At 70.9% G+C, this 57,671-nt stretch carries 52 protein-coding genes and 1 pseudogene (1 of these 53 running past the window's edge); 19 read left to right on the top strand and 34 right to left on the bottom strand.

Annotated features, from left to right (window positions below; genetic code table 11):
* The 6 genes from tkt to pgl all read left to right on the top strand — a co-directional run.
* On the top strand, positions 1-680 hold the 3' end of the coding sequence (tkt, locus tag ACGFIV_RS31020) for a transketolase (protein ID WP_358557918.1). Its footprint begins 1,354 nt before the window's first position; only the last 680 of its 2,034 coding nucleotides appear in the window; the start codon falls outside the window, past its left edge; the stop codon is at positions 678-680.
* 12 nt (positions 681-692) lie between these two features.
* Complete coding sequence (gene tal, locus ACGFIV_RS31015) at positions 693-1,802, top strand: transaldolase (RefSeq protein ID WP_358557905.1); 1,110 nt, start codon at positions 693-695, stop codon at positions 1,800-1,802.
* Positions 1,803-1,953: 151 nt separating this feature from the next.
* Complete coding sequence (locus ACGFIV_RS31010) at positions 1,954-3,579, top strand: glucose-6-phosphate isomerase (protein WP_358557907.1); 1,626 nt, start codon at positions 1,954-1,956, stop codon at positions 3,577-3,579.
* 206 nt (positions 3,580-3,785) lie between these two features.
* Entirely contained in the window at positions 3,786-5,318 is a 1,533-nt protein-coding gene (gene zwf / locus ACGFIV_RS31005) for a glucose-6-phosphate dehydrogenase (protein WP_358557921.1), read from the top strand.
* Between the two features lie 11 nt (positions 5,319-5,329).
* Positions 5,330-6,226: a glucose-6-phosphate dehydrogenase assembly protein OpcA gene (locus ACGFIV_RS31000; RefSeq protein ID WP_392838410.1), complete on the top strand. Its 897-nt coding sequence runs from the start codon at positions 5,330-5,332 to the stop codon at positions 6,224-6,226.
* 166 nt (positions 6,227-6,392) lie between these two features.
* Positions 6,393-7,166 carry a 6-phosphogluconolactonase gene (gene pgl / locus ACGFIV_RS30995; protein ID WP_392838399.1) on the top strand — a complete coding sequence of 258 codons (774 nt, stop codon included), beginning with the start codon at positions 6,393-6,395 and terminating at the stop codon, positions 7,164-7,166.
* A 37-nt stretch (positions 7,167-7,203) separates the two neighbouring features.
* Here the strand turns inward: pgl and add are convergent, their stop codons facing one another.
* Positions 7,204-8,235: an adenosine deaminase gene (add, locus tag ACGFIV_RS30990; RefSeq protein ID WP_392838398.1), complete on the bottom strand. Its 1,032-nt coding sequence runs from the start codon at positions 8,233-8,235 to the stop codon at positions 7,204-7,206.
* Positions 8,236-8,318: 83 nt separating this feature from the next.
* Positions 8,319-9,095, bottom strand: coding sequence for a class I SAM-dependent methyltransferase (locus ACGFIV_RS30985; RefSeq protein WP_392838397.1), 777 nt, complete (start codon positions 9,093-9,095; stop codon positions 8,319-8,321).
* A gap of 218 nt (positions 9,096-9,313) precedes the next feature.
* On the opposite strand from ACGFIV_RS30985, the gene ACGFIV_RS30980 reads away from it, so the two are divergent.
* The 3 genes from ACGFIV_RS30980 to ACGFIV_RS30970 all read left to right on the top strand — a co-directional run bounded on the left by ACGFIV_RS30980 (position 9,314) and on the right by ACGFIV_RS30970 (position 11,590).
* Complete coding sequence (locus ACGFIV_RS30980) at positions 9,314-9,892, top strand: CGNR zinc finger domain-containing protein (protein WP_392838396.1); 579 nt, start codon at positions 9,314-9,316, stop codon at positions 9,890-9,892.
* Between the two features lie 208 nt (positions 9,893-10,100).
* The gene (locus ACGFIV_RS30975; protein WP_358561177.1) at positions 10,101-10,712 is read left to right on the top strand and encodes a hypothetical protein; all 612 of its coding nucleotides are present in this window, start codon (positions 10,101-10,103) and stop codon (positions 10,710-10,712) included.
* Between the two features lie 152 nt (positions 10,713-10,864).
* A complete protein-coding gene (locus tag ACGFIV_RS30970) occupies positions 10,865-11,590 on the top strand; it encodes a ThuA domain-containing protein (RefSeq protein WP_392838395.1) in 726 nt (241 codons plus the stop codon).
* Positions 11,591-11,614: 24 nt separating this feature from the next.
* On the opposite strand, the gene ACGFIV_RS30965 is transcribed toward ACGFIV_RS30970, so the two are convergent.
* Positions 11,615-12,964, bottom strand: coding sequence for a helix-turn-helix domain-containing protein (locus ACGFIV_RS30965; RefSeq protein ID WP_392838394.1), 1,350 nt, complete (start codon positions 12,962-12,964; stop codon positions 11,615-11,617).
* Between the two features lie 253 nt (positions 12,965-13,217).
* On the opposite strand from ACGFIV_RS30965, the gene ACGFIV_RS30960 reads away from it, so the two are divergent.
* From ACGFIV_RS30960 to ACGFIV_RS30950, 3 genes and pseudogenes are all read left to right on the top strand, one after another.
* On the top strand, positions 13,218-13,610 hold the full coding sequence (locus tag ACGFIV_RS30960) for an ATP-binding protein (protein ID WP_392838393.1): 393 nt from the start codon (positions 13,218-13,220) through the stop codon (positions 13,608-13,610).
* Positions 13,611-13,797: 187 nt separating this feature from the next.
* The gene (locus tag ACGFIV_RS30955) at positions 13,798-14,364 is read left to right on the top strand and encodes a GNAT family N-acetyltransferase (RefSeq protein ID WP_392838392.1); all 567 of its coding nucleotides are present in this window, start codon (positions 13,798-13,800) and stop codon (positions 14,362-14,364) included.
* A 278-nt stretch (positions 14,365-14,642) separates the two neighbouring features.
* Positions 14,643-15,062: pseudogene (locus ACGFIV_RS30950) on the top strand (Clp protease N-terminal domain-containing protein); the annotation flags it as partial.
* Positions 15,063-15,296: 234 nt separating this feature from the next.
* Here the strand turns inward: ACGFIV_RS30950 and ACGFIV_RS30945 are convergent.
* Complete coding sequence (locus ACGFIV_RS30945; RefSeq protein WP_358559889.1) at positions 15,297-16,358, bottom strand: GNAT family N-acetyltransferase; 1,062 nt, start codon at positions 16,356-16,358, stop codon at positions 15,297-15,299.
* A 363-nt stretch (positions 16,359-16,721) separates the two neighbouring features.
* Here ACGFIV_RS30945 and ACGFIV_RS30940 point away from each other — a divergent pair, with 363 nt between their 5' ends.
* Positions 16,722-18,395: an amidohydrolase gene (locus tag ACGFIV_RS30940; RefSeq protein WP_358559887.1), complete on the top strand. Its 1,674-nt coding sequence runs from the start codon at positions 16,722-16,724 to the stop codon at positions 18,393-18,395.
* A gap of 82 nt (positions 18,396-18,477) precedes the next feature.
* Here the strand turns inward: ACGFIV_RS30940 and ACGFIV_RS30935 are convergent, their stop codons facing one another.
* From ACGFIV_RS30935 to uvrA, 12 genes are all read right to left on the bottom strand, one after another.
* A complete protein-coding gene (locus tag ACGFIV_RS30935; protein WP_189163482.1) occupies positions 18,478-18,822 on the bottom strand; it encodes an RNA polymerase-binding protein RbpA in 345 nt (114 codons plus the stop codon).
* A 108-nt stretch (positions 18,823-18,930) separates the two neighbouring features.
* Positions 18,931-19,161 carry a preprotein translocase subunit SecG gene (gene secG, locus ACGFIV_RS30930; protein ID WP_358559885.1) on the bottom strand — a complete coding sequence of 77 codons (231 nt, stop codon included), beginning with the start codon at positions 19,159-19,161 and terminating at the stop codon, positions 18,931-18,933.
* Positions 19,162-19,290: 129 nt separating this feature from the next.
* Positions 19,291-20,076, bottom strand: a complete 786-nt coding sequence (tpiA, locus tag ACGFIV_RS30925) for a triose-phosphate isomerase (RefSeq protein WP_358559883.1) — start codon at positions 20,074-20,076, stop codon at positions 19,291-19,293.
* A 7-nt stretch (positions 20,077-20,083) separates the two neighbouring features.
* Positions 20,084-21,271: a phosphoglycerate kinase gene (locus ACGFIV_RS30920; protein WP_358559881.1), complete on the bottom strand. Its 1,188-nt coding sequence runs from the start codon at positions 21,269-21,271 to the stop codon at positions 20,084-20,086.
* Complete coding sequence (gene gap / locus ACGFIV_RS30915) at positions 21,271-22,275, bottom strand: type I glyceraldehyde-3-phosphate dehydrogenase (protein WP_358559879.1); 1,005 nt, start codon at positions 22,273-22,275, stop codon at positions 21,271-21,273. The genes ACGFIV_RS30920 and gap overlap by 1 nt, the downstream gene beginning before the upstream one ends.
* 701 nt (positions 22,276-22,976) lie before the next feature.
* The gene (gene whiA / locus ACGFIV_RS30910; RefSeq protein WP_248965560.1) at positions 22,977-23,957 is read right to left on the bottom strand and encodes a DNA-binding protein WhiA; all 981 of its coding nucleotides are present in this window, start codon (positions 23,955-23,957) and stop codon (positions 22,977-22,979) included.
* Between the two features lie 138 nt (positions 23,958-24,095).
* Positions 24,096-25,013 carry a uridine diphosphate-N-acetylglucosamine-binding protein YvcK gene (gene yvcK / locus ACGFIV_RS30905; protein ID WP_358559891.1) on the bottom strand — a complete coding sequence of 306 codons (918 nt, stop codon included), beginning with the start codon at positions 25,011-25,013 and terminating at the stop codon, positions 24,096-24,098.
* Between the two features lie 488 nt (positions 25,014-25,501).
* Entirely contained in the window at positions 25,502-26,365 is an 864-nt protein-coding gene (gene rapZ / locus ACGFIV_RS30900; RefSeq protein ID WP_392838391.1) for an RNase adapter RapZ, read from the bottom strand.
* Between the two features lie 80 nt (positions 26,366-26,445).
* Positions 26,446-28,338 (bottom strand): excinuclease ABC subunit UvrC, encoded by a 1,893-nt coding sequence (gene uvrC / locus ACGFIV_RS30895; protein ID WP_392838409.1) that lies wholly within the window; start codon positions 28,336-28,338, stop codon positions 26,446-26,448.
* Between the two features lie 168 nt (positions 28,339-28,506).
* On the bottom strand, positions 28,507-29,970 hold the full coding sequence (locus tag ACGFIV_RS30890) for a 6-pyruvoyl-tetrahydropterin synthase-related protein (protein ID WP_392838390.1): 1,464 nt from the start codon (positions 29,968-29,970) through the stop codon (positions 28,507-28,509).
* Between the two features lie 212 nt (positions 29,971-30,182).
* Entirely contained in the window at positions 30,183-30,653 is a 471-nt protein-coding gene (locus ACGFIV_RS30885; protein WP_358558968.1) for a Rieske (2Fe-2S) protein, read from the bottom strand.
* A 185-nt stretch (positions 30,654-30,838) separates the two neighbouring features.
* Entirely contained in the window at positions 30,839-33,679 is a 2,841-nt protein-coding gene (gene uvrA, locus ACGFIV_RS30880) for an excinuclease ABC subunit UvrA (protein WP_358558969.1), read from the bottom strand.
* A 155-nt stretch (positions 33,680-33,834) separates the two neighbouring features.
* Here uvrA and ACGFIV_RS30875 point away from each other — a divergent pair, with 155 nt between their 5' ends.
* Both ACGFIV_RS30875 and ACGFIV_RS30870 read left to right on the top strand, forming a co-directional pair.
* On the top strand, positions 33,835-34,167 hold the full coding sequence (locus ACGFIV_RS30875) for a maleylpyruvate isomerase N-terminal domain-containing protein (protein ID WP_392838389.1): 333 nt from the start codon (positions 33,835-33,837) through the stop codon (positions 34,165-34,167).
* Between the two features lie 87 nt (positions 34,168-34,254).
* Positions 34,255-34,899 carry an MBL fold metallo-hydrolase gene (locus tag ACGFIV_RS30870; RefSeq protein WP_392838388.1) on the top strand — a complete coding sequence of 215 codons (645 nt, stop codon included), beginning with the start codon at positions 34,255-34,257 and terminating at the stop codon, positions 34,897-34,899.
* Between the two features lie 84 nt (positions 34,900-34,983).
* Here the strand turns inward: ACGFIV_RS30870 and pssA are convergent, their stop codons facing one another.
* The 13 genes from pssA to ACGFIV_RS30805 form a co-directional block, all read right to left on the bottom strand.
* Complete coding sequence (gene pssA, locus ACGFIV_RS30865; protein ID WP_358558972.1) at positions 34,984-35,823, bottom strand: CDP-diacylglycerol--serine O-phosphatidyltransferase; 840 nt, start codon at positions 35,821-35,823, stop codon at positions 34,984-34,986.
* Positions 35,810-36,457, bottom strand: a complete 648-nt coding sequence (locus ACGFIV_RS30860) for a phosphatidylserine decarboxylase (protein ID WP_358558974.1) — start codon at positions 36,455-36,457, stop codon at positions 35,810-35,812. Before ACGFIV_RS30860 ends, pssA begins: the two co-directional genes overlap by 14 nt.
* Before the next feature lie 121 nt (positions 36,458-36,578).
* Entirely contained in the window at positions 36,579-37,562 is a 984-nt protein-coding gene (locus tag ACGFIV_RS30855) for a TerC family protein (RefSeq protein ID WP_358558976.1), read from the bottom strand.
* A 324-nt stretch (positions 37,563-37,886) separates the two neighbouring features.
* Positions 37,887-38,984: a glycosyltransferase family 4 protein gene (locus ACGFIV_RS30850; protein WP_358558978.1), complete on the bottom strand. Its 1,098-nt coding sequence runs from the start codon at positions 38,982-38,984 to the stop codon at positions 37,887-37,889.
* Positions 38,971-40,728, bottom strand: coding sequence for a murein biosynthesis integral membrane protein MurJ (gene murJ / locus ACGFIV_RS30845; protein WP_392838387.1), 1,758 nt, complete (start codon positions 40,726-40,728; stop codon positions 38,971-38,973). Before murJ ends, ACGFIV_RS30850 begins: the two co-directional genes overlap by 14 nt.
* Before the next feature lie 10 nt (positions 40,729-40,738).
* The gene (locus ACGFIV_RS30840) at positions 40,739-41,617 is read right to left on the bottom strand and encodes a hypothetical protein (protein ID WP_392838386.1); all 879 of its coding nucleotides are present in this window, start codon (positions 41,615-41,617) and stop codon (positions 40,739-40,741) included.
* 64 nt (positions 41,618-41,681) lie between these two features.
* Positions 41,682-42,653, bottom strand: coding sequence for a copper transporter (locus tag ACGFIV_RS30835; RefSeq protein ID WP_392838385.1), 972 nt, complete (start codon positions 42,651-42,653; stop codon positions 41,682-41,684).
* The gene (gene steA, locus ACGFIV_RS30830; RefSeq protein WP_358561331.1) at positions 42,650-43,846 is read right to left on the bottom strand and encodes a putative cytokinetic ring protein SteA; all 1,197 of its coding nucleotides are present in this window, start codon (positions 43,844-43,846) and stop codon (positions 42,650-42,652) included. Before steA ends, ACGFIV_RS30835 begins: the two co-directional genes overlap by 4 nt.
* 160 nt (positions 43,847-44,006) lie before the next feature.
* Complete coding sequence (gene recN / locus ACGFIV_RS30825) at positions 44,007-45,725, bottom strand: DNA repair protein RecN (protein WP_358561334.1); 1,719 nt, start codon at positions 45,723-45,725, stop codon at positions 44,007-44,009.
* Positions 45,726-45,920: 195 nt separating this feature from the next.
* Positions 45,921-46,829 carry an NAD kinase gene (locus tag ACGFIV_RS30820; RefSeq protein WP_358561337.1) on the bottom strand — a complete coding sequence of 303 codons (909 nt, stop codon included), beginning with the start codon at positions 46,827-46,829 and terminating at the stop codon, positions 45,921-45,923.
* A 34-nt stretch (positions 46,830-46,863) separates the two neighbouring features.
* Positions 46,864-47,682 (bottom strand): TlyA family RNA methyltransferase, encoded by an 819-nt coding sequence (locus tag ACGFIV_RS30815; RefSeq protein WP_358561344.1) that lies wholly within the window; start codon positions 47,680-47,682, stop codon positions 46,864-46,866.
* 46 nt (positions 47,683-47,728) lie between these two features.
* Complete coding sequence (locus ACGFIV_RS30810) at positions 47,729-48,007, bottom strand: hypothetical protein (protein ID WP_392838384.1); 279 nt, start codon at positions 48,005-48,007, stop codon at positions 47,729-47,731.
* A 28-nt stretch (positions 48,008-48,035) separates the two neighbouring features.
* Complete coding sequence (locus tag ACGFIV_RS30805; protein WP_392838383.1) at positions 48,036-48,185, bottom strand: hypothetical protein; 150 nt, start codon at positions 48,183-48,185, stop codon at positions 48,036-48,038.
* 119 nt (positions 48,186-48,304) lie between these two features.
* Here ACGFIV_RS30805 and ACGFIV_RS30800 point away from each other — a divergent pair, with 119 nt between their 5' ends.
* The gene (locus tag ACGFIV_RS30800) at positions 48,305-48,652 is read left to right on the top strand and encodes an SCP2 sterol-binding domain-containing protein (protein ID WP_358561732.1); all 348 of its coding nucleotides are present in this window, start codon (positions 48,305-48,307) and stop codon (positions 48,650-48,652) included.
* Positions 48,653-48,799: 147 nt separating this feature from the next.
* Here the strand turns inward: ACGFIV_RS30800 and ACGFIV_RS30795 are convergent, their stop codons facing one another.
* Together ACGFIV_RS30795 and ACGFIV_RS30790 are read right to left on the bottom strand one after the other, a co-directional pair.
* On the bottom strand, positions 48,800-49,795 hold the full coding sequence (locus ACGFIV_RS30795; RefSeq protein ID WP_358561729.1) for an HAD-IIA family hydrolase: 996 nt from the start codon (positions 49,793-49,795) through the stop codon (positions 48,800-48,802).
* A gap of 55 nt (positions 49,796-49,850) precedes the next feature.
* Positions 49,851-50,282 carry a tetratricopeptide repeat protein gene (locus ACGFIV_RS30790; protein ID WP_358561726.1) on the bottom strand — a complete coding sequence of 144 codons (432 nt, stop codon included), beginning with the start codon at positions 50,280-50,282 and terminating at the stop codon, positions 49,851-49,853.
* 115 nt (positions 50,283-50,397) lie between these two features.
* On the opposite strand from ACGFIV_RS30790, the gene ACGFIV_RS30785 reads away from it, so the two are divergent.
* Entirely contained in the window at positions 50,398-51,663 is a 1,266-nt protein-coding gene (locus ACGFIV_RS30785; protein ID WP_358561724.1) for a DUF1015 domain-containing protein, read from the top strand.
* 116 nt (positions 51,664-51,779) lie between these two features.
* Here ACGFIV_RS30785 and ACGFIV_RS30780 read toward each other — a convergent pair whose 3' ends face one another.
* Both ACGFIV_RS30780 and ACGFIV_RS30775 read right to left on the bottom strand, forming a co-directional pair.
* Entirely contained in the window at positions 51,780-52,229 is a 450-nt protein-coding gene (locus ACGFIV_RS30780; protein ID WP_392838382.1) for a single-stranded DNA-binding protein, read from the bottom strand.
* Between the two features lie 131 nt (positions 52,230-52,360).
* Complete coding sequence (locus ACGFIV_RS30775) at positions 52,361-52,840, bottom strand: hypothetical protein (protein ID WP_392838381.1); 480 nt, start codon at positions 52,838-52,840, stop codon at positions 52,361-52,363.
* Between the two features lie 208 nt (positions 52,841-53,048).
* Here ACGFIV_RS30775 and ACGFIV_RS30770 point away from each other — a divergent pair, with 208 nt between their 5' ends.
* On the top strand, positions 53,049-53,987 hold the full coding sequence (locus tag ACGFIV_RS30770; RefSeq protein ID WP_358561578.1) for an MBL fold metallo-hydrolase: 939 nt from the start codon (positions 53,049-53,051) through the stop codon (positions 53,985-53,987).
* Between the two features lie 126 nt (positions 53,988-54,113).
* On the opposite strand, the gene ACGFIV_RS30765 is transcribed toward ACGFIV_RS30770, so the two are convergent.
* Complete coding sequence (locus ACGFIV_RS30765) at positions 54,114-55,433, bottom strand: hypothetical protein (RefSeq protein WP_358561580.1); 1,320 nt, start codon at positions 55,431-55,433, stop codon at positions 54,114-54,116.
* Between the two features lie 141 nt (positions 55,434-55,574).
* Between ACGFIV_RS30765 and ACGFIV_RS30760 the strand changes: the two genes are divergently transcribed.
* Positions 55,575-56,918 carry a hypothetical protein gene (locus ACGFIV_RS30760; RefSeq protein ID WP_358561583.1) on the top strand — a complete coding sequence of 448 codons (1,344 nt, stop codon included), beginning with the start codon at positions 55,575-55,577 and terminating at the stop codon, positions 56,916-56,918.
* Positions 56,919-57,671: the final 753 nt, after the last annotated feature.

Genomic DNA, 57,671 nt, shown 5'->3' with positions numbered 1-57,671 from the left:
TGGGCCTGCCGGTCACCTACGTGTGGACGCACGACTCCATCGGCCTCGGCGAGGACGGCCCGACGCACCAGCCGGTCGAGCACCTCTGGGCGCTGCGCGCGATCCCCGGCCTCGACGTCGTGCGCCCCGCCGACGCCAACGAGACCTCGGCCGCGTGGAAGACCATCCTGGAGCACACCGACCGCCCGGCGGCGCTGGCGCTGACCCGGCAGAACGTCCCGGTGTTCGAGGGCACGGCCGACTTCGAAAAGGTCGCCAAGGGCGCCTACATCCTTGAGGAGGCCTCCAACGGACAGCCGGAGGTGATCCTCATCGGCACCGGCAGCGAGGTCGAGCTCGCCGTCGGGGCGCGCAAGCTGCTGGAGGACGAGGGCATCCCGGCCCGCGTGGTCTCCATGCCGTGCGTCGAGTGGTTCAACGCCCAGGACGACGCCTACAAGCAGATGATCCTTCCTCCGGCGGTCCGCGCCCGCGTGGCCGTGGAAGCGGGAATCGCCCTGGGCTGGCTGCAGTTCGTAGGTGAGGAGGGCGAGGTCGTGAGCCTTGAGCACTTCGGCGCCTCCGCGCCTTACAAGACGCTGTACGAGCAGTTCGGCCTGACCGCCGAGCGTGTGGCCGCCGCGGCCAAGGGCAGCCTCGCCAAGACCGGGGCCGACAAGGGCCAGACGACCGGAAACTAGGGGACCTTACTCATGAGCGAAAACCTGAAGCGCCTGAGCGACCAGGGCGTGTCGATCTGGCTCGACGACATCAGCCGCGAGCGCCTGCGCACCGGGAACCTCGAATCCCTGATCCGCGGCAAGTACGTCGTGGGCGTCACCTCCAACCCGACGATCTTCGCCTCCGCCCTGTCCAAGGGCGACGCCTACGACGCGCAGCTGCGCGACCTCTCGGCCCGCGGCGTGGACGTGGGCGAGGCGGTCAGGGCGATCACGACCTTCGACATCCGCTGGGCCGCCGACGTGCTGCGCCCGGTGTTCGACGCCACCGGCGGCGTCGACGGCCGCGTGTCCATCGAGGTGGACCCGCGCCTGGCCAACGACAGCGCCGAGAAGACCGTCGCCGAGGCCAGGGCGCTGTGGTGGCTGGTCGACCGGCCCAACGTGTTCATCAAGATCCCGGCGACCCTCGACGGGCTGCCCGCGATCACGCAGGCGCTCTCCGAGGGCATCAGCGTCAACGTCACGCTGATCTTCTCGCTGGAGCGCTACCGCGCGGTCATGGACGCCTGGCTTTCCGGCCTGGAGCGCGCGCAGGCCAACGGCCTCGACCTGTCCAAGATCGAGTCCGTGGCGTCGTTCTTCGTCAGCCGGTTCGACACCGAGATCGACAAGCGGCTCGACAAGATCGGCACCCCCGAGGCGCTGGAGCTCAAGGGCAAGGCCGCGGTCGCCAACGCCCGCCTCGCGTTCGCCGCGTACGAAGAGGTCGTCAACACCCCGCGCTGGCAGGCGCTCAAGGGCGCCGGGGCCCGCGCCCAGCGCCCGCTGTGGGCCTCCACCGGGGTCAAGAACCCCGACTACCCCGACACCATGTACGTCGACCAGCTCGTCACGGCGGGCACGGTCAACACGATGCCCGAGAAGACCCTCGACGCGGTCGCCGACCATGGCAACATCAACGGCGACGCCGTCCGGCCCTACTACGAGCAGGCGTGGAACACCATGGCCGCTCTCAAGCAGGCCGGCATCGACTACGACGACGTGGTCAAGGCGCTGGAGGAGGAAGGCGTGGAGAAGTTCGTCGCCTCATGGGACGAGCTGCTCGCGACCCTTGAGACCGAGCTGAAGAAGGCCGGCTGAACGTCGGCGGACGTTGTTGGTTCCCAGGTAAGCCGGCCGGGCCCCAGGCGGCCCGGCCGGACGGTCACCCAGGCCGGCCGACCCGGGCGTGCGCGATGCCCGGCGCGCGGGCGCCCGCCCGCCACGCCCTCGCGAGGAGAAAACTCTAAGGATGGATATGTCCGTAACGTTCGGTGACGAGGCGGTAGCCGCGGAGGCCTCCGAGGCCGTACGGAAACTCGTCGAGGAGGGCGTGCCGCAGGCGCTGTCCAACGGCGACCCCACCCTGTGGGGACCCGAGGCCGAGGCCGAGGCGAGGTCGCGGCTCGGCTGGCTGGACCTCCCCACCAACTCGCGCGAGCTGCTGCCCGAGATCGCCAAGCTGGTCGAGCGCGCCCGCGCCGAGAACCTTGAGCACGTCGTGCTCGCGGGGATGGGCGGGTCCTCGCTGGCCCCCGAGGTCATCTGCGCCACCTCCGACGTGCCGCTGACCGTCCTCGACACCACCGACCCCGGCCAGGTGCGGCGGGCGCTCGCCGACCGGCTCGACCAGACCATCGTGGTGGTGTCCAGCAAGAGCGGCTCCACCATCGAGACCGACAGCCACCGGCGCATCTACGAGCAGGCGTTCCGCGACGCCGGCATCGACCCGGCCGACCGCATCGTCGTGGTCACCGACCCGGGCTCACCGCTGGAGCAGACCGCGATCGAGTCCGGATACACCGTCATCCTGGCCGACCCGACCGTCGGGGGCCGCTACAGCGCGCTCACCGCGTTCGGGCTGGTGCCGAGCGCGCTGGCCGGGGCCGATGTCGCCCGCCTGCTCGACCAGGCCGCCGAGGTGCGCCCGCTGCTCGGCGAGAACGACGGCAACCCCGGCCTAGAGCTGGGCGCGGCGCTCGGCGCCGTCGCCGGGCGCGACAAGCTCGTGCTCGACGACAGCCTCTCGCAGATCAACGGCCTGCCCGACTGGATCGAGCAGCTGGTCGCCGAGTCCACCGGCAAACAGGGCAAGGGCGTCCTTCCCGTCGTCGGCGCCGACCCGACGGACGCCGAGGACGAGATCGTCGCGGGCGTCGACACCGAGGCCGCCATCCAGGTCGACGGGCCGCTCGGCGCGCAGTTCCTGGTGTGGGAGTACGCCACGGCGATCGCCGGGCGGCTGCTCGGCATCAACCCCTTCGACCAGCCGAACGTGGCCGAGTCCAAGGAGAACACCGCCCGCATCCTGCGGGAGGCCGGCGACGGCCCGCTGCCGACCGGCACCCCGGCGCTGGTCGACGGCCCGGTGGAGGTCTACGGCGAGCTGCCCGAGCACGTCAAGGACCTCTCCGGCGTGCTGACCGCGCTGCTGGAGGACATTCCCGACCGCGGGTACCTCGCGATCATGGCGTTCCTCGACCGCGAGGCCGCGTTCGACGTCCCGGTCCCGCAGGACGCCTCGTTCGAGGCGATCACCGACATCTGGGCCGCGCACGACCCCGCCAGCCTCCAGGTGCTGCTGTCGATCAGGACGGACCGGCCGGTCACCTTCGGCTGGGGACCCCGCTTCCTGCACTCGACCGGGCAGTACCACAAGGGCGGGCCGCAGAACGGCGTGTTCCTGCAGATCACGGGCGCGGTCGAGAACGACCTCGAAGTGCCCGGCAAGCCGTACACCCTCGGAAGGCTGGAGCTCGCCCAGGCGCTCGGCGACCTGGACGCGCTGAGCAAGCGCGGGCGGCCGACCGTACGCCTGCACCTGACCGATCGCGAGGCCGGTGTCAGGCACCTGCTCTCCGCCGCACGGGAGGTTTGATGAACGACAGCGAGCAGCCGGGCTCGGCCGGCGAGAACCCGGCGGCGCCCGGCGGCACGGCGGGTTCGCCCGTTCCGGCGGGCGGCCCGGCCGTGCCGTCCCCCCGCGAGGTCGAGCTCGCGGTCCACGCCGGAGGTCAGCCCGAGAAGGTCTCCCCCGACGACTCGCTCGCCGCCGCCCAGGCGGTCGCGAGCACCGCGACCACGATGGAAGTGATGGAGGAGAACCCGCTGCGCGACCCCCGCGACAAGCGGCTTCCGAGAGTGGCCGGCCCGTGCGTGCTGGTCATCTTCGGCGTGACCGGCGACCTCGCCAGGCGCAAGCTCCTTCCCGCGATCTACGACCTGGGCAACCGGGGGCTCCTGCCCCCCGGCTTCTCGCTGGTCGGGTTCGCCCGTCGCGACTGGGCGCACCAGGACTTCGCGAAGATCACTCATGACGCCGTCAAGGAGCACGCCCGCACTCCCTTCCGGGAGGAGGTCTGGAAGCAGATCTGCGAGGGCCTCCACTTCGTCCCCGGCTCCTTCGACGACGACGGCGCCTTCGACGCGCTGATCATGGCGCTCAAGGAGATCGACGAGACCCGGGGGACGGGCGGCAACTACGCCTTCTACCTCTCGACCCCGCCGAAGGCCTTCCCGGTCATCGTCGAGCAGCTCAAGCGCACCGGGCTCACCAAGCCGCCGGAGGGCTCCTGGCGCCGCGTGGTGATCGAGAAGCCGTTCGGGCACGACCTCAAGAGCGCGCGCGAGCTCAACCGCGTCGTCGACTCGGCCTTCAAGCCCGACTCGGTGTTCCGCATCGACCACTACCTGGGCAAGGAGACCGTCCAGAACATCCTGGCCCTGCGGTTCGCCAACACCCTGTTCGAGCCGATCTGGAACCGCGGGTACGTCGACCACGTGCAGATCACGATGGCCGAGGACATCGGCGTCGGCGGCCGGGCAGGTTACTACGACGGCATCGGCGCGGCCAGGGACGTGATCCAGAACCACCTGCTCCAGCTCCTGGCGCTCGTCGCGATGGAGGACCCCACGGCCTTCGGCGCGGCGGCGCTGCGCAGGGAGAAGGAGAAGGTCCTTGAGGCCCTCACCCTGCCGGAGGACCTCCGCCTCGCCACCGCCCGCGGCCAGTACACCGCGGGCTGGCAGGGCGGCGTGCCGGTCGAGGGCTTCCTGGAGGAGGACGGCGTCCCGCCGGACTCCAAGACAGAGACCTACGCCGCCATCAAGCTGGAGATCGCCAACCGGCGCTGGGCGGGCGTGCCGTTCTACCTGCGCACGGGCAAGCGGCTCGGGCGGCGGATGACCGAGGTCGCCGTGGTGTTCCAGCGGGCGCCGCACCTGCCGTTCAGCAAGACCGACACCGAGATCCTCGGCCAGAACGCCCTGGTCATCCGCATCCAGCCTGACGAGGGCATCACGGTGCGCTTCGGCTCCAAGGTGCCCGGCACGGCCATGGAGGTCCGGGACGTCAACATGGACTTCGCCTACGGCGAGGCGTTCCTGGAGTCATCCCCGGAGGCCTACGAGCGGCTGCTGCTGGACGTGCTCATCGGCGATCCCCCCCTGTTCCCGCACCAGCGCGAAGTCGAGCTCTCCTGGATGGTCATCGACCCGATCGAGGAGTTCTGGGCCAAGAGCGACGAGCGACCCGAGGGCTACCCCGCCGGCACCGGCGGCCCGAAGGCCGCCGACGAGCTGATGGCCCGCGACGGGCGCACCTGGAGGATGTTGTGACCAGTTTCCTCATGGGGTCGACCACGGCCTCCGACATCTCCTCCCAGCTCACGCGGCTGAGACACCAGGTGGGCGCGCCGGCGGTCGGCATGGTGCTGACCCTTGTGGTGGTCTGCGACGAAAGCCAGCAGTACGACGCGGTGCGCGCGGCCTCCGAGGCCTCCCGCGAGCACCCCTCGCGCATCCTCGCGGTCATCCCGAGGGAGCGCGACGAGGCGACGCGGCTCGACGCCGAGATCCGCGTCGGCGAGCTGACGACCGGCGAGGTCGTCCTGCTGCGCCTGTACGGGGAGCTGAGGGAGCACGCCGACTCTGTGCTCTCGCCGCTGCTGCTGCCCGACATCCCCGTGGTGGTGTGGTGGCCGGGTGACGCCCCCGAGGCCCCGGCGAAGGACCCGGTGGGCGCCTACGGCCAGCGCCGCGTCACCGACGCGCGTTTCGCCCGCGACTCGGTGGCGGCGATCAGGAGCCGCGTCAGCGGGTACACGCCGGGCGACACCGACCTCGCCTGGACCAGGATCACCCCCTGGCGCAGCCTGCTCGCGGCGGCGTTCGACCAGCCGGTCGGGAAGATCCTCGACGGGTACGTCGAGGCCGAGCCCGACCACCCCAGCGCCGCCCTGCTGGCCGTGTGGCTCTCGCAGAAGCTGGAAGCGCCGATCAAGGTGACCGAGTCCAAGGGTCCCGGCCTGACCAAGGTGCGCCTGCGCCTGGACGACGGCGAGGTGGTGGTGGAGCGGCACGACTCCCGCACCGCCACGCTCGTACGGCCCGGCCAGCCCGACCGGCAGGTGGCCCTGGCCCGCCGGCCCACCTCCGACCTGCTGGCCGAGGAGCTGCGGCGCCTCGACCCCGACGAGGTGTACGCGGAGACGATCAGAGGCGTCGCCGATTACGACCTCTCCTGAACCGGCTCCCCCGCGGCCGGCAGCACTGACAGCACTGACACAGCACTGACACAGCACTGACACAGCACACAGCCTGACCCTGGTGGCCCGGCACTCCCCCATTCCCCGAAATCTCGGGACATGGGCGGGTGCCGGGCACCTCCGCTATAGAAGGACGGTTCTTCTCGTGAGTGTTCCCTCGGTTCTCGTCCACCGGGACGCCGACGTGCTGGCCAAGGCCGTCGCCGCACGCCTGATCACCGGACTGGCCGACGCCCAGGCGGCCAAGGGGTCGGCGCACCTGGTGCTGACCGGCGGCGGCATGGGCACCGCCACGCTGGCCGAGGTGGCGGCCACCCCGGCGCGCGACGCGGTCGAGTGGCCGCGCCTGGACATCTGGTGGGGTGACGAGCGCTTCCTGCCCACCGGCGACCCCGAGCGCAACGAGACCGGCGCCCGCGGCGCGCTGCTCGACCACGTCGACGTGGACCCCGACCGGGTGCATCCCATGCTCGGGCCCGACGCGGGGGTCACCGCCGAGGAGTCGGCCGACCGCTACGCCGCCGAGCTCCGCAGGGCCTCGCGGCCCGAGGACCACGGGCCCGTGCCGTCCTTCGACATCCTGATGCTCGGCCTCGGCCCGGACGGGCATGTCGCGTCGCTGTTCCCCGGCATGCCCGCCCTGTACGACGAGCGGCCGGTCGTGGCCGTCCACGGGGCTCCGAAGCCGCCGCCCACCCGGATCTCGATGACGCTGCCCACGATCAGGGCGGCGCGTGAGGTGTGGGTGATCGCGGCGGGCGAGGAGAAGGCGAAGGCCGTGCACCTGGCCCTGCAGGAGTCCGGGCCGATGCAGGTGCCCGCGGCCGGGGCCCGGGGACGGCAGCGCACGCTGTTCCTGCTCGACCGCGCCGCCGCCTCCAAGATCCCTCCCGGCCTCGGTCGCCCCGCGTCCCCGTGATCGGCCCGGTCTCGGCCGCCGTCGGCCCCCCGTGACCTCAGCGGGGCACGGCCAGCGCGTCGATCTCGGCCGTGATCGCGCGCTTGCCGTCGTCGTCCAGGAAGGACGCCTGCACGGCGTTGCGGGCGAGGGTGGCCAGCTCCGCCGGTCCGAGGCCGAACTCCCCGGCCGCGATGCGGTACTCGCGGTCGAGGGTGGTCCCGAACATGGGCGGGTCGTCGCTGTTGAGGGTGACGAACAGGCCCTCCTCCAGCATGCGGGGCATCGGGTGGGAGGCGATGTCCGGCACCTGGCAGGTGCGGACGTTGGAGGTCGGGCACACCTCCAGCGGGATCTGGGTCTCCCGGAGGTGGGCCATGAGCCGGGGGTCGGCCACGCAACTGGTGCCGTGGCCGATGCGCTCGGCGCCGAGCCCCTCGATGACCTCCCAGATGGTCTCGGGCCCGGTCATCTCGCCGCCGTGCGGCACGCTGTGCAGGCCCGCCGCCACGGCCGCCCGGAAAGCGTCCCTGAAGGCGTCGCGATACGCGGGACGCTCCTGCTCGATGCCGGCGAGCCCGAATCCGACCAGGGCCTCGGGCGGCTCGTTCAGCGCGTGGTCGAGCGTCGCCCGGGTGCCTTCCAGCCCGTACTCGCCGGGGATGTCGAAGATGTAGCCGACCCGCACGCCGTGCTCCAGCGCCTGCCGTGCCGCCACGTCCAGGGCCTCGGTTATGGCGCGCCTGGACATGCCCACCCGCTGGTGGGAGTACGGCGTGACCGTCAGCTCGAAGTACCTGACGTTCTGGGCGGCGAGGTCGCGCGCGGCGCCGGTGACGAGGGTGGCGACGTCCTCAGGTTCCCGGACGAGGCCGTTGACGCCCTCGTAGATCTGGGCGAAGTGGGGGAAGTCCCGGAACTCGTAGAAGGCGCGCAGCTCCTCCTCACCGGTGGGCACCGGGCTGCCCGGATACCTCCGGGAGAGTTCCAGGACGGTGGGCACCGACGCGGATCCGATCAGGTGGATGTGGAGTTCGACCTTGGGCAGGGCCGCGATGAACGCTTCGGTGGATGGGGGGATCTCTGTCATACCACTCGACCCTAAGCAGCCCCGCGACCCGCACGAAAGGGATTTATCCGGAATCTAACACGATCCTGTTAGATTCACGTCAGTCAGGGGCGGACGGCGGCCAGGAGCCGGTTGTTCCCGTTCTGCCAGAGCGTTCCGATCTCGGCGAAGCCCGCTCCGCGCAGCGCGGTGACGTGCGTCGAGAGGTTCCCCGACTCGGAGCCGTGGTGCGCGGCGGCGACCCTGCGCTCCCGCTCGGCGTGGAGGCCGGACAGGATCGGGTCCGCGTCGACCGCCGCCCACCACTGGCGCCAGTCCTCGGGCATGCCCTCGGTGAAGCGCCGCCGGGTCGCCCGGTCGTAGATCGCGTGCTCGATCTTCGCCAGCGCCGGTGAGACGTCTTCCACGTCGAGGTGGTCACCGTTGAGGAACAGCCCCCCGGGACGCAGCACGAGGGACAGCTCGGCGAACATCGTGCGGAGCCCGGCTTCGGACAGCCAGTGAAGCGCGGTGGTGCTGACCGCCACGTCCACCGGGCGGTCGAGACGCAGGCCGGAGGCCCATCCGGCCGCACGCAGGTCGAGGTCCTCGAACCGCAGGCCGGACCTTCCGTCGTGGCACGCGCGCCCGAGGGCCAGGAGCAGCGGATCGGCGTCGATCGCGACGACCGTGGCGTCGGGGAGGCGGTCGAGCAGGCGGGCGGCGAGCGAGCCGGGCCCGCAGCCGAGGTCGAGGACCAGCGGGTCGGGCCGTCCGGCGCCGGCCTCCACGGCGTCGATCAGGGCGGTGAACCGCTCCTCCCGGTCGGGCAGGTAGCCCTCCTGCTGGCGGTCCCATCGCGCGATCCAGCCCTGCGCCACCTCACGAGAAAGAGCCGGCATGGAAGCCTCCTTGTAACTGTTGTTTATACTTTGAATAGTGACAAGCCTAGAGGGCGACGCGTAACGGGTCAAGGCACGTTCGACAGTTACTCCCTGCCGCGACCGGCCGTACGTCCCGGCGCCCTACCGCCGTGACCGGCGCTTGTCACGGTCTCTCGTGACCGTCTTGGGCTAGGTTGATGGTCGCGAGTTCCGACGCGAGGATGTAACTGGTCAAAGTGAACTTCAACAGCCACTCCGACGCCGTGGTGGCGGTCGCGGCGTCCCTCATCAACACCCTGACGGCGGGCGAGGCGCGCGGCAGGCCGTACGCCCTCCCCCCCGAGGGTCCCGAGCGGCGCGCGGCGGTCACCGCCGCCCTGCGCGCGGGCAGCCGGCGCGCCCGCGAGGCGACCGACGCCGAGGCGCGCGACCTGGCCGCCGTCGCCACCGAGCTGCGCGTGGTCTTCGCCGCGGTCGAGGCGGGCGACGTCGACACCGCCGCCGAGCAGGTGAACCGCCTGCTCGAACGGTTCCAGGCGCGCCCCCACCTCGATCGGCACGACGGGGAGCCCTGGCACCTGCACTTCCACGGGAAAGGCGAGAGCCGGTCCGACGAGTGGGCCGCGTCGTGCGCCACCGGCCTCGCCATCGTGCTCGGCAGCGAGCTGCATGACCGGCTGGGCGTGTGCACCGCGCCGCACTGCGACCGCGTCTACGTCGACGTCTCGCGCAACGGCACCCGCCGTTTCTGCTCCACCGCCTGCCAGAACCGCGTCAAGACCGCCGCCTTCCGCGCCCGCGCCGGCCGCGAATAGCCTCCCCGAGGGTCTCGCGGACCGCGCCTCGTTTCAAAGCGAGGTAAAGCAATGGTCACGCTAAGTGTTGATCCGAATACAACGGGAACAGAAGGAAAGATCACATCGAACGGCGGCGAGCCGTTCGCCTGGCAGGCGGTCAGGTCTCCGAGAACATGCCCCCCGGAGGCGCGGGCCGTCACGCCGCGAAGCTCCATGGGGGGAAGAAGTGGCTGTACGGAGTCCTCGATCCGTCGCCGTACCGGCGGCGGCGGCATTTCTCGCGGTGGCGCTGCTCGGCGGCTGCGGCGGTCACAAGACCGCCGTCGTGACGCCCGAGAACGCGGTCGCCACCAGCCCGGCCGCCCAAGCGCCGCCGGCCGGCGCCCAGCCGTCGGCGGGCACCGACACCGAGTACAACGCCGAGTGCCCGACGGGAGGCAACGCCAAGCCGTTCGCCAAGACCCGCTTCGCTCTGCACGCGGGCCTCGCTCTCGGGGCCTTCCACCGGTACATCTACAAGCCGCTGCGCAGCGGCGGCTTCAACGCCGGGGCCGAGAAGCGCAAGCGCACCTTCGTGAAGGCGGCCGTGGCGGGCGTCTTCGCCCTGCACGAGCTGAAGGTCGCCAAGGGCTTCGCGGTGGCCAACCCCACGCTGTGCAAGGCCGTGGAGGGCGTCAGCAGCAAGTTCACCAGCCTCACCGACAAGCTCAAGGGCGGCACCGCCACGGAGGCCGACCTGGACACCAGCAAGTCGTCCATGGACGGCCTGCAGAAGGACGCCTCGAAGACCGGCTACGACTTCAAGGAGCAGAACGTCACCGTTCCCGGCGCCGGCTGACGACCCTCCCGTCTCCGTCCACCTGGCATTGGGGTTGTCGCGATGCCGCTCAGTCCGTGATCGTCGCAGGGATGCTACCCGCGAGGTAGGACATAACTGAGCATCGCCGGCCGATCCATGGTGGGGCCGTACGGCAGGAGGAGACACCGCGGATGATCGTCAACGTCACCGTCTGGGGCGAGAACTACCACGAGCCGCGAGAGGAGGACGTGCGCCGGCGCTACCCCGACGGGATCCACGGCGCCATCGCGGCGGGGCTGGCCGAGCACCTGGGAGACCGCGTCAAGGTGCGCACGTCCGTCCTCGGGGACCCCGAGTGCGGCCTGCCGGAGAAGGACCTGTCCGAGACCGACGTGCTGGCCTGGTGGGGGCACATGGCCCATGAGGAGGTGCCGGACGAGGTCGTCGAGCGCGTACGGCAGCGCGTGCTCGGCGGCATGGGCCTGCTGGTGCTGCACTCCGGGCACTACTCGAAGATCTTTCGTGCGCTCATGGGAACCACGTGCACGGTGAACTGGCGCGACGCGGGCGAACGCGAGCTTGTCTGGACGGTGAACCCCGCCCACCCGATCGCCCGCGACGTTCCCCATCCCCTGGTCATCGACCAGGACGAGACCTACGGCGAGCCGTTCGGCATCCCCGAGCCCGACGAGCTGGTGTTCATCAGCTCCTTCAGCGGTGGCGAGGTGTTCCGTAGCGGCTGCTGCTACCGCCGGGGCAACGGCCGCGTCTTCTACTTCAGCCCCGGCGACCAGGGATACCCGGTCTACCACCACCCGGATGTCCGGCGCGTCCTGGCCAACGCGGTGCTGTGGGCCGCACCCGAGAACGGAACCGGCGAACCACTGCGGAACGCGCACATCCCCGCCCCCCGATAGAGGGCTACGACCCGGGGGCCGAGGCTAGGCCGCGAGGAGGCGGTCGTACCGGCCGGCGAACTCCGATGACTCCCCCGCCACCGCCCGCAACGGCGCCAACTCTCGCAGCGTCCGCCGGGACCCGCTCATTTGCGAAAGCAGATTCAACCCCTCGTTCAACGACTCCTGCTTCGCTCCCGAAGCCAGTAGCGCATTGGCCAGACAGGAACGGTAATAGAGCCGGTTCCGGTCGCCTATCGCCGAATCGGCCAGCAAACGCTGGAAGCGGTCGACAGCGCGAACGGGCTTGTCGAGGGTCATCGAGGTCAGCCCCTCGAAATAGGTCAGCGTGGTCTCGCTCACGAAACCGGTCCAGGCCGGATCGTCCTCATGAGTCCCGTGTTCCACCTCTCGCCACGCCGTCGCGATGGCCCTGCGACACGCGATCTGGTCGCCCAGAGTGGCGTGAGCGACGGCCTCGCGTACGGCGAGAAGCGCGTGCACCCGAGGGGTCGCCCACCTGCGAGCGGCCTCCCTTCCCACCGCGACGGAGTGCAGTGCCTCACGCGCCCGACCCGGGTACGTCCGCGCCAGTCGTATGGCCTGCATCGCCAGATATGACGTGACGTTCACGCGAAGCCGCTCGTCACCGGCGTGGCCCGCGTACATGTAGGCCTCGGCGTACAGCTGCCGGGCAAGGTTCTGGTCATCCACGTCGTAGGCGAGCCAACCGGCGCACACGCACAACTCACCGGCCGTTGACAGCAGCCGGCGACCGATCGATTCGGTGAAATCGGCTTCGTCGAGCATTCGCCGTACTCTGGCGAGTAGGTGGAGGGCGGGGGCGAGCAGCATGCCTCCGCCTATTCGCTGGTCATCGGAGTAAAGACGTTGAATCGTGGCGTTGAGATGCTTGATGTGGGGGGCTTCGACCCGGGTCGGAATGGTCACGGGGGCCCATCCGATGCCCGCTGCGAAACCACCTGCGAGAACTCCGTTGAAGTGGCGGCGGTCCATCTCCATATCCTGATTTATGCCCGCAACAGCCGCGTCTGCCACCGGATCACCGGCAATCAGGGGCATGAGAGCGTGGCGCGGCATGCCGACGGCGTCCGCGAAGCGGAGGAGTTCTCGGATGTCGTAGATCGTGTCGCGCTCACCGCTCTCGACGCGGGTGACCGTGCTCTGCGACCAGCCCGTCAGACCGGCGAGATCGAGCTGGCTCAGCCCCATCGCCGCGCGGACGATCGCGACGAAGGCGGCCAGGTCGGCCGAGGCCAGCGCCTCGCGCATCGGCAGGCAGTCCCACAGCCACGCCGGTGTGACGGGCCGCGCGCCACGGGTCGCCCGCAGGCAGGGAGCGCACACCGGGTCGCGGCTGTAGCGGCTCAGCACCGTCCTGCGGCATCCTGGACACAGCCGCTCCCCCATGCGCCCGAGTCCTTTCTCGCGAAGCCCGTCAGGCGCGTCACCGTAGGAGAATCCGACGGCGCTCGCGATGCCAATCTGTCATAACCCGGTGTCATCGATCAATGACGGGGTGGCGTTTCCCGCAAGGCACTCTCACCAGACGCTGACACCCGCCCGCGAAAGGGCGCGGTGCCGGTGGGAGAAGGGATCGGGATGCTTTCCGTTGAGCGCGTGAGCCATGTCTTCGGTGCTCTCCACGATCGAACAGGTGCCCCTGGCCAGGCGTGAGACGGTGAGCACGCTCGCCTCCTGGGGCGTCGACCAGGAGACCGCCTTCACCGCGAGCCTCATCGTGACGGAGCTGGTGACGAACGTCGCCGAGCACGCGGCCTCGGAGTCTCCCACCGCCACGGTCATGCTGGCCGCCGACGCGCGCTGGCTCACGGTGGCCGTCCACGACACCCACCCGCGCCTGCCCCGCGCGCTGGCCACGTCCCACGACGACGGCGGCCGGGGACTAAGAATGGTGATGCTCCTCACCGAGGAGGCGGGAGGACAACACACCGTCGAGCCCACGACCTCAGGCGGCAAACACATCGTCGTCCACCTCCCACGCCCTTCGAGAGCTTGACGGTCGGCAATGTGCGCAGATCTTGGGACGGGCGACGGGTCGGGTGACGGTGGTCCGCCCACCCGTCAAGCGATTGACGGGTGGGCCGGGTGTCGCCCACCCGACGTCGCGCCGCCTCGTGCGGTGACAGGTCGCCCTTGGCAGAAACCCGTTTGACCGACGGAAGGCCGGTCGGGACGATCAAAGGGTGCGTATCCATACAGAGTTCCTGAGATTTTCGCCCGACGACGCGACATCGCTCGCCGATTTCCTGACCGAAGAGGAATGGCCCTATCACTCGGGAACCCAGGACCGGGAGGCGGTCGAGCGCAGGGTCGCCGAGGGCCTATATGACAACGAGGAGACAAGAACGTTCTGGGTGCTCGCCGATGGAGAGCGCGCGGGGCTGGTCAGGTTGCAGGACCTCGACGACGGGGGTCCGATGTTCGACGTGCGGGTACGACAGGCCTGGCGAGGACGGAGCGTCGGCACGCAGGCGGTGGCATGGCTGACCGGTTACCTGTTCACCGAACTGCCCGACATCACCAGGATCGAGGGCACGACCCGTCAGGACAACCACGCGATGCGAGCGGTCTTCCGCAAGAACGGCTACGTGAAGGAGGCGCACTACCGGGACGCGTGGCCGGGCCGAGATGGCAGACCGCACGACTCCATCGGCTATGCGATCCTCCGGCGCGACTGGCTTTCGGGGACTGTCACGCCCCCGGACTGGCACGATGATCAGCGAGACAGTGCGGTGGCAAAGCAGCTTTGAGGACCATCTGGCCGGCGACCGGCACTTCTGCGTGATCACGGACGACGGTTCCGCCACCACCGACCCCCGCGCCGACCCGAAATCCGCACGCCTGCCGGCCGGCCCCTCACCGCGCGACTCAACCACGCCGGGCCGTCCCGGCCTCACCCGGTGAGGGTGCCCTTCGGATGCCTGGGCGTGGCGGGGTTGTTTGCCGCATAGTGGAGGAAGCCGTACCGAGCCGGTCCCCCATGCCAGCGGCCCGGCCGACTTTCACCGGACGCACGCGGAGGCTTCCCGTGTTCGAGCGCTTCACCGATTCCGCCCGTCGTGCCGTGGTCGCCGCCCAGGAAGAGGCCAGGCGGCTCAACCACGACTACATCGGCACCGAGCACGTGCTCCTCGGCCTCCTGGGCGAGGGCAAGGGGCTCGCGGCGACGGTGCTGAAGGGCCACGGCCTCAGCCTGGACGACGTCAGGACGAACGTCGAGGAGATCGTCGGGCCCGGGGAAGGCGCACCCGGGGCGCACATCCCCTTCACCCCGCGCGCCAAGAAGGTCCTCGAACTGTCCCTCCGCGAAGCCCTCCAACTGCACCACAACTACATCAGCACCGAGCACATCCTGCTCGGCCTGGTCCGGGAGGGCGAGGGGGTCGCCGTCCAGGTGCTGTCGCTCCAGGAGGTCGACCTCCAGCAGGTGCGCGAGCAGCTCATCGAGGGAGCGGAGACCCGCAGGGTCCGCCGCCTCGCCAACCCCGCCGATGACACCGTCCTGTTCACCCCCGCGCAGGGCCTGGGCTCGCGCCTGGAGCGCATCCAGGAAAGCCTCGACCGCATAGAGCGCAGGCTCGACGCCATGGGGGTCCCGCCCGCGCCCCCGGCACCGCCGGCCTCTCCCGCCCCGGGCGAGACGGGCGCCGGCGCGAGTACGGGCGAAGCGGACCCCACGTGATCAGGTGAACCGCCGCGATCCCGCGGCCGGGTCGCGGGTCGCCGGCACCAGCGTGCCCGCGGCCATCCGCGCCTCCAGCACACCGGGGTCCTCGGTGTAGGCCAGCGTCGCGCCGAGGGAGAGCAGCAGGCGGCGCATGCGCACGTTGTCCGAGAGCAGGGTCGCCCTGACCTCCGCGAAGCCGAGGTCACAGGCCTCCTGGAGCAGCATGCGGGCCAGCGCGCCCCCGAGGCCCCGCGCCTGCCACCGGTCCTCGACCAGGAACGCCATCTCGGCGATGCCGGGATCCTGGGTGAAGATCAGGTTGGCGAGGGCCACCACCTGGCCGTCGTACCCGGCGACGAGCGAGTGCCCCCGGTCGCGGTCGCAGAGCCGGTCGAACATGCGCGGCGGCAGGGCCGGCATGGAGGTGAAGTAGCGGAACCTCCGGGAGTCGGGAGAGCACCGGTCGTGAAGGTCGCGCACGGCCTCGCGGTAGAGGAGGGTGAGGGGGCGCACCTGCACCTCCACCCCGTCGCTGAGCAGCACCGGGCGCTCCGCCGCCGTGGCCTCGGCCGGAGGCTGCGCCAGCCGTACCAGCGCCGCCGCCCGGGCGGCCTCGGTCAGCGTGAACGAGAGCCCGCTCCTGCGGAGCCGGACGGCGCGGCGCGAGGCGACGGGCACGGTGAGCAGCGTCGGGTCCGGCAGGTCGGACGACATGTCGGCCCCGTACACCCAGCGGGCGTCGTCGGCCCGCAGCAGGTCGGCCAGCACCTCGGGCAGGCGCCAGGGCGCGGCCCGCAGGCGGGAGGCGAGCAGCAGGACGCGGGTGGGCTCGTCGGTCAGCTCGTGGGCGGTGGCGGGCACGACCTGCACGCGCCGGCCGCCCGCCGCCTCCAGGGCCTCGCGCACGGTCTCGGCGGACGCCGGGATGTCCGCGACGAACTCGTCCACGGTGCCGTCGGTGTCAGGTTGGACGCTGAGTCCAAGGATGTTGCCGCCCCTGGCCGCGAGCGCGGCGGTGAGGGAGGCCAACCGGCCCGGCCGCTCGTCAACCGTGGTACGAATCCGCAAGAACCCCATCAAAACCCCCTGTTGTCTGGTCACCAGAATGCCGTCGGACTGTTACAAAGCTGCTACACAGGGATGAGCCGGCGGTTTCGTTTACATGCTTTGCTCCTGAACGCGCGCTTTCATACGACGTGTCGTGAATCGCCGTGCTTTCCGGTGGCAGGCTGCGGAGCGGCCGACGGATATAGCAGGATGTGGCGATACGAGCGGTCGCGTTCCCCGCTGCGGAGATCTGGTCGGCTCCGCCCCCGGCCGACGCGCGCCCACGGTGAGCGAACCCTTCGACGGCGAGCGACACCGGCACCACCACCATCACGATCAACAGGTAGGAGGAGGGGTCCCGCACCCCTGCGGGCGCGGGACCCCGGATTCTCGATGACCGATCTGCTCTTCCGCGGCGGACGCGTGTTCACCGGCTCGACACGCCTGCCCGTCGCTCCCCCATATCCCGCTCACCCCGGATCCACCGGCCCGGACGCGTTCGCCGAGGCGGTGCTGGTCAGGGACGGGCGGATCGCCGCCGTGGGCGCCGAGGCCGACGTCGCGGGTCAGGCGCGCCCCGGCCACGAGACGGTGGACCTCGCCGGCAGGCTGCTGACGCCCGGTTTCACCGACGCCCACATCCACCCGGTGCAGGCCGGGCTCGAACGGTCGAAGTGCGAGCTGTCGGAGGTGTTCGGCCTCGCCGCCTACGTCCAGAAGGTCGCGGTGTACGCCAAGGAACACCCGGACAAGAAGTGGATCGACGGCGGCGGCTGGGACATGGCCGCCTTCCCCGGCGGGCTCCCCCACCGCACGCAGCTCGACTTCGTGGACCGGCCCGTCTACCTGATCCAGCGCGACCACCACGCCGCCTGGGTGAACACCCGCGCCCTTTCGATCGCCGGGATCACCGCCGAGACGCCCGACCCCGCCGACGGCCGGATCGAGCGCGACCCCGACGGCACGCCGAGCGGCGTCCTGCACGAGGGCGCCATGGACCTGGTCGGCCTGCTCACCCCCCGGCCGACCGCCGGCGACGTCGACGCGGCCCTGATGGACGCGCAGTCGTACCTGTTCTCCCTGGGCATCACCGGCTGGCAGGACGCGATCGTCGGCTCGTACGCGGGTTCCGACGACTTCTTCCCTGCCTACCTGTCCGCCGCCGGCTCGGGGCGGCTGAGGGCGCGCGTCGTCGGCGCCCTGTGGTGGGACCGGACCAGGGGCGCAGAGCAGATCGAGGAGATGACCGAGCGCCGCTCCCGGACCGGAGGGCGGTTCTCCGCCGGATCGGTGAAGATCATGCAGGACGGCATCGCGGAGAACTTCACCGCCGCCGTCATCGAGCCCTACTGCAACTGCGGCCCCGACCAGCGCGGCCTGTCGTACGTGGACCCGGCCCTGCTCAAGGGCTACGTCGCCGAGCTGGACCGCCTCGGCTTCCAGGTGCACTTCCACGCCATCGGCGAGCGCGCCGTACGGGAGTCCCTGGACGCGCTGGAGGGGACGGCGCCCGGCAACCGGCACCACATCGCCCACCTGCAGATCGTCGAACCCTCCGATGTGCCCCGCTTCGCGCGGCTCGGCGTAACCGCCAACCTCCAGCCGCTGTGGGCGACCCACCACCTGCAGATGGACGAGCTGTGCATCCCCTACCTCGGGGAGGAGCGCTCGTCCTGGCAGTACCCGTTCGCCGACCTCGTGCGTACGGGCGCGCGGCTGTGCGCGGGCAGCGACTGGCCGGTCTCCTCGGCCGACCCGTTGCAGGGCATGCACGTGGCGGTCAACCGCACCGAGCCGGGCGGGTCGGTGCACGCGGGCTACCCGACGGCCCAGACCCCGTTCCTGCCGGGGCAGAGCCTCGACCTCGCCACCGTGATGACCGCGTACACCGCGGGATCGGCCTGGATCAACCACGACGACGAGGCCGGCGTCATCGCGGAGGGCAACCGCGCCGACCTGGTGGTGCTCGACCGCGACCCGTTCGACCTGCCGGCCAAGGAGATCTGGACCACCAAGGTGGCCATGACCTTCGTCGGCGGCGAGGCCGTCTACGAGCGCCCGGCCTGAGCCCGCGGGCCTGCCGGATGACGATGCCCCCGCGGGTCACCCGCGAGGGCATCGCTCGTTTCAACGCACTACCGGCAGAGACCTACCAGGGCGAACGGTTGTTGCGAAGCCGCTCCAGAGCCTCGGCGAGGATCGCGGCGCCGTCGGTGTCGCTGCGCCGCTCCTTCACGTAGGCCAGGTGGGTCTTGTACGGCTCGTTGCGCGGGGGCGCGGGCGGAGCCGACTCGTCCTGACCGGCGGGAAGACCGCATCGAGGGCAGTCCCAGTACTCAGGGACGGCCGCGTCACTGGCGAAACTCGGACGCGTCTCGTGCATGTTGGCGCACCAGAACGAGACCCGCACGCGAGGGGCCGCCTCGCCACGCTCGGCCTCCCCCATCGGACCGGCGCCGACACGGCTACCACGGATCGCGTTGCCACTACCCACGGATGAACTCCTCGCTTGATCGCCCCGCCACGGACGGGGAAAGAATCTCTGTCAGGCTTTCCGGGAATGACCGTTACCCCCGGTAAGGTCACTACGCCGGTAGGTCCGCTACGGCTTGAGCAGCAGGCCCAGCGCGATGATGCAGACGAACCAGATCGTGCCGGTGATGATCGTCAGCCGGTCGAGGTTCCGCTCCACGACCGAGGATCCGCCGAACGACGACGTGAAACCGCCGCCGAAGAGATCCGAGAGGCCACCACCCTTGCCCTTGTGCAGCAACACGAGTAGCACCATGAGTGCGCTCGACAGGATGAGGGCGATGGATATTCCGATAGTCACCGTTGACCTGTTCCCTGTTACGCGCGCCGAAGCGCGACCTGACCTGCCCGGCGATCGCCGGGGTGATGATTCAAAGTTTCTCTTCGAGGGTACGTCGTGATGTCAACTCGTACCTCCGAAACAGCTCAGCTAGCCCGACATTTCGCCAAAACGGCAGATCTTTGCGAACTCGACCGGGTCCAGGCTCGCGCCACCGACCAGGGCTCCGTCGACATCGGGCTGGGCCATGATGCCGGCGATGTTGCCGGACTTGACCGACCCACCGTAAAGGATACGGACACCCCCGGCCACCTCGTCGTCGTACAGCTCGGCGAGTCGCGTGCGGATGGCCCCGCACACCTCCTGCGCGTCGTCGGGCGTGGCCACCTCGCCGGTGCCGATGGCCCACACCGGCTCGTAGGCGACGACGAGCGACTTGGCCTGGTCGGTCTTCACGCCGTTGAGGGCGGCGTCGAGCTGCGACAAGGCGTAGGCGACCTGGCCGCCCGCCTGGCGGACCGCGAGGCCCTCGCCCACGCACAGGATCGGCGTGAGCGAGTGCCGGTAGGCCCCCTGCACCTTGGCGTTGACGAGCTGGTCGTCCTCGCGGTGGTGCTCGCGCCGCTCAGAGTGCCCGGCGAGGACGAACGTGCAGCCCAGCTTGGCGAGCATCGAACCGGAGATCTCACCGGTGTAGGCGCCGCTGTCGTGGGCGGACAGGTCCTGCGCGCCGTACTCGATGCGGAGCTTGTCACCGTCGACCAGGGTCTGCACGCTGCGCAGATCGGTGAACGGCGGCAGGACCGCCACCTCGGTGCGGTCGAAGTCCTTGTCGGTCAGCGTGAACGCCAGCTTCTGGACGAGTGCGATGGCCTCAAGGTGATTGAGGTTCATCTTCCAGTTGCCGGCGACGAGCGGCTTGCGGGCAGTGCTCATGGATCGCTCAGTCCTCCAGGGCGGCGAGTCCGGGGAGGGTCTTGCCCTCAAGGTATTCGAGGCTGGCTCCGCCACCGGTCGAGATGTGGGAGAAGCCGTCCTCGGGGAGACCGAGCTTACGCACGGCGGCGGCAGAGTCGCCACCACCGACCACGGTGAACGCGTCCGAGGCGATCAGCGCCTCGGCCACCGCACGGGTGCCGCCGGAGAACGCGTCGAACTCGAACACGCCCATCGGGCCGTTCCAGAAGACGGTCGCGGCGTCGGCCAGCTTGCCCGCGAACAGCTCGCGGGTCTTCGGGCCGATGTCGAGGCCCTCGCGGTCGGCGGGGATCGCCGTCGCCTCGACCACCTCGTGCTCGGCGTCCTCGGCGAACTCGGTCGCGGCCAGCACGTCGACCGGGAGCACCAGGTCGACCCCGCGCTTGTCGGCCTCGGCGATGAAACCGCGCACCTGGTCGAGCTGGTCGGCCTGCAGCAGGGAGTTGCCGACCTCGTGGCCCTGGGCCTTGAGGAAGGTGTACGCCATGCCGCCGCCGATGATCAGGCGGTCGACCTTGCCGAGCAGGTTCGCGATCACGCCGAGCTTGTCGGAGACCTTGGCCCCGCCGAGCACGACGGCGTACGGCCTGGCGGGCTCCTCGGTGAGCTTCTTCAGAACCTCGACCTCGGCCACGACCAGCCCGCCCGCGGCGTGCGGGAGGCGCTTGGGCACGTCGTAGACGCTGGCGTGCTTGCGGTGCACCGCGCCGAACCCGTCGCCGACGTAGAGCTCGGCCAGCTCGGCGAGGCGGCCCGCGAACGCGCCCCGCACCTCGTCGTCCTTGGACTCCTCTCCCGGCTCGAAGCGGAGGTTCTCAAGGAGGGCGACCTCCCCGTCGGCCAGGCCCTCGACGGTGCTCCGGGCGGAGTCGCCGACGACGTCCTCGGCGAACTTCACCGGGCGGCCGAGCAGCTCACCCAGCCGCGCGGCCACCGGAGCCAGCGAGAACTCCGGCGCGACCTTGCCCTTGGGACGGCCGAGGTGGGCGCAGACGACCACCCGCGCGCCGCGCTCGGCCAACGAGGTGATCGTCGGGACCGAGGCGCGGATGCGGCCGTCGTCGGTGATGGTGTCCCCGTCGAGGGGGACGTTGAGGTCGGCGCGCACGAGCACGCGCCGACCCTTGACGTCGAGGGAGTCGATGGTCCGCATCAGAGCTGCGCGCCCACCAGCTCGATGAGGTCACCGAGGCGGTTGGAGTAACCCCACTCGTTGTCGTACCAGCCGACGACCTTCACCTGGTTGCCGATGACCTTGGTCAGACCGGCGTCGAAGATGCAGGAGGAGGGGTCGGTGACGATGTCGGACGACACGATCTCGTCCTCGGTGTAGGTGAGGAAACCGCGCAGCGGGCCCTCGGCGGCGGCCTTGATCGCGGCGTTGACCTCTTCGACGGAGGTCTCACGGCTGACGTCGACGGTCAGGTCGGTGGCCGAGCCGGTGGGGATCGGCACCCGCAGCGCGAAGCCGTCGAGCTTGCCCTTGAGCTCGGGGAGCACCAGGCCGATCGCCTTGGCGGCGCCGGTGGAGGTCGGCACGATGTTCAGGGCGGCGGCGCGGGCGCGGCGCAGGTCCTTGTGGGGGCCGTCCTGCAGGTTCTGGTCCTGGGTGTAGGCGTGGATCGTGGTCATCAGACCCTTCTCGATGCCGAAGGTGTCGTTGATGACCTTCGCCATGGGGGCCAGGCAGTTGGTCGTGCAGGAGGCGTTGGAGATGATCGTGTGCGCCGAGGGGTCGTACAGGTCGTGGTTGACGCCCATGACGATGGTGATGTCCTCGCCCTTCGCGGGGGCGGAGATGATGACCTTCTTGGCGCCGTTGTCGGCGTGGACCCGAGCCTTGGCGGCGTCGGTGAACAGGCCGGTGGACTCCACGACCACGTCGACGCCCAGCTCGCCCCAGGGCAGCTTGGCAGGGTCGCGCTCGGCGAACACCTTGATCGCCTTGCCGTCGACGGTGATCTCGTCGGCGCTGCTCTTCACCTCGTACGGCAGGCGGCCAAGAATGCTGTCGTACTTGAGCAGGTGGGCAAGGGTGGCGTTGTCGGTCAGGTCGTTGACCGCGACGACCTCGATGTCCTTACCGCTGGCCGCTACGGCTCGCCAGAAGTTGCGGCCGATACGGCCGAAGCCGTTGATGCCTACGCGGATGCTCACGGAAACAGATCTCCTCGAACTTCGTGCGCCGGCCTGCCGGCGCCATGGCGGGCTGAAACCTCAGATAACCCTACCGGGTAATAATTGGTGTAGACCACGTGGCTCTCCCCTTTGCGAGCCCCGCCCGTACACCACGACATCCTCCCAGCTCAGAGGCCCGACCACCCCCACCCGCCACCACGATCACCCGAGCCGACCCCGCCCCGAAGCCGACGCGTCCGGGAACCCCGAAGACCATCGCCGAACCAGCCGGCGAACGGACGAGGCCCGAGTCACAACGACCCCACTCGCACCAGGCCCACGGACCAGCCAGGCCCGAGCACCAAGACCCCACCCGAAGCGGCCAACGGACCGGCGTGCCCACGGCACAAAGGTCATGCCGGAGCCGGCCGTCGAACCGGCACGCCCGGAGCCAGGACAGCCTGCTGGAACCGGCCGGCGAACAGCACGGCCCGACCTCGGACCGCACCCGAACCGCTCGGTGGACCGGCGTTGCCGCGATCCCGATCGTCACGCCCGATACGACCAGGGAACCTGGTGAGTAGCCACGCCGGTCAGGGGACCTGGTGCGTACAGGGTCACGATGGTCACGCCCCATACGACCAGGGAACCCCGTGCGTAGCCACGCCGGTCAAGGGACCTGGTGCGTACAGGGTCACGATGGTCACGCCGAATCGGTCAGGGAAGCGGTGCGCACGGGGTCACGGGGCGAGCATTTCGGCGGTGAGGTTGGCGTCGGTGCTGGCGATGCCGAGGTCGGAGGCCCGCTTGTCGGCCATGGCGAGCAGCCGCCGGATCCGGCCGGCGATGGCGTCCTTGGTCAGCGGAGGATCGGCGATCTGACCCAGTTCCTCCAGCGAGGCCTGCTTGTGCTCCACCCGCAGCCGCCCGGCGATCACCAGGTGCTCGGGGGCGTCGTCACCGAGGATCTCCAGCGCCCGCTGCACCCGCGCTCCCGCGGCCACCGCCGCACGGGCCGACCTGCGCAGGTTCGCGTCGTCGAAGTTGGCCAGCCGGTGGGCCGTGGCACGCACCTCGCGGCGCATCCGGCGCTCCTCCCAGGCCAGCACGCTGTCGTGGGCCCCGAGGCGGGTGAGCAGCGCGCTGATCGCGTCGCCGTCTCTGACCACCACCCGGTCGACCCCGCGCACCTCCCGCGCCTTGGCGTGGATCTTCAGCCGCCGCGCCGAACCTACCAGCGCCAGCGCCGCCTCCGGCCCGGGGCAGGTCACCTCCAGCGACATCGAACGGCCCGGCTCGGTCAGCGAGCCGTGCGCGAGGAAGGCCCCCCGCCACGCGGCCTCTGCGTCGCACGTCGCCCCAGACACCACCTGGCGCGGCAGCCCGCGCACAGGCCGCCCGTGGTTGTCGATCAAACCGGTCTGGCGGGCCAGCGCCTCGCCGTCACGGTAAACCCGGACCACATATCTCGACCCCTTGCGCAGGCCGGCCGGCGCGAGCACCAGCACCTCGGCCTTGTGCCCGAACACCTCGCCGATGTCCTTGATCAGACGTCGAGCGGTGACATTGGTGTCGAGCTCCGCCTCGATGACGATGCGCCCGCCCACAAGGTGCAGCCCGCTCGCGAACCGAAGCAATGTCGACACCTCGGCCTTACGGCAGCAAGGCTTCAGCACCGCAAGCCGGCTCAGCTCGTCCTTCACCACACCCGTCATGGCCATGTGCCTGTGTCCTCCCCCAAACAGACGCGTCTCATGGTCGAAGCCGCATCCTCGCGCCCCGTGGACGTTGACTCCGCCCGACGCGGCTCCATCGGCCCCCGGCAAGTCTCTCGCACCCCGTGGGCGCGCTGACCAGGATCAACGCTTCCCACGGAAAATCTCGTCCAGGACCGAGGCAAGCCGTCGTGCATCATGCCTCGGGGAGCCGTCGGAGGCCGCCACGTCGGCGAGCACCAGCCGCCCGCCGAGGGCGTCGGCGGCCTTCTCCAGCTCGTCACGCTCCTCCACCACCCCGTGATCGGCCAGCACGACGTCGACCGTGAGGTCGGGGGCGTGCTGGCGCAGCACCTGCAGGTGCTTCTCGGCGGAGAAGCCGTCGGTCTCCCCCGGCTGCGGCGCCAGGTTCAGCGCGACCAGCCGCCGCGCGCCGGTGGTGTGCAGCGCCTCGGCGAGCTGGGGCACCTTCAGGTGGGGCAGCACGCTGGTGAACCACGACCCCGGGCCGAACACGACCCAGTCGGCGCCGCGCACCGCCTCCACCGCCTCGGGACAGGCGGGCGGGTCGGCGGGCACCAGGGAGATCGCCTGGACGTTGCCGGGCGTCACCGCGCAGGCGACCTGCCCCCGGACGACCGTCACCCTGCCGTCGAGCTCCACCTCGGCCTCGATGTCGATCGGGACCGACGCCATCGGCAGCACCCGGCCGTGCGCCCCCAGCAGGCGGCCGACCCAGTCGAGCCCGGCCACCGGGTCATCGAGCAGCTCCCAGAGCGCCACGATCAAAAGGTTGCCGACGGCGTGGCCGTGTAACTGGCCCTCGCTGCGGAAGCGGTGCTGGACCACCTTGCTCCAGGTCTGGCCCCAGTCGTCGTCTCCGCACAGGGCGGCCAGCGCCATGCGCAGGTCACCGGGGGGAAGGACGCCCAGCTCGCGCCTGAGCCGCCCGCTGGAGCCCCCGTCATCGGCGACCGTCACCACCGCCGTCAGCTCGCCGGTGACCCGCCTCAGGGCCGACAGGGACGCGTACAGGCCGTGCCCACCACCGAAGGCCACCACCCGCACCTCACGCCCACCCCGCGCCGGCTTCCCCTCACCGTTCCAGACCTCCTCCAGCGAGCCGAACCTCCCCTCAAGACCGCCGATCTCCTCCGACCTCGGCTTCCCCTCAGACCCGCCGACCTCCTCCGACCTCGGCTTCCCCTCAGACCCGCCGACCTCCTCCGACCTCGGCTTCCCCTCACGAACGCCCGGCTTTTCTGAGATCAGCTTCCCCTCTCGGACGCCGGTCTCCTGCGACGAGGTCAGTCTCCCCCGACGGGCACTGATCTCCTCCGAGGTCGGCTTCCGCTCAGGGTCGCCGGTCTCCTGCGGCCGGGTCAGCTTGTCCTCACGGCCGGCGGCCTCCTTCGGCGGGATCCTGTCCGGCTCGAAGATCCTCGGCCCGGCAGCGCCCGGGTGCGCGCCCTCTTCGGTTTCGCAGTCTGATCCCCCGCCTGGCGGGACCTCACCACGGGAGGTGCCCGCGGGTGCCCCGTTTCGATCGCTCACTCGCGGCCCACATCCCGATGGCTCACCTGCACTTCCATGCCCCGATCGCGCAGTCGGGCGCCGATCTGCTCGGACATGGCCACGCTCCGGTGCTTGCCTCCGGTGCAGCCCACCGCGAGGGTGGCGTAGCCCTTGCCCTCGCGGACGTAACCGGTGGCGACGACGCGGAGAACCTCCTCGTAGGCGTCCAGGAACTCCTTGGCGCCCGGCTGGTTCAGGACGTACTCGCGCACGGGGGCGTCGAGGCCGTTCATAGGACGCAGTTCGGGCACCCAGTGGGGGTTCGGCAGGAACCGGCAGTCGACCACCAGATCGGCGTCCACCGGCAGGCCGTACTTGAACCCGAAGGACACGACGTTGACCCGCAGGCCGGGACGGTCTTCGCCGCCGAAGAACGAGACGATCTTGCCGCGCAGCTCGTGCACGTTGTGCGACGAGGTGTCGATGACCAGGTCGGCGTTGGCCCGGACCTCCCGCAGGATGCCGCGCTCCCTGGCGATGCCGTCGACCAGCCGCCCCTCGCCCTGGAGCGGGTGCGGGCGCCGGACGTTCTCGAAACGGCGGACGAGCTCCTCGTCGCTGGCTTCGAGGAAGACGACGCGCACCGCGACGCCGCGCGCCTCCAGCTCCTCGATGGCGGTGTTGAGGTCGGTGGTGAAGGCCAGGCTGCGCACGTCGACGACGGCGGCCACCTTGTCGGTGTCGAGCTTGACCTTCCCGGCCTCCTCGGCCATGGCGAACAGCATGCCCGGCGGCAGGTTGTCGATGACGAACCAGCCCAGATCCTCCAGGGCCTTGGCCGCCGTGCTCCGCCCGGCCCCGGACATGCCGGTGACGATGACGAACGCTGTCTCGCTCACCGCCCCCTTGCGGTCTCGCGGCGCGCCGGAGCGCGGCCGTGAGGTTTCGTGGTCATTGTCGTTTCCGCTGGTGTTCTCAGTCACGTTCCCTCCCCCTTCAGCGCCGCAACGATCGCCTCGGCCGTCGAAAGCCCGATGCCAGGAACCTCGCGGATCTCGTCTACGGAGGCCCCCTGCAACCGTTTGACGGATCCGAAGCGCTTCAGCAAAGCCTGCTTGCGTGCCGACCCGAGCCCGCGAATCTCGTCCAGAGCGCTCTCTTTGACAGACTTTGCGCGTTTTGATCGATGGTAGGTGATGGCGAATCGATGAGCCTCATCGCGCACCCTCTGTAGAAGATAGAGCCCTTCGCTGCTCCGGGGCAGGATGACAGGCTGGTCGTCGCCGGGTAGCCAGACCTCTTCGAGCCGCTTGGCCAGCCCGCTCACCGAGACCTCGTCGACCCCGAGCTCGTCGAGCGCCCGCTGCGCCGCCGCCACCTGAGCGGGGCCGCCGTCGACCACGACGAGATTGGGCGGATAGGCGAACCTGCGCGGCTTGCCCGTCTCAGGGTCGATGGGCTCGGGATCGAGCTCGCCGCTCGCCGCCCGCTCCTCCAGGTGACGCTTGAACCGCCGGGAGATCACCTCGTAGATCGAGGCGACGTCGCCCTGACCGGCCGTGCCCCGGATCGCGAACCTGCGGTACTCGCTCTTGCGGGCGAGGCCGTCCTCGAACACCACCATCGAGGCCACGACGTCGTCCCCCATCAGGTGGGACACGTCGTAGCACTCGATGCGCAGCGGGGCCTGGTCGAGGTCGAGGGCGTCGGCGATCTCCTGAAGCGCCCGGCTGCGGGTGGTGAGATCGCTCGCCCTGCGCAGCTTGTGCTGGGCCAGCGACTCCTTGGCGTTGCGCTCGACGGTCTCCATCAGGGTCTTCTTGTCGCCACGCTGGGGCACCCGCACCTCGACCCTCGCGCCGCGCTGCTCGGTGAGCAGCTCGGCGACCGCGTCGACCTCGGGCGGGAGGGCCGCCACCAGGACCTCGCGGGGCACCGCCTCGGGAGACGCCTCGCCGTACATCTGCAGCAGGAAGTGCTCCACCAGCTCGCCAGGGGAGGACTCCTCCACCTTGTCCACGACCCAGCCGCGCTGGCCGCGGATGCGCCCTCCGCGCACGTAGAAGACCTGGACGGCCGCCTCCAGCGGATCTTCGGCGAGCGCGACCACGTCGCAGTCGGTGCCCTCTCCGAGCACCACGGCCTGCTTTTCGAGGGCACGCTGGAGCGCCTGGATGTCGTCGCGGAGTCGCGCGGCCCTTTCGAACTCCTCGGCGGAGGCGGCCTCGCGCATCTCGCGCTCCAGCCGCTTGATGAACCGGCTGGTGTTGCCCGCCATGAAGTCGCAGAAATCCTCGGCGAGCCGGCGGTGCTCCTCCTCGGTCACCCTGCCGACGCACGGGGCGGAGCACTTGTCGATATAGCCCAGCAGGCACGGCCGCCCGATCTGCCCGGCTCGCTTGAACACCCCCGCCGAGCAGGTGCGCACGGGGAACACGCGGAGCAGCAGGTCGACGGTCTCGCGGATCGCCCACGCGTGGGAGTACGGCCCGAAGTAACGCGTGCCCTTGCGCTTGGCGCCGCGCAGAACCTGCACCCGGGGGAAGTCGTCGCCCATCGTGACGGCGAGGAAGGGATAGGACTTGTCGTCCCGGTATTTGACATTGAACCGGGGATCGAACTCCTTGATCCAGGAGTATTCGAGCTGGAGGGCCTCGACCTCGGTGCCGACGACGGTCCAGTCGACGCCCTCGGCCGCGGTGAGCATCGTCTGGGTGCGCGGATGCAGACCGGCGAAGTCGGCGAAGTAGGAGTTGAGGCGCTGCCGCAGGCTCTTGGCCTTGCCGACATAGATGACCCGGCCATGGGCGTCCCTGAAGCGGTAGACGCCCGGGGACTCGGGGATCGACCCCGGCTCGGGGCGAAAACTCAAGGGGGTGTTCGCGGGTCTTGCCACACTGAAAGCCTATCCGGACCTGCCGACAGAATAAGGCGATCCAGCGCCACATAGGGGCCTGACAGAGGTGGTGGAGATCCCTGCTCGGACCCTTGACACGACCGGTTCCCGCACACCTGTGGTGAGCGGATGCCGAGCGAGCCGTCACCGTCTGCAGGCCAGCGTTTCCGGGCCGGAGGCGGCCACCGGGACGAACCCAGGCACCTCGGGCGGCCGGCGGCCGAGCAGGCACCGTACGCCGTACCGGTCGGCGAGGGCCAGCCGCTCCTCGCGCGGGGTCCCGCCCGCGAACATGCGCCGCTGCGCCCGGCGACGCTCCGCCTCGTCGGCGAGGAACGGATAGGGGTAGGGCGGGGCGACCGCCCGCACGCCCCATCCCACGAGCATGCGCGTGGCCGCGGCGTGCCTGGCCATCACGACGTCGCCCTCGCGCACGTACGGCCGGGCGAACTCGGCGCCGTGGTCGGCCCTCCCGCCCGGCCAGTGCTCGATCACCGTGGCAGGGACCAGGGTCGCGGGAACCCGCGGGGGCAGGGCGCGGGCGATCCCCGGCGCCGCGCCGCACAGGCCGGCCACGCAGGCCGTGGCCGTCACGGCGCCGTACGGCCTCCAGCCCGCCGCCCGGTCCCCCAGGCAGCGGGCGAGGGCCAGATGGGACATCAGCGCGACGACCGGGATGAGCCTGGTGAACTCGTACCGCCCGAGGAGCACCGCGACGATCACCACCGCCGTCCCTGCCGCGAATCCCACGGCCAGCTCGCGCCCGAGTGGCAGCCGCACGCCGTGCCACAGGGCCGGTATCCCCACCAGGACCAGCCAGTACTTCCCGAAGGCGTCCGCGACGAGCGTCGAGTGGATGTGCGAGAAGCCCGATCCCGCCCGCGCCAGCGACGACATCCCGGCGTACGGCCAGAGCGCCGCGAGGGCGAGGGCGCCGATGCCCGCGCACGCGAGCGCGAACAGCCGCCTCCTGGTCCAGGCGCCGGGCCGGGCGAGCAGGAAGGCGGTGGCCACGAAGGCCGTCTCGGCGGCGGTGAAGGGATGCACCAGCAGGATCAGCGCCGCGAGCACGACCAGGCGGGCCAGGTCGGCCAGGCGGCCCTCCTCGCGGAAGCGCAGCAGCACCGCCAGGCACGCCAACATGAGCGCCAGGGCTACTGTGGACGGATAGGCCTGGGTGAACGACAGCGAGGCCATCGGCGCGAACCCGCTCCACGCGAAGGGCCGTGTCCCCCAGAGCAACAGGACGAAGACCACGGCCAGCACGGCCGTCGCCGTACGCTCGCCGAGGCGGCGGCAGAACGCGCGCATCCCCCACAGCAGCAGCCCGATGTTCGCCACGCCCGCCCACGAAAGGACGGCTTCGGGCCCCACGCCGGTCGTCCGTGAGACGAGGGCGAGCAGCAACGTGTACGGCGTGAAGTACGGGCTCCGCACGTGCCCGCCGACCAGCGGGTCCTCGGGCGCCAGGGGATGCTGGGCCAGGGCCCGGACGGTGGCCACGTGGAGATGCCAGTCACCCGTCCAGGCATGCCGGGCGGCGACGAACGCCGACCAGGCCGACACGATCACCGAAAGCAGCAGGTATCCCCCGCCGCGCACCCGCATGGCTCCTCCCACAGCGAATGCGATCACATCCGCCCGGGAACCCCCGCCCGCCATAGGTCAGCGTCCCGCAAAACCTCACACGCCACCCCCGAGCCCCCGAAGAGCACCGCCCCGCGACCGGCGGCGCCGGGTCTCGCAGTACGAACGGGCGGGGGTGAAGGGCCGGTGCCCTTCACCCCCGCCCGTTCGCGAGCGCGTTCCGAGAGGCGACCTCAGGCAAGGCTGATGGAACCGCCCTCGACCTTGATCTGCTTCTCGGCCAGGGGCTCGCTCGCCGGCCCGTTGACGACCGAACCGTCGGCGATGTTGAACTTGCTGCCGTGACACGGGCAGTTGATGGTGCCGTCGGAGACGGACCCGACCGGACATCCCTGGTGGGTGCAGATGGCGCTGAACGCCTTGAACTCACCGTCGTTGGGCTGCGTGACGACGATCTTCTCCTTCTTGAAGATCTTGCCGCCCCCCTTGGGGATGTCGCTCGCCTTCGCCAGACCGCTGGAGCCCCCGGCCGCGTCGCCCGCGGCTTCACCGGCGGAGGACGCCGGAGCGGGATCCGCGGCGGAATCGCCGCTGCCGACCGAGGTCGATGAGTCATACCCGCCGCAGGCGGTCAGCACCACGGCCAGGCCCGCACCACTCGCGCCCAGCATCACCGCACGCCGTGTCGTATCCGTGTCCGTCATATTCGCCTTCCTAGAGGTCTGTTATCTCAGCTACGGCTCGCGCCCCGACATGGTTCAGCTTGCGCGACAAGTAACCCAAGGAAGTATGGACAATTACGCATAACGCGCAGGTCAAACGAACCCGATCTCCACCCCACGGCCAGGCCGCCGTGCGGCGTGGGGTGGGGTGGGCGAGCGGAAGGGGGTCAGCCTCCGAGGATCTTGCTGAGGAAGCGGCCGGTGTGGCTGTCCTCGATGCGGGCGACCTGCTCGGGGGTGCCGGTGGCGAGCACGAGCCCGCCACGGGAGCCGCCCTCGGGGCCCATGTCGATGACCCAGTCGGCGGTCTTGATGACGTCGAGGTTGTGCTCGATCACGATGACCGTGTTGCCGCTGTCGACCAGGCGGCCGAGCACGCCGAGCAGTTTGCGGATGTCCTCGAAGTGGAGACCGGTGGTGGGCTCGTCGAGCACGTAGACGGTGCGGCCCGTGGACCGCCGCTGGAGCTCGGAGGCGAGCTTGACGCGCTGCGCCTCGCCGCCGGACAGGGTGGTCGCCGGCTGGCCCAGCCGGACGTACCCGAGGCCGACGTCGTTGAGGGTCTTCAGGTGCCGCTTGATCGCCGGGATGGCGTCGAAGAACGCAAGCGCCTCCTCGATCGACATGTCGAGGACCTCGGAGATCGTCTTGCCCTTGTAGTGGACCTCCAGGGTCTCCCGGTTGTAACGGGCGCCGTGGCATACCTCGCACGGGACGTAGACGTCAGGCAGGAAGTTCATCTCGATCTTGATGGTGCCGTCGCCGGAGCACGCCTCGCAGCGCCCGCCCTTGACGTTGAAGCTGAACCGGCCCGGAAGATAGCCGCGGATCTTGGCCTCGGTCGTCTGCGCGAACAGCTTGCGCACATGGTCGAACACCCCGGTGTAGGTCGCGGGGTTGGACCTCGGCGTGCGGCCGATAGGGCTCTGGTCGACGTGGACCACCTTGTCGACCTGGTCGGTGCCGGTGACCCGGGAGTGCCTGCCCGGCACGGTCTTCGCGCCGTTGAGCTCCTTGGCCAGGGCGTTGTACAGGATGTCGTTGACCAGTGTGGACTTGCCCGAGCCCGACACACCGGTCACCGCGGTGAACACGCCCAGCGGGAACTCGACGTCGACGCCCTTGAGGTTGTGCTCACGGGCGCCCTTGACCACCAGCTTGCGCTTGGAGTCGCGCTTTCGCCGGGCGGCGGGCAGGTCGATGCTCCTGCGCCCGGAGATGTAGGCGCCGGTCAGGGAGTCCTCGCTGGCCAGCAGGTCTTCCACGGTGCCGGACACCACGACCTGGCCCCCGTGCTCGCCCGCGCCGGGACCGATGTCGACCACCCAGTCGGCGGCGGCGATCGTGTCCTCGTCGTGCTCGACGACGATCAGCGTGTTGCCCATGTCGCGCAGGCGGATCAGCGTGTCGAGCAACCGCTGGTTGTCGCGCTGGTGCAGGCCGATCGACGGCTCGTCGAGGACGTACAGCACGCCCACCAGACCCGACCCGATCTGGGTCGCCAGACGGATGCGCTGGGCCTCTCCACCGGCGAGCGTGCCCGCCGCGCGGTCGAGGGTGAGGTAGTCGAGTCCGACGTCGAGCAGGAAGCCCAGCCGGGCGTTGATCTCCTTGACGACCCGCTCGGCGATGTGGCTGTCACGCTCGGAGAGGGTGAGCCCCCCGAGGAACTTGGCGCACTCGCCGATCGACATGCCCGACACGTCGGCGATTGAGGACTCGCTGACCGTGACCGCGAGCGAGACGGGCTTGAGGCGGGCGCCCTTGCAGGTGGGGCAGGGGATCTCCCGCATGAAGCCCTCGAACCGCTCGCGCGTGGAGTCGCTCTCGGCCTCGGCGTGCCGGCGCTGCACCCACGGGATCACGCCCTCGAAGGTCGTGTAGTAGGAGCGCTGCCTGCCGTAGCGGTTGCTGTAGCGGACGTGGACCTGCTCGTCGTGGCCGCGCAGCAGCGCCTTCTGCGCCTGCTTGGGCAGCCGCTCCCAGGCCGTGTCGAGGTCGAACCCGATGGCGTGGCCGAGGGCCTCGACCAGCCGGATGAAGTAGTCGCTGGTGTGGCCGCCGGACCACGGGGAGATGGCGCCGTCGCCCAGGGACTTCTCGGGGTCGGGCACCACGAGGTCGGGGTCGACCTCCATGCGGGTGCCGAGGCCGGTGCAGTCGGGGCAGGCGCCGAAGGGCGAGTTGAACGAGAAGGAGCGCGGCTCCAGTTCCTCGAACGACAGGTCGTCGTAGGGGCAGTAGAGGTGCTCGGAGTAGAACCGCTCGCGACCAGGGTCGTCCTCGGGGAGGTCGACGAAGTCGAGCGTGATCGTGCCGCCCGACAGTTGCAGCGCGGTCTCCACCGAGTCGGTGAGGCGCCGGCGCGCGCCGTCCTTCACCGAGAGCCGGTCGACGATCACCTCGATGTCGTGCTTCTCGTACTTCTTCAGGGTCGGCGGCTCCTCCAGCCGGACGACCGTGCCGTCGACGCGGGCGCGCGCGAAGCCCTTGGTCTGCAGCTCGCGGAACAGCTCGGCGTACTCGCCCTTGCGCCCGCGGATCACCGGGGCGATGACCTGGAACCGGGTGCCCTCGGGGAGTTCGAGGACGCGGTCGACGATCTGCTGCGGGGTCTGCCGGGCGATGGGACGGCCACAGGCCGGGCAGTGGGGCTTGCCGATGCGCGCCCAAAGAAGGCGCAGGTAGTCGTAGACCTCGGTGATCGTGCCGACGGTGGAACGGGGGTTGCGGGAGGTCGACTTCTGGTCGATGGAGACGGCCGGCGACAGGCCCTCGATGAAGTCGACATCGGGCTTGTCCATCTGCCCGAGGAACTGCCTGGCGTACGACGAGAGCGACTCGACATAGCGTCTCTGGCCCTCGGCGAAGATGGTGTCGAAGGCCAGGCTGGACTTGCCCGAGCCGGAGAGCCCGGTGAAGACGATGAGAGCGTCTCGCGGCAGGTCAAGCGAGACGTCCTTGAGATTGTGTTCGCGGGCGCCACGAACGATCAAGCGGTCGGCCACAGCAGATCTCTCATGTTGGGTTGCGATCCACGGCAGCCGGAACTGGCCACCTCTGACTAGTCGCCGCCACTCTAACGACGGGGTCCGACAGTTTTCTCCCGCTCCGGCTTCCGCTCCGGCGAGGGGCCGGGCGTGCCCCCGAGACCACCGGCGGCGTGCCGGTGGGCGAGGGCCGGCGCGGAGGTCATGGCCCCTCCTTGCTTGCGGGCTGGGCCCGCGGCCACGTGCTCACCCACGTCGCGCGTAACGCGGACGGCCACATCAACTTCCTGACCTGGGCCAGGACAGGTGTGTACACCCCACAGTACCCAACGCCCTGCGCCCGGGAGGCCGAGATCGCAGAAGGAGCCGGAGGCCGATCGCGGAGCAGCACGCGCCTGGCACGTGCTCGTACGCCGGATCCGGGTCGTCGAGATCCACCACGTCGACCTGGGCGCGGGCGGCGGGAAGACGGACGGCGCGGGCGGCGGGACGGAGGCGGGGCTTAGGCTGGCGGAGAAGCCGCCGGCGGCGCCGCCGTGGCTCACGATGCCCGCACCGCCCGGCCTCCCGGCGTCACCACCTGAGGAGTACCCATGACCTACACCGGCGACGTGACCGCTGACGGTCCCGCCGACGTGCGCGAGTTGCCCGAACTCACGATCAGCAAGATCGAGGTGGGCGACTTCGGCAACAACGCCTACCTGCTTCGATGCCGTGAGACCGGCGACGGCGTGCTGATCGACGCGGCCGCCGACGCCGGCAGGCTGCTCGACCTGATCGGCGACGGGCCCATCAGCAAGATCATCACGACCCACCAGCACCAGGACCACTGGATGGCCCTGGCGGAGGTGGCGAAGGCCACCGGGGCCGAGACCGTCGCCCACCCGCTGGACGCGCCGGCCCTGCCGGTGCCGGTCACCCAGCCGGTCGAGCACGGCGACAAGGTCACCGTGGGAGTGGTCACGCTCGACGTGATCCACCTGCGCGGACACACCCCCGGTTCGATCGCCCTGCTCTACCAGGACTCCCACCTGTTCACCGGCGACTCGCTGTTCCCCGGTGGGGTCGGCAACACCCAGCGCGACCCCGCCCGGTTCGAGCAGCTGTACACCGACGTGGCTGAGCGGATCTTCGACCGGCTCCCCGACGAGACCTGGGTGTACCCCGGCCACGGCAAGGACACCACCCTCGGAGCAGAGCGCCCCTCCCTGCCCGAATGGCGCGCCCGCGGCTGGTAGCCGCGCGAGCCGGCAGACAGGCGAGGACGCGCGAACGGCCCGGCCCCCAAAGGGACCGGGCCGTTCGGCAGGCCATCGCCAGGGTCACCGGACGACGGACTCGGTCTCCCTGCGCTCCTTGCGCTGCTCGCGCTTGAACATCAGCACGCGCAGCGGGATCGCCGACACCAGCGCGATCTGCATGGAGGCGCCGATCTGGATGAGCAGGTCGCCGCCCGTCAGGTCGGCCGCCCAGATGGTGAGGCAGGCGACGTTGACCATGATCCAGGCCAGTACGACCGCCGCCAGGTTGCCCTTGGGCTTGGGGTACTCGATGCGGCTGACCATGAGCCAGGCCACCGCGAAGATCCCGACCACCGTGAAGTACGACGGCTCGAACAGCAGCACGATCGACACCACGGTCATGGCGCCCATGGGGATGGGCAGGCCCATGAAGTCGCCGCTCTTGGTCTTCACGCAGGCGAAGCGCGCCAGCCGTACGACGCCCGCGCCGAGGACGGACACGGCGGCGCAGAGCACCAGCCACAGCGGGAGCTTCTGGGAGAAGCCCGCCCAGGCCACCACCATGAAGGCGGGGGCGAAGCCGAAGCTGATCACGTCGGCGAGGTTGTCGAGCTCGGCGCCCATGGCCGAGGCCCTGAACTTCCTGGCCACCAGCCCGTCGAACAGGTCGCAGGTGGCGCCGATCAGCAGCAGCACCACGGCGGTGGCGAAGTACCGGGGGTCGGGATGGAACTCGCGCGACTGCTGGAGCTGGGCGATCGCCGACCACGCCAGAACGCACACGGCCAGGAAGCCGCACATCGCGTTGCCCAGGGAGAGCGAGTCGGCGGCCGACAGGCGGAACGCCTTCCCGACGGGCCCCCGAGGCTCCTCGTCCTCGTCCACGCCCTCCATGGACCAGCCTGCGTCAGCCGTGGTCAATGCGAGTCACTCCTGCCGTCGTCCGCTGCCCAACGGTCACCGCTGGGGCGATCCCTTCTGGAAGGTAGATGTCCACCCGCGAGCCGAAGCGGATGAGCCCGATCCGCTCGCCTCGTGAGACCTTGGCACCCGCGCCGAGGTAGGGCACGATGCGGCGCGCCACGGCTCCGGCGATCTGCACGAGCTCGATGTCGCCCAGTGCCGTGTCGAAGTGCCAGACGACCCGCTCGTTCTGGTCGCTGTCCTTGTTGAACGCGGGCTTGAACCCGCCTGCCACATGCCGCGCAGAGGTGACCGTGCCGTCGAGCGGGGCGCGGTTCACGTGGACGTTCAGCGGGCTCATGAAGATCGCGACGCGCGTACGCCCGTCCGGCTGGGGGTCGATGCTCTGGACCACCCCGTCGGCCGGGCTCAGCACCAGTCCGGTGCCGGGGGCGCGGTCGGGGTCGCGGAAGAACCACAGCATGGCGCCTGTGAGCGCGGTCAGCGGAGCCGCCGCGAGCACCCACGGGCGGGACCGCCGGGCCAGCGCCGCCGAGATGACGGCGGCGGCGACCGTGGGAGCCAGCCAGGGGGAAACGCCACGTGCCAGCCGTACGCGGCGGCGACTGTGGCTTGGCGAATCGTTGGACACGGGGAACCTTTTGTAATGTTTGCGGCCAGAGACCGGATTGTGACTTGTCGCCGAATGTTACCCATCTCGTCGCCGTTACATAGCGATACGAGACAAGCAAATCGCTTCAAGCACCAATTCACTACCCCTGGGACACCTTCGCCGGGGCGGTGGCTTCGCCGGCCTTCTTGTCACGCCTGGCCTTGATCAGGCTGGCCACGGTGGTGACCACCATCGTGACGCCGATGACCGAGAGGGAGACCCAGATCGGCACCTCCGGCGCCCAGGAGACGCCACTGGTGTGCAAGGCCTCCAGGATGAGCTTAACCCCGATGAAGCCCAAAATGAACGACAGACCGTAGCTGATGTAGACCAACCGCTGCAGCAGACCGCCAAGCAGGAAGTACAGCTGACGCAGCCCCATCAGGGCGAACGCGTTGGCGGTGAACACGATGAAGGCGTCCTTGGTGAGACCGAAGATGGCCGGGATCGAGTCGAGGGCGAACAGCAGGTCGGTGGTGCCGATGGCGATCATCACGATCAGCATGGGGGTCACCATTCGGCGCCCGCCCACCCGCGCGGTGATCTTGGAACCCACGAAGCCGTCGGTGGTCGGGAAGATCCGGCGGACCCACCGCAGCAGCAGGTTCTCCTTGAACTCCTCCTCGTCGTGCCCGCGCACCATGTTGATGCCGGTGTAGATGAGGAAGGCGCCGAACACGTAGAACAACCAGCCGAAACGCTCCAGCGCGGCGGCGCCGACGAGGATGAAGACACCACGCATCACCAGGGCCATCAGCACGCCGACGAGAAGGACCTTGTGCTGGTAGATCTTGGGAACCGCGAACCGGCCCATGATGATGTAGAAGACGAACAGGTTGTCGACACTCAAACTGTATTCAGTGAGATAACCGGCGAAGAACTCACCGGCCTTGTCCATGCCCTCGACGGCGAACAGCCCGATGCCGAACAGCACCGCCAGCCCGACGTAGAAGGCGACCCAGAATCCGGCCTGGCGCATCGAGAACTCACGGGGCTCACCCCTGTCGACAATCCACAGGTCCACGGCGAGAACCACCAGCAACCCGCCGATGACCGCCGCCCAAGCCCACACGGATACGTCCAAGACAAACCTCCGGCCCGCGTCAAAGTGCCGGAGGTCTCTCCCGCCCGCGCCAAGAGGCTCGGACCGGCAGCCCCGGGCACGCCGTAAGGGACGTACCGTGATGACGAGGCTGTCGCGAAGGGATACTCCCCCCCTCAGAGGAGGAGTATAGGCGAGCACATAAGCCTTACCTAATCAGCCTTTGAACGACACCGGGGTTTTGCCGGCCCGCGCGGCCGCCCAGCAGGTCACACGCCCTGGAGGCGCCCGCGCCCCGCCCTAGAAGCGCTGTCGAACCGGCGGCGAACCGCGCGATCACGGCCGTGACCAGGCCTGGGGCCGCCTTCAGCGCCCGGCGCCCGGGAGCGCTCCGTAGGCCTCGCGGACGGCGCGGAGCGCGGCCTCCTCGTCCGGCAGCGGGCGCGCCGCCGCGGCGGCGGCCAGGCGTCCGGCCAGGCCGGGGTCGGCGAGCAGCCTCGCGACCTCCCGCCTCAGGGCCTCCGCGTCCCCCGGCGGCACCAGCAGGGCGGCGTCGCCCACCATGCCGGGGATGCCCCCGACGGCCGTCGCGACGATCGGTGTGCCCGCCCGGAGCGCCTCCTGCACGCTCAGCGGCTGCCCCTCCCACCGGCTCGGCACGAGCAGGGCGCCGGCCGCCTGGAGCAGGTCGGCCACGTCGGCGCGATCGCCCAGCAGCCGGACGGGCAGCCCCTCCGCGTCGATGCGCGCCTGGAGCCCGCCACGCAGCGGCCCCTCCCCCGCGACCACGAACAGCGGGGCGGCCACGGCGTACGGGCCGCCGGCGGCGTCCAGCAGCGTCTCCAGGCCCTTCTGCTGGGCCAGCCGGGCGATCGTGAGCAAGATCGGACGGTCTCCCGCCTCCAACTCGCCACGGACCTCGGCGGCCGTCCTCCGGGGCGGACGCAGGGGTGGCGCCGGGACGACGGCGTCCGCGACGCTCCGCGCGCCACGGGCGCGCATCCGCTCCCCCAGATCAGGCGCGACGACCAACACCTGATCAGCTTTTTTCGCAACAATGCGCTCCAAAAGCCCATATATCGCGCCGATTACTCCTTTAGCGGTAAGGGCGTTGTGCAGGGTGACCACCAGGCCCGTACGGCGTCCCGCGAGGGCGAGCGCGGCCAGCGCTCCGGCACGCAACCCGTGGGCGTGGACGACGTCCGCCCCGGACGTCGCCCGCCTCAGCCGCCTCACCGCGCCGAGGTCACTCAGAGGGCGTGGCCGGTCGGAGATGGGCACCTCCAGGAAACGGGCGGCCCCGGAGAAGCCGAAAGCCTCATCCGTGCTCGCGGGACCCGCCACGACGACCTGGTTTCCCTCGCGGGCCAGCCCCCCGGCGAGCATCCGCACGTGCCGCCCCACCCCGCCCGCGCTGGTGCCGAGCACCAGGACCACGCGCCGCCCCGCCTCAGCCATCGCCATCGGTCCCTTCCCGCCGGTCGCCGGCTACCCGCCCCGTCTCCCCGGCCCCCGTGCCGCCCGTGCCCGTCCTCCGTGCCCGGGAGAGCACCGAGGCCAGATCGCGCCTGTCTATCACGAGCGCGACGGCCAGGGACACCGTCACGGCCGCGAGGCCGGCCAGCGCGGCCACGCCCACGTTGGCGACCGGTCCGTGGAAGCTCAGGCGCGAGGTGATCGAAAGGCCCGCGAGGAACCCCGCCCCGCCTCCCAGCAGGGCGGCGAGCGACGCGCGTACGACCCCCGCGAGCGCCTTGGAGCCCCGTGTGCGGGCGACCGCCGCCAGCAGCAGCGCGCCTCCCGCGGTCATGCCGGCCGCGCTGCCGAGGGCGAGGCCGCCGAGCTTCCAGGATGCGGGGAACGCCAGGACGAAGGCGGTCTGCGCCGCCATGACCACCAGCCAGCCGGTCACCATGCCGGCCGCGGCCGCCCTGCCCTTCCCTGCGGCGTACAGCACCCGGCTCAGGTGGGCGGTCAGCCCGTACCCGACCAGCCCGGGGGCGAAGAGCGCGATGGACCTCGCGAACTGGTCCGCGGAGACGTCGCTTGCCATGCCGTCGACGAACACCGCCGCCACCGGCGCGGCGACGGCCGCGAGCGCGCCCGCGGCGAGGCCCGAGACCAGCACCACGGCCCGGGTGGTCTGCGCGGAAAGGGCCGCGAAGCCGTCGCGGTCCCCCCGTTCGGCGCGCGCGGAGAGCGCGGGGAACACGCTCGTCGCGATGGGCACCGCGAGCACGGCGTAGGGCACCTGGTAGATCGCCCACGCGTAGCTGTAGCCCGCCAGCCCTCCGGCGCCGACCTCGCGGTTGGCGAGCCAGACCACCAGGGCCATGGCCGCCTGCTGGGCGACCAGGGCGCTCAGCCCCGCCAGGGCGAGGCGCCGCACCCGCACGGCGACGCCCTCGGGGAAGCGCAGGATGGGCCTCAGCCGGAGCCCGAGCCGGGAGGAGGGCCCGATGACGGCGGCCACCAGCGCGAGGACGCCCAGCGTCGTGCCCACCGACAGGGCGAGCTCCGCGGGGCGCGGCACGGCGGACAGCGGGGCCTTGACACCCTCGCTGAGCGGCACGAAGGCGAGGTAGGCGAAGATCACCACCAGGCTGGACACCAGCGGCGCCACGGCCGGGCCGGTGAACCTCCGATGCGCCTGGAGCACTCCGTAGAGCACCACCGCCAGGCCGTACAGCGGGATCTGCGGCGCGAAGACGACCAGCATCCGGGTGGCCACGGCCGTGAGGTCCCCGGTCGCGCACCCCTTCACCTCACCGGCGAACAGTTCGATCACCGGATGGGCGGCGAGCGCGACCACGACGCTGAGCGGCACGAGCAGCACTAGCACCCAGGTCAGCAGGGCCGAGGTGACCCACCCGACCTCGTCCCGGGCCCGGTCGGGCTCACCGGTGCCCGCCGGCGCGGGGCCCGCCTTCTCCCCGGCCCTCACGCGCACGGCGTCCGGGGCCAGGGAACGGGACGCCGCCCCGGCCAGCACGGGGACGACCATGCCGGCCAGCGCGCCGCCCACGACGACCTCGAAGACGATGTTCGGCACCTGGTTGGCCGTGAAGTAGGCCGTGGCCAGGCAGTTCGTGCCGACAGTGCGGGCGAGCACCAGTTGCTTGGCGAAACCGACGACCCGCGCCAGGATCGTGATGACACCGATCAGGACCGCCGCCGCGGCGACGCCCTGGCCCACCCGTCTGATCATGCCCGTTCCGTCATGCGGGGCGGCGGCCCAGCATGTCGAGGCGGTGGAGCGCCGGGTTGCCGGCGATGACCTTGGTGAAGCTCACCTTCTCGGACGCGGCGGTGAGCCCCGCCACCGTTCCGAGCACGACCAGGCGGGACGGGCGCCGGAGCCCCGCGACCGCGGCGACCCCGAGCAGCGCGCCGAGCGCGTTGGCCCCGGCGTCGCCGAGCATCGCCCGCTCGCCCAGATCGTGGGACAGCAGGGCGACCCCCGCGCCGATCGGCACGGCGGTCAGCGCGGCGCCCGCCGGGGCGCCCTTGGCCAGCGACGCCGCGAGCAGGGGCGCGCCGGTCAGCAGGCCGACCTTGATGGCGCGACCGGGACGCAGGTCGAAGAGGTTCGCCAGGTTGGCGCTGCCGGCGATCAGCGCGCCGTTGAGCAGGGTGTCCACGGCCCTGGCGGCCGGCCCCCGCCCGGAGTCCCCCGGGTGGCGGGGCAGGAGCGCGGCGGCCAGCAGGCCCGCCGCGCCGATGCCGAGGATCTTCACCGCGCCGCTGGTCACCTCGCCACGCGCCAGCGCGGTCAGGTGGCCCTTGAACCCCTTGGAGGAGGTGGCCCCGCGCAGGTCGTCGTACGCGCCGAGCGCCCCGCTGCCCGCGCACGCGAGCACGGCCGCGGCGCGTGCCCGCGCGGGCAGGCCCGGAGCGAGGGCGGCGGCGACTCCGGCGCCGGCCACGAAGGCGGGGCCTTCGAGCAGGGTGATCGGCTCGCCGCGATGGTTGGTGCGCGTCCAGGTCTTCTCGTCGCCGATCGGCGGACGCCGGGTGAACGCGGTGTAGGCCGCGCGGGCCGCGACGGCGCCGAGGGCCGCGCCCGCCAGGGCGCCGAGCCAGGATCGATGGGCCACAGCAGATCCCTTTTCGTCAGGAGCACCCGGCGCGAGGCCGGGGAGCGTGGTCGTCAGGGGCAGGTCAGCCGCCCGCGGCCCCCGTGGGGGTGGGCGTGGGCGAGGGGGACGGCTCCGCGGCCGTGGCGTCGGAGCCGAGGCCGTACTGTCCGCTGTCCCCGCCCACCTGCTCCCGCAGAGAGTAGACCAGCACGGCCCGGCCGAAGGCCATATTGATGTTGTCGACCGTGGAGACCTTCGCCGCCGCGTCGCTGTCGGCGCGCACCGCGGCGATCACGCCCGCGGCGGTCGCGGTCGGGACCGCCCCGGCGACGACGGTGCCCTCCCCGGCGTCGTCCAGCCCCGCGGCGAGCGAGACGACGGCGGAGGTCTGCGTCTCGGCCGTCTCCCCCTCGTAGGGCGCGCTGGGAGCCACCATGACGGCGAGCGTCGCGCGCTTGCCGGGGTCGCCGTCGAGGGTCACCAGGCCGCCGCTCTCGAAGGAGTCGAGCACCCCGGCGGCCGAGAGGTCCTCCTTGTCGGCCTGCGCCTTGTCGGCGGTCACGATGGCGCTCGCGAGCACCGCCGCGGCCTTCTGGTACGGGGTGGCGTCGGGGGCGAAGGCCAGGGCGGTGGGCTTGGCCGTGGTCGCGAGCTGGTCGATCGCCCCCGCCTGGTCGGCGTTGAGGAACTTCTCGGTGATCGTGACCCGCCCGCTCACCGTGGCCCCGGCCTCCGTGAGCACCCGCTGGAGCGGCTCGCGGAGCTTGGAGTCGGCTCCGGGGGCCTCCACGATCACGACGCGCTCGCCGGTCAGTGCCCCCTGCACGAGCTGCGGGAGCCGGTCGGCGACGAAGGTGTCGCCGGCCTCGCCGCGCGTCTGCAGGTCGTTCAGCTGCGAGTGCAGGTCGTTGTTGTTGGCGCGCAGCTGCGCGGTGACCTTCTCGGTGGACGCGACCAGCGGGGCGTTCAGTACAGTGCTGCCGAGCACGATGCCGACGGCCAGCGCGAGGAAGATCGCGACGATGGAGACGAGGTGATAGCGGAAATCGATCACGAGAAGAGCCCGACCAACCAGAAGATGAAACCGTTCCAGGCGTCCCGAAGTCCGTTCAGCCAGACCTTGCCCATCGGCGAGAACCACAGGACCACGCCCACGGTGAAAAGTGCGGTGGCCACGAGCAGCAGCAGGGAGCCGACGGAGATGCGGCTGCGGTAGAGCCTGCTCACGCCCTTGGCCTCCACGAGCTTGCCGCCGACCCGCAGCCGGGTCAGGAAGGTGCTCGCCATGCCCGACCGGCCCTTGTCGAGGAACTCCACCAGCGTGCCGTGCGTGCCGACCGCGACGATCAGGCTCGCGCCCTTGTCGTCGGCGAGCAGGATCGCGATGTCCTCGCTGGTGCCTGTCGCGGGGAAGACCACGGCCTCCTGGCCGAGCTGCCGCACGCGCTCAAGCCCCGGCGCCCGCCCGTCGCGGTAGGCGTGCACGACCAGCTCGGCGCCGCAGCAGAGCGCGCGCTCGGAGACCGAGTCGAAGTCGCCCACGATGAGATCGGGCAGGTAGCCCGCCTCCATCAGGGCGTCGGCGCCGCCGTCGACGCCGATCAGGACCGGGCGGTACTCCCTGATGTAGGAGCGGAGGGTGGCGATGTCCTCCTTGTAGTGGTAGCCGCGCACGACGACGAGGACGTGCTTGCCCTCCATCGTGGTGCGGATGTCGGGCACCCCCACTCCGTCGATGAGCAGGTCGCGCTCGCGGCGGATGTACTCCATGGTGTTCATGGCGAAGTCTTCGATCTGGATCGACAGGCCCGCCCGCGCCTCGGTCATCGCGGCCTCGATGGTCTCGGCCGTGACCGCCTCGCCCTTGCCGACGAGCTCGTCGTCGAGGTAGATCTCACCGTCGTGGACGCGCACCACGTCACCGTCGCGTACGCGGTCGAACACCTCGGGGGTGGAGTTGTCGACGAGCGTCACCCCGGCGTTGACCAGGATCTGCGGGCCGAGGTTCGGGTAACGCCCGCTGATGCTGGCCGCGATGTTCACCACGACCGAAACACCGCACGCGACAAGCGCCTCCGCGCTCACCCGGTCGACGTCGACATGATCGATGATCGCGATTTCCCCGGGCCGGAGGCGCTTGGTCAGCCTCTTGGTCCGCCGATCGATCCTCGCCACTGCCGTCACCCCGGGAAGGTCTGAAACCTTCCTGCGGCGGAGGCCCTGAACCTTAAAGGTCGGCACCTTCATCACGAACCATCCTGCCAGAGCGTGCGACCAAGATGTGCCCGCATCATGGCGTGTCAGTTTTGTCACTGTCGCCGGGTCACGAGCGCCCGGCGCGCGACCACGGGCCCTCGCGGCCCCCGTACGTCTCCCCGCATGCCCCCTGAACAGGGGCGACTCTTGCTCAGCTCGCCGCCTTGTCCGCCGCGGCGATCGACAGCAGCTCCTCGGCGTGCGCGCGGCCGAGCTCGGAATCTTCGAGACCGGCCAGCATGCGCGACAGCTCCCTCGCGCGGGCCTCGCGGTCGAGCGCGGTGACACCGCTGCGGACCACGCGCCCGTCGCCGGCCTTCTCCACGACCAGGTGCTGGTCGGCGAAGGCCGCGACCTGCGGCAGGTGGGTCACGACGATCACCTGGGCCGTACGGGCCAGGCGGGCGAGGCGCCGCCCGATCTCCACCGCCGCCTTGCCGCCCACGCCCGCGTCCACCTCGTCGAACACGAAGGTGGGCACCGGGTCGGCCCCGGCGAAGACGACCTCGATGGCCAGCATGACCCGGCTGAGCTCGCCTCCGGAGGCGCCCTTGTTGAGCGGCAGCGCCGGTGCCCCCGGATGGGACATCAAGCGCAGCTCGATCTCGTCGGCGCCGTCGGGACCGAACTGGCCGCTCGGGGTGAGCACCACGACCACCTGGGCGTGGGGCATGGCCAGCGCGGTCAGCTCGGCGGTGACGGCCTCGCCGAAACGATCGGCGGCGACCGTGCGGATGCCGGTCACCTCGGCCGCGAGCTCGGTGAGCCGCGTGAGCAGCTCCTCGTGTTCGCGCGTCAGCTCGGCGACACGGTCGTCGTCGCCCTCCAGCTCGGCCACCCGGGAGGCCGCCTCCCTGGCCCAGGCCAGCACGGCCGTGGTGTCCACGCCGTACTTCCTGATGAGGCCGTTCACCACCGCGCGGCGCTCCTGCACGGCGGCCAGCCTGGCGGGGTCGGCGTCGACGGACTCGGAGTAGGCGGCGAGCTCGGTGGCCACGTCGGACACCAGGTATCCGGCCTCGGCGAGCCGGTCGCCGATGGCGGACAGCGTCGTGTCGTACGAGCGGACCGCCTCGACGGCCGACCGCGCCATCCCGAGCAGCGACACGGCGTCCTGCGCGCCCTGGACGCTTCCCATGGGGTCGCCGAGCAGGGCGGTGTGGGCGTCGACGGCGGCGTTCTTCAGCGAGTCGGCGTGGGAGAGGCGCTCCTCCTCCTGCTTGAGCTCCAGCTCCTCGCCGGGCCTCGGATCGGCCTTCTCGATCTCCTCAAGGCCGAAGCGGAGGTGGTCGGCCTCCTGCGCCCGCTCGCGGGCACGGGTGGTGAGCTCTTCGAGCGTCTGGCTGACTTCCTTGTGGCGTTTGTAGGCCTGGGTGTAGGCGCGCAGGGGCTTGACCAGCTCCTCACCGGCGTAGCGGTCGAGGGCGGCGCGCTGGCGGCCGGGCTGGAGCAGCCTCTGCTGGTCCATCTGGCCGTGGACGGCGACGAGTTCCTCGGCGAGGTAGGTCAGCGTGCCGACCGGGACGGACCTGCCGCCCAGCCACGCGCGCGAGCGGCCCTCGCTGGAGACGGACCTGGCGATGATCAGCTCGCCGTCCTCCACGGAGCCGCCGGCGTCCTCCACCTGCTGGGCGACGCGGCCCCCTGCCTCCACGACCAGGGTGCCCTCGACCGTGGCGCGCTCGGCGCCCGGACGGACGCGCGCGGGATCGGCCCTGCCGCCGAACAGCAGGCCGAGCCCGGTCACGACCATCGTCTTGCCGGCGCCCGTCTCACCCGTGACGACGGTGAAACCCGATGAGAGCGTCAGAACAGCCTCATCGATCACCCCGAGCCCTTTGATCCGGACCTCATCGACCCGTGGCCGCACTGGGTCCCTCCCGCCGTATCGCCGCGCTGCCTCCGATCGGGCACACCTCGCCGGACCGTGTGGGGCTTGGCTCGGTCACCTCTCCGTGCGGGTCGATCCTACGCGGAAATCGCCAAGGTTTTCGATGACCGGGGTCGTCAACGCCCCGGACGGGGTCGTTCGCGCCCCTCGGTCACGATCGCTCACGCCTCCTGGCTAGGGGCGGACGCGCCCGCGCCACCCCTGGACGGGAAGGTCGAACTTGGCCACGAGCCGGTCGGTGAAGGGGGCTCCGGTGGCGTCGGCGTCGTGCAGCCGCGCCAGCCGTACGGGAAGGTCGGCGCGCCGCATCTCGACCCGCACGCCCGGCGGGAGATCGAAGCGCCGCCGGCCGTCGCACCACAGCACTCCGCCCGGAGTGCCCGGCAGTAGCTCCACGGCGATCGTCGACCTCGGGGACACCACCAGGGGACGCGCGAACAGCGCGTGGGCGCTGTTGGGCACCAGCAGCAGCGCCTCCACCTCGGGCCAGACCACCGGGCCGCCCGCGGAGAAGGCGTAGGCCGTCGAACCCGTCGGGGTGGCGCAGATCACCCCGTCGCATCCCCACCGGGACAGCGGGCGGCCGTCGATCTCGGCGACGACCTCCAGCATGCGGTCGCGCTTCTCGACGCTCGCCTCGTTCAGGGCCCAGGTGGAGGCCAGCGTCTCACCGTTGGCCCGGACCCTCACGTCGATGGTCATGCGCTCCTCGACGGTGTACCGGCCGGTCACGACGCGGTCGACGGCCTCGGCGAGGTCGGCCATCTCCGCCTCCGCGAGGAAGCCCACATGGCCGAGGTTGACCCCGAGCAGGGGGGTGCGGGCGGGCCGGGCCAGCTCGGCGGCCCGCAGCAGCGTGCCGTCGCCGCCCAGCACGATCAGGACCTCGGCGTCCTCCGCCGCGGCCGAGCCCGGCGGCACGATGTCGACCCCCGGGACGCCGATCTCCTCGGCCTCGGGCTCCATGACCCGGACCGTGAAACCCGCCTCCAGGAACCGCTGGATCACCAGCCGCGCGCTGTCGACCGCGGGCTCGCGACCGGTGTGCGCGGTGATCAGCACCGTGCGCTTCGCGCTGTCCATGGTCACTCCGCTCGTCCGGCGGGCACTCCGCGCACTACTGGGGACCTTCCGCGACGGCGCGCTCGATCTCGGCGTCGAGATCGGCCACCGGCTCCGGCCCGGGACCCCTGCCGAGCCAGATGAGGTACTCGACGTTGCCGGACGGGCCGGGCAACGGGCTCGCCGTGACCCCGCGCACCGCCAGGCCGAGCGCGGACGCCGCACGCGCGACGTCACGGACGGCCCCGGCGCGCAGCGCCGGGTCGCGGACGACGCCGCCGGCGCCCACCCGCTCCTTGCCCACCTCGAACTGCGGCTTTACCAGCATCACGAAGTCGGCCTCGGGGGCCGCACAGGCCGCCAGGGCGGGCAGCACCAGGCGCAGGGAGATGAACGAAAGGTCGCCGACGACCAGGGAGGGCGGATCGCCCACCATCTCGGGGGTGAGATCGCGGACGTTGACCCGCTCCATGACGGTGACCCGCTCGTCGGTGCGCAGCGACCAGGCGAGCTGGCCGTACCCGACGTCGACCGCGAGGACGTGGGCCACGCCGGCGCGGAGCAGCACGTCGGTGAACCCGCCGGTCGAGGCGCCCGCGTCCAGGCAGCGGCGCCCCTCGACGCCGAGCCCGCGCGGCCCGAACGCCTCGATCGCGCCGAGCAGCTTGTGGGCGCCCCGCGAGACATAGTCGGGGCCCTCGGCCGCCTCCGCGACCACGATGGCCGAGGCCGTGTCGACCTGCGTGGCCGCCTTGGCCGCCGTACGGCCGCCGACGCTGACGCGGCCGCCGGTGATGAGGTCGGCGGCCTGCTCGCGAGAGCGCGCCAGGCCGCGCCGGACGAGCTCGCTGTCGAGACGGACGCGCCGGCTCAACGCGCCCGCCCCGGGACGCGTCGTGAGATCCTTTGCCACCGGTGCCTCACGGGCGGCCGTCCCCCGCAGCGGCGGACGCGCCCGCTCGGGCGATGGCCGCGACCGCCTGAGCGGTGGACGCACCCGCGCGAGCGGCGGGCACGCCCGCTTGGGCGGTGGACGCACCCGCTTGGGTGGAGGACGTGTCGCCCACCGAGGCCAGGGTCGCCTCCAGACCGCTCAGCACCTTCTCGAACGCCGCCACGTGCTCCCGCACGGGGAGGTCTCCGAGGCCGCTCAGCCGGGCCAGGGCAGCCGCCACGGGCACCTCGCCGCTCTCCGTCATCCGCTCTTTCCACCCGCCTGCGTCGTCGTCACGACGGCGCGCCGCCGCCGTTGTACCGCGGAGTCGCGGTGTCGCCCTTGGTCACGGCTTCGATCGCGGCCATGATGGTGTGATCGCGCGCCAGGTGACCTCCGCCTACGCGATGGCCGTCGACCCTGACCGTATCCGAAGCTGTCACCCGTACGATGCTCTTCTCTCCCTGGCCGCGCCCGCGCGCCGGATTTCGCGTAGTACTCAAGTGAAACGCTACCTTCCGTAGGTCAGAGGAGCTTCGGCGGATGAGAAGGGATACGACGCATGGCGACCGTCGACGAGTGCCGGACGGCGCTTGACAAGCTTGCCGAGCAGTTCGGCGAGCTTGATCAGGCGACCCGTTCGAAGCACGTGGTGGAAAGGAGCATCAGCTGCCGGATCACCGACCTTGACGTGACGTTCTACGGCCGGATCGACCACGGCGGTCTCCAGGCGTTCACCGAGGTCCCCCCGGTCGACGGGCGCCCCGCCGAGGTGCGCATCCGCGTCTCCAGCGACGACCTGCTCTCGATGGTGAACGGCGAGCTCGACATGGCGCGGGCGCTGCTCGGGGGACGCGTGAAGATCGACGCCAGCCTGGGAGACCTGCTGCGCCTGCGCAAGCTCCTCTGAGTCCCCCTCCGGCGTTCCCTGTGCCCTGCTCCCGGGCGGCACCCAGTGCTCCCTGTGCCCTCTGCTCCCGGCGGCTCCCAGCGCTCCCTGGCCCCCCTTTCTGCGGCTCCTGGCGTTCCTGGCCTGTCTTTCTGCGGCTCCTGGCGCTCAGAGGCTCAGGGTCTCCAGCGCCCGTTTGAGCCCGTCCTCGTCCGCACGCCCGTCCCCGGCGTGGGCCCAGGCGGCGGCGCACGCGACGCGGAGGCCGTCCAGAGGGTCGCCGCTCCCCGCCAGGCGCAGGCCCCGCTCCTCCCAACGCGCGGTCCATCCGCCCCCCGACCACTCGTCCCCGTCGGCCTCCACCAGGGCGGGCGGCTCGTGGATGGCGGACACGTCGGCGGCGATGTAGGTGGGGCGGTGCTCGGGCGGCGCGGTGAGCAGGTCGAGCGGGCCGGTCACCCCGCTGAGCACGAGCAGGCTGTCGACCCCCGCCCGGGTGGCCGCCTCCACGTCGGTGTCGAGGCGGTCCCCCACGATGAGCGGCCGCTCGGCCCCCGTGCGGAGCATCGACTCCCTGTGCAGCGGGGGCTCGGGCTTGCCCGCCGAGACGGGCTCGACCCCCGTGGCGGTCGCGATCACGCGGGTCATGGCCCCGTTGCCGGGCAGCACGCCACGGTCGGTCGGCATGGTCGTGTCCCCGTTCGCCGCGACGAACCAGGCTCCCCGTCGTACGGCGAGAGCGCCCTCGCACAGCAGGGAGTAGGAGAGGTCGGGCGAGATGCCCTCCACGACGGCCGCCGGGGAGTCGGCCGCGGTCGTCACCGGGCGCAGCCCCTGCGCCCGTACGGCGCAGCGCAGGCCCATGCCCCCGACCACGAGGACCGCGGAACCGGGCGGCACCCGCTCGGCGATGAGCCGGGCGGCGGCCTGGGCGGAGGTCACGACCTCGTCCGGCGTGGCGGGCACGCCGAGGGAGACCAGATGCTCGGCGATCGCGGCAGGGGTGCGCGAGGCGTTGTTGGTGACGTAGGCGAGCCGCACGCCGGTGTCGTGGGCGCGGGTGAGCGCCTCGGGGGCGCCCTTCACCGCCTCGCGCCCGAGGTAGACGACCCCGTCCAGGTCAAGCAACAGGGTGTCGTAACGGTCGATCAGTGCGGTCTCCATGCACCCAACTATTTCCGATAAAAGTGAATATTGCCGACTCACGGTACAAGGCGGATCAGATCTGTCTCGCTCGCAGGGTGGCCTTTACCTGCTTCAGTGCGGAGACATAGTCGCGCAGATCTGGACGCATCGCCACAGCGATGGTCAGGGGCTCTTCCGCCGCCTCCATGTCTCCGGTACGCCACAGTGCCATGCCCAGGCCGAAATAGGCATAATCCTCGGTCGGATTGGCCGCGACGATCCACCGGAAACTCTCCGCGGCCTCCTCGTAACGGCGCGAGTTGAACTGCGCCCTGGCGAGGGCCTCCCGGATGCTGCGCGACTCGGGCTCGGCGTCGGCGGCCCGCGCGAGAATCGCCGCCGCCGCGGCCGGGCTGCCGTCTTTCAGCAGCTTGACCCCTCTTTGAAACCACTCATAGACGTCACCCGCGGGAGCGCTGCGCTCGTAGTCGGGGGATTCGGACTGGCCGCTTGGTCCCTGCATCATGTATCGAGGCCTCCTTCTGACGACAAGTCAATCCCGGCTTCCTGACGAGCCGGGCGGCGCTACGACGTCGGGGCTGTCTCTAAGCGACTCAGGCCTTTATGGCACCATGCCCGGTATGGCCATTCCTGAACTGCCGTCGCCTGACGGACTGGTGCTGCGCCCGTTCCGCGGTGTGCGCTTCACAGTCGACGATCTGGCGGCAGTCACCTCCCCACCGTACGACCTCATCTCGCGGGAAGACGTCCAGAATCTCCTGGACGCTCACCCCAACAACGTGGTGCGGCTGATCCTTCCCGGCTCCGACCAGCACCGCTACGCCGAGGCCCGCGAGACGCTGCTGTCATGGCTCGCCTCCGGCATCCTGACCACCGACGACCTCCCCGCGCTTTACGTGTACGAGCAGAGCGGGCCCGGTGTCCTGCTGCGCGGTCTGATCGGAGACCTTGGCCTCTCCGACCCCGGCAAGCGCATCGTGCTGCCCCATGAGAACGTCATGCCCGGCACGGTCGCCGACCGCCTCGCGCTCATGCGGACGACCGAGAGCAACCTGGAGCCCATCTTCCTCCTGTACGAGGGCAACGGCGGCTCCACCTCCCGTCTGATCGGCGACGTGGCCGCGACCCGGACCCCTCTGATCGACGTGCTGACCGACGACGGCATCGCCCATCGTCTGTGGGCGCTCACCGACCGAGCCGAGCTCGACGGGATCGCGGCCGAACTCTACGGCCGCCAGGCGCTCATCGCCGACGGCCACCACCGGTACGCCACCTACCTCGCCCTCCAGCGGGAATACCACTCCGAAGGACGCGGACCCGGCCCCTGGGACTACGGCCTCGCCCTCCTGGTCGACTCGACGGCCTACCCGCCCGACCTCAAGGCGATCCACCGGGTGATCCCCGGACTTCCCCTGCAGGAGGCGGCGGCGCGCGCGAAGGGCGCCTGGCAGGTACACGACTTCGCCCACGTGGAGGAGGCGCTGGAGGCACTGGCCTCGGCGGTCGGCCCGGCGTTCGTCCTGGCCGGGAACGGCCCGAGCCACCTGCTGACCGACCCCGACCCCGTCCAGGTGGAGCACGCGATGCCCGCGTCGCGGTCGGTGCGGTGGAAGTCGCTCGTGACCTCGATGCTGTCGGAATTCCTCCTGCCCAAGGTCTGGGGCATCCAGGACAACGAGGAGTCCGTGCTCATCGTGCACCACGACCCCGCTCTCGCCGTCAAGATGGCCCGCCGCGAGTCGGGAACCGCCGTGATCGTACGGCCGCTGAACGTGGAGGACGTGCTCGCCGTGGCCGCCGAGGGCGAGCGGGTGCCCCGCAAGTCCACGTCGTTCGGCCCCAAGCCCCGCACCGGCCTGCTCCTCCGCACCTTCGCCACCGGCTGACCCCCCAACCCTCACTCGCCGCGTGCCCCGAACCACGTCACTCGGCGCGTTTCGCCGACCACGTCACCCGCCGCGTTTCGCCGAATCACGTCAGCCGGCGCGTTCCCCGAACGAGTTCAAGGGAGCGCACTCCGCGGGGTGAGCTCCTTGGTGCCCTGGATGGTGGTCGGGGGCTGGATGGAGGTGGGTTCAGGCTGTCTCCTGGTCGTTCTGGGCTGCCTGACCGGCTTGCCGGCGGCGAGGGACAGCGGGCCGGGCTCAAGCCTGGTCGCCCGGTGGACCTCCACCTCGTACGTGCTGGCGCCTCCTCCTGAGCCGGCCCAGTATCTCTGGTGGAGCGACCCTTCGACGCTGACCACATCGTCGACCCGCCACTCGGCCACACGGGCGCCCACCTCCGGATCGAACGTGACGCAGGCGATGCCGTCGGCCTTCTTTCCGCTCGCGTGGTCGGGCGGCCGGCGCACCGCCAGGCCCCACATGGTCATCAGGTCGCCGCTCGGCAGCTCTCTGCCCCTCGGCGCCCTGGACAACCGCCCGACCAGCGTCACCTCGTTGCGATGCATGTCGATCCCCTTCCCGATCTGTCAGCCCAGGTCCGAACGGGACCATTGTTCAGACGACGCCCCGGCGCCCATGGATCCGAGCGTCGTTCTGTGGACAACACGCGCCGGAACGGGCCTCCTCCGGCGGCCCGTCAGCGGAACCAGTCGCCACCTTCAGGGCCAGCGGCGCCACCTTCAGGGTCAGCGCCTTCATCGAGGTTTCCGGCGAGCGTACGCGCGGCGGCCATGTCGTTCTCGGCCCAGCCCCAGTGGCCGTCGCGCTGGTGCTCCTTGGCCTGCTCGTCGATCCATCGGCTGTGCGCCTCCCACGCGGCCTGCTTGCTGGTTCCCAGGGCGGCGCCGATCTGCGACCACGAAGCGCCCGCCTGGCGGGCCGAGCGCACGGAGAGCTGACGTCCGTAGCCAGCCTTCCGTCCGATCACCTCGCCCAACGCGAGCAGCTCCAGCGCCTCGGCCCGTGTCAGGGGCGTCGCGTCGGGGTCGGGGGGCGCCAGGGCGGGGTCGTCCTCATCGACCGGTGACGCCAGGGCGTCACGAACACGCAGCGCGTCATAGCGCGCGGCCGCGGTCAGCAGCGTGAACCGGCGTTCAAGCTCATCGGGAGTGGTCATGGCCCGAGTATCTCGTCAGGGTGCCTTGACGTCAAGGCACCCTGACGGTTGGATGGGCGCCTCGTGGCCTCCTCCCGGGTCACATAGGACCGCCGGAACGGCCGGGCCGCGTCCCGATCGGGGCATGTGCCTTACGCTCGTCAGCGAGCACGGTTCGGGTCGAGACGGTCCGCGTCCGGTCCGGACCCAGGGAGCAAGGGAGTGGCCTGTGGACAACGTCACACCGCTCGGCGGCGACGTCTACGAGATCGACACGCGGATGGCCGGCTACTCGGGGATCACCGCGGGCTACCTGATCCTCGGCGACCGGCCCTGCCTCGTCGAGACGGGCACATCCACTTCGGCCCCGATCGTCCGCGACGCCCTGACCTCGCTCGGCGTCGGACCCGATGACCTCGCCACGGTGGTGGTCACGCACATCCATCTCGACCACGCCGGCGGTGTCGGCGACATCGCCGGCCTCTACCCGTCAGCGGAGATCGTGGTGCACGAGAAGGGCGCGCGGCACCTGGCCGATCCGTCCCGTCTCATGGCCAGCGCCCGCATGGTGTGGGGAGACAAGCTGGACACCCTGTTCGGATCGCTGACCCCGACGGACGCGGCGCGCATCCGGGCCCTGGGCGACACCGGCTCGGTCGACCTCGGGGGCGGCCGCATGCTCTCCAGCCACTATTCCCCCGGCCATGCCAAGCACCACGTCGGCCTGCTCGACTCGGCCACCGGAGACCTCTACGTCGGCGACGCGGCCGGGGTGTACCTCCCCGAGACCGGTGATCTGCGTCCCGCGACCCCGCCGCCGGACTTCGACCTCCAGACGGCTCTCGACTCCGTGGCGCTGTTCGGCGCGCTCGGGCCCCAGCGACTGCTGTTCAGCCACTACGGGCCCGTCGCCGACGTCGTCACGACCCTGGAACGTTCAGCAGACGAACTGCGCGTGTGGGTCGACCTGACCCGGCAGGCCCACTCGGAAGGCATGGATCTCGACCACGCCGTGGCGATGGTGCGTGAGAGGACTCGCGAGCGCTACGCCGCGCTGGCCTCGGAGGACGACGAGACGTCCGAGCGTTTCGAGATGCTCAGCGGTGCCCCGTCGAACGTGGCCGGCATCATGCATTGGCTCGACCACGCCAAGCCCCACGGCGGGTAGAGCGACCTTGCGGGGGACGAATCCGCACGAGCGCGCATAGGATCGCTCCGGCGTGGGAACGATGGGTGGCGGGCGCCGCACGCCTTCACATATGGCGGCGCCCACCACCCCTCGTCAGCTCACGCTTCAGGCCTTGCGGTTGCCCGGCTGCTCGCCGTCGGCGTCCTCGTCGTCGAGAACATCCCCCGGAACCGCCCCCGCCGAAACACCGAAGTCCGGCTCGATGAACGCCGGAGCCATCCCGACCTCCAGCCGCGTGGTCTTCAGATCGGGCTTCGCCGTCTCCGCGGCAGGCGTGCCGCCGACAGGACGTACCGTCGCATCCGCGCCGCGCTCGAGCTCGGGCTCGGCGGCACCGCGCTCGGGCTGGGCGGCGTCGCGATCGGGCCCGGCGGTGTCGCCGGAGGCCACTTCGGGCTCGTCGTCGATGACAGACCGCCCGAGAGAGTCGTCCGCGACGTCCACCGGGGCCTCGCCGGGGCTCGCGAGAAGGTCTCCATCGGCGGGGGCTTCCATCGCCCCCGGCTTCTCACCGGCCGGCGTGCCCGGCTCCTCGCGGGTCGACGCGGGACCGTGAGTCTCGGGCTCCTCGTCGATCAGGTCCAGACCGTCATCTTCTGAGTCGTCATCGGAGTCCTCGACGACCAGGCCGGAGGCGTCGGCCGCGAGCCTCGCGCCGCCCTGCCGAGCCTCGGTCTCCGCCGGCTCCTCGTCGCCGTCGTCCGCGTCCAGGTCGAACGCGACGTCCTCGTTGTCCTCGTCTTCGAGGTCCTCGATGACCGCGCCGGTGAGCTCGGCGTAGCGCTCGGCCGCTTCGGTCTCGCCGCCCTCGTCGAACATCATCGCGCGCTCGAACCACTCGGTCGCCGCGCCCTCGTGCCCCGCTTCCGCGAGAGCGTCGGCGTACGCGTAGGCCAGACGGGCCGACCACGGGTGCGGCTCCTGGTTGCGCAGCTCCGGCACCCGCTGCAGCGTGATCACCGCCGCGTCGTGCTGCCCGAGATCGCGCCGGGCGCCCGACTCGACGATGGCCAGCTCGATGCGGCCCGCCCGGTCAAGACGCTCGGCCTCGCGGGAACGCACCAGGTCAAGAGCGCGCTCCGGACGCCCGAGGCCACGCTCGCAGTCGGCCATGATCGGCAGGAACTCATCCGATCCGGTCATCCTGCGCGCGGCACGAAGGTCGCTGAGCGCCTCGGCGTAGTGCCCCGCCCGGTACGCGGCCAGGCCCACGGCCTCGCGCACGACTCCGATGCGGGCGGCGAACCGCCGGGCGACCTTGGCGTGCTCGTAGGCGAGCGCCGCGTCCTCCTCGCCCAGGGCACGCTCGGCCGCCACGAGGTGGCAGGAGATCATGTTCGCGAGGTCGTTCGGGAGTGAGCGCAGCTCGTCCCGAACGTCCTTCTCCAGCTCATCGGGTGTGATGTCCGCTGCCAGCTCCGGCATCGGGGCGCGCTCCTCGCGAGGCGCGCGCTCGGCGCCGCCTTCGAAGCCGCGATCACGTCCGTACCGCGCGCGCGAACCCGCGCTGTCGGAGCGCGGGGCGCTGTCCCGCTGATCGCGGGAAGCGTATCCGTCCCTCTCACGGTGTCCGAACGCCCTGCCGTGGTCGCCGCCGGACGGACGGCCCTCACGAGAGCCCCGATCGTCGCGGCCCTCGCGGCTGAACGGACGCGGCCCCGACGCGCCACGATCATCACGACTGAAAGAGGGACGACCCCCACGGTCGTCACGATTGAACGGACGACCACCACCGCCCTCACGGTTGAACGGACGGCCGCCGCGGTCGTCGCGGCTGGAAGGACGGCCCTCCCCGTAAGGGGGACGTCCGCCGGCTCCACGATCGTCGCGGCCCTCGCGGCTGAACGGACGCGGCCCCGACGCACCACGATCATCACGATTGAAGGAGGGACGACCCCCACGGTCGTCACGATTGAAGGGAGGACGACCACCACGATCATCACGGTTGAACGGACGACCACCGCCCCCCTCACGGTTGAACGGACGGCCGCCGCCCTCGCCGCGCTCGTCACGGCCGAACGGACGGCCCCCACGGTCGTCACGGTTGAACGGGCGAGCACCGCGGTCATCGCGGTCGTCACGGCTGAAGGAACGGCCACCGCGGTCGTCGCTGACGGGACGCCCACCGCGGTCATCGCGGTCGCGCCAGCCGGACGACCCCGCGGGGCGGCCCTCGTGCCGATCGGCGGGGCGGGAGTCCGGCCTGCCACCCTCGCGATGAGGACGCTCTCCGGACCCATACGAGCGGCCGGCGGACGGGCCCCGATCGTCGCGGCCGGCAGGACGGCCTTCACCCGAGCCACCGCGGTCGTCGCGGGTGAAGGGACGACCACCGCCAGGCCGGTCGTCACGGTTGAACGGACGGTGCCCACCAGAGCGATCGTCACGACCCTCACGACCGAACGATCGGTCACCGGAACCCGCCCGATCGTCACGGTAGGGGGGACGGCTCTCGCGCTCGCCGCGATCGTCACGGTTGTACGGACGCGCGCCGGGACCACCGCGGCCTTCACGGTTGAAGGGGCGCGGGGCGGAACCCCCGCGATCGTCACGCTGGAACGGACGACCTCCACGGTCGCCCGACGCCGAGGGGCGTCCGCCGCGGTCGTCGCGGTCGCGCCAGCCGGAGGAACCGCCGGCGGGACCACCCTCGCGCCGCTCTCCGGGACGGGAATCCGGCCGGCCGCCCTCACGATAGGGACGGTCACCACCGCGCGGAGCGTACGAGCCTCCGCCACGGCCGCCAGGCGCGCGATCGCGGTCACCACGGCCGTACGAACGCTCGCCGCCGAAACCACCGCGGTCGTCACGGTTGAAACCGGAACCGCCGCGATCATCGCGGTTGAAACCGGAGCCCCCGCGGTCGTCGCGGTTGAAACCGGACCCGCCTCGGTCGTCACGGTTGAATGAGCGACCCGGGCGGTTGTCGCGGTCGGACGGACGGCCGCTGCTCGAACCACCGCCGCCCTCACGGTTGAACGGGCGGTCGCCACGATTGTCGCGCTGGAACGGACGTCCCCCACGAGAGTCACGATCGCGGGACCCGTACGGACCGGCGGATCGGCCCTCACGCCGCTCGCCATAGCGTGGGCCGTCGCCGGGACGTCCCTCGCCACGGGCTCCCGCGCGGTCGGCACCACCTGGCCGGCCGCCCCTGCTTCCCTCGGGGCGGTCGCTGCGGAACCCTCCAGAACCCCCGCCCGAGCGGTTTCCACCGTCTTCGGGACGGCCCGAGTCCTCACGTCCGTTATCTCTGTTCACTTCTATCCTTCGTTGCTCGCTCACCGCGTCCACCGTGATCCGCGTTCGCTCATTGCGCCGACCATGTGCGGAGGGGACGGTCCATCCGGCCGCGGGGCACAGGCCCGTTTCACTCTGTCGCTGCCCGCGCATAGGCGCCTTACGCGACAAAGGCCACCCGTGGTGGGGTGGCCCGGCACCTCCAGCCTAGCAAGGCCCCGAAGCCCCCGGGACGCGCCGACCGAGAACGTATCGCGCTCTGCGAGCTCGTACCTCGGACGAGACCGAGAGGGACCGGTGCCTGACGGCTTCAGGCATAAAATGCTCTATAACGCAGGGAAGCCACCCACAATGTGGATGGCTTCCCTACCAATCAAATATTTGTCCGGCGGTGTCCTACTCTCCCACACCGTCCCCGGTGCA

The organism is Sphaerisporangium sp. NPDC049003 (assembly GCF_043197795.1).
Classification (GTDB): domain Bacteria; phylum Actinomycetota; class Actinomycetes; order Streptosporangiales; family Streptosporangiaceae; genus Sphaerisporangium.
Note: the sequence above shows the minus strand (reverse complement) of the source record. Positions and strands in the feature narration are given on the sequence as shown.

Excerpts from the sequence above, each read along its gene's own strand:
- tpiA (WP_358559883.1), bottom strand. The coding sequence starts at position 20,076 with ATGAGCACTGCCCGCAAGCCGCTCGTCGCCGGCAACTGGAAGATGAAC.
- ACGFIV_RS30795 (WP_358561729.1), bottom strand. The coding sequence starts at position 49,795 with ATGGAGACCGCACTGATCGACCGTTACGACACCCTGTTGCTTGACCTG.
- ACGFIV_RS30785 (WP_358561724.1), top strand. The coding sequence starts at position 50,398 with ATGGCCATTCCTGAACTGCCGTCGCCTGACGGACTGGTGCTGCGCCCG.
- zwf (WP_358557921.1), top strand. The coding sequence starts at position 3,786 with ATGGAAGTGATGGAGGAGAACCCGCTGCGCGACCCCCGCGACAAGCGG.
- ACGFIV_RS30790 (WP_358561726.1), bottom strand. The coding sequence starts at position 50,282 with ATGATGCAGGGACCAAGCGGCCAGTCCGAATCCCCCGACTACGAGCGC.
- ACGFIV_RS30820 (WP_358561337.1), bottom strand. The coding sequence starts at position 46,829 with ATGGACAGCGCGAAGCGCACGGTGCTGATCACCGCGCACACCGGTCGC.
- ACGFIV_RS30850 (WP_358558978.1), bottom strand. The coding sequence starts at position 38,984 with ATGGCGATGGCTGAGGCGGGGCGGCGCGTGGTCCTGGTGCTCGGCACC.
- add (WP_392838398.1), bottom strand. The coding sequence starts at position 8,235 with ATGACAGAGATCCCCCCATCCACCGAAGCGTTCATCGCGGCCCTGCCC.
- ACGFIV_RS30780 (WP_392838382.1), bottom strand. The coding sequence starts at position 52,229 with ATGCATCGCAACGAGGTGACGCTGGTCGGGCGGTTGTCCAGGGCGCCG.
- ACGFIV_RS30765 (WP_358561580.1), bottom strand. The coding sequence starts at position 55,433 with ATGCCGGAGCTGGCAGCGGACATCACACCCGATGAGCTGGAGAAGGAC.
- ACGFIV_RS30800 (WP_358561732.1), top strand. The coding sequence starts at position 48,305 with ATGGCGACCGTCGACGAGTGCCGGACGGCGCTTGACAAGCTTGCCGAG.
- tal (WP_358557905.1), top strand. The coding sequence starts at position 693 with ATGAGCGAAAACCTGAAGCGCCTGAGCGACCAGGGCGTGTCGATCTGG.
- ACGFIV_RS30960 (WP_392838393.1), top strand. The coding sequence starts at position 13,218 with ATGTCTTCGGTGCTCTCCACGATCGAACAGGTGCCCCTGGCCAGGCGT.
- ACGFIV_RS30940 (WP_358559887.1), top strand. The coding sequence starts at position 16,722 with ATGACCGATCTGCTCTTCCGCGGCGGACGCGTGTTCACCGGCTCGACA.
- ACGFIV_RS30885 (WP_358558968.1), bottom strand. The coding sequence starts at position 30,653 with ATGACGGACACGGATACGACACGGCGTGCGGTGATGCTGGGCGCGAGT.
- ACGFIV_RS30920 (WP_358559881.1), bottom strand. The coding sequence starts at position 21,271 with ATGCGGACCATCGACTCCCTCGACGTCAAGGGTCGGCGCGTGCTCGTG.
- steA (WP_358561331.1), bottom strand. The coding sequence starts at position 43,846 with ATGAAGGTGCCGACCTTTAAGGTTCAGGGCCTCCGCCGCAGGAAGGTT.
- ACGFIV_RS30945 (WP_358559889.1), bottom strand. The coding sequence starts at position 16,358 with ATGGGGTTCTTGCGGATTCGTACCACGGTTGACGAGCGGCCGGGCCGG.
- ACGFIV_RS30985 (WP_392838397.1), bottom strand. The coding sequence starts at position 9,095 with ATGCCGGCTCTTTCTCGTGAGGTGGCGCAGGGCTGGATCGCGCGATGG.
- ACGFIV_RS30810 (WP_392838384.1), bottom strand. The coding sequence starts at position 48,007 with ATGACGGAGAGCGGCGAGGTGCCCGTGGCGGCTGCCCTGGCCCGGCTG.
- ACGFIV_RS30870 (WP_392838388.1), top strand. The coding sequence starts at position 34,255 with ATGACCTACACCGGCGACGTGACCGCTGACGGTCCCGCCGACGTGCGC.
- whiA (WP_248965560.1), bottom strand. The coding sequence starts at position 23,957 with ATGGCCATGACGGGTGTGGTGAAGGACGAGCTGAGCCGGCTTGCGGTG.
- ACGFIV_RS31000 (WP_392838410.1), top strand. The coding sequence starts at position 5,330 with ATGGGGTCGACCACGGCCTCCGACATCTCCTCCCAGCTCACGCGGCTG.
- ACGFIV_RS31010 (WP_358557907.1), top strand. The coding sequence starts at position 1,954 with ATGGATATGTCCGTAACGTTCGGTGACGAGGCGGTAGCCGCGGAGGCC.
- ACGFIV_RS30970 (WP_392838395.1), top strand. The coding sequence starts at position 10,865 with ATGATCGTCAACGTCACCGTCTGGGGCGAGAACTACCACGAGCCGCGA.
- ACGFIV_RS30775 (WP_392838381.1), bottom strand. The coding sequence starts at position 52,840 with ATGACCACTCCCGATGAGCTTGAACGCCGGTTCACGCTGCTGACCGCG.
- ACGFIV_RS30890 (WP_392838390.1), bottom strand. The coding sequence starts at position 29,970 with ATGCGGGTGCGCGGCGGGGGATACCTGCTGCTTTCGGTGATCGTGTCG.
- murJ (WP_392838387.1), bottom strand. The coding sequence starts at position 40,728 with ATGATCAGACGGGTGGGCCAGGGCGTCGCCGCGGCGGCGGTCCTGATC.